General features: G+C 72.1%; 49 protein-coding genes (2 of these 49 cut by a window edge). 22 read left to right on the top strand and 27 right to left on the bottom strand.

Annotated features, from left to right (window positions below; genetic code table 11):
• The 3 genes from AB0I82_RS27920 to AB0I82_RS27910 all read left to right on the top strand — a co-directional run.
• On the top strand, positions 1-941 hold the 3' portion of the coding sequence (locus AB0I82_RS27920) for a PucR family transcriptional regulator ligand-binding domain-containing protein (RefSeq protein WP_363260123.1). 727 nt of this gene lie to the left of the window's left edge; only the last 941 of its 1,668 coding nucleotides appear in the window; the start codon falls outside the window, past its left edge; its stop codon occupies positions 939-941.
• Positions 942-996: 55 nt separating this feature from the next.
• Entirely contained in the window at positions 997-2,292 is a 1,296-nt protein-coding gene (locus tag AB0I82_RS27915; protein WP_363260121.1) for a DUF1266 domain-containing protein, read from the top strand.
• A gap of 527 nt (positions 2,293-2,819) precedes the next feature.
• A complete protein-coding gene (locus AB0I82_RS27910) occupies positions 2,820-3,611 on the top strand; it encodes a hypothetical protein (protein WP_363260120.1) in 792 nt (263 codons plus the stop codon).
• A gap of 7 nt (positions 3,612-3,618) precedes the next feature.
• On the opposite strand, the gene AB0I82_RS27905 is transcribed toward AB0I82_RS27910, so the two are convergent.
• Both AB0I82_RS27905 and AB0I82_RS27900 read right to left on the bottom strand, forming a co-directional pair.
• Complete coding sequence (locus tag AB0I82_RS27905; RefSeq protein ID WP_363260118.1) at positions 3,619-4,536, bottom strand: thermonuclease family protein; 918 nt, start codon at positions 4,534-4,536, stop codon at positions 3,619-3,621.
• A 94-nt stretch (positions 4,537-4,630) separates the two neighbouring features.
• Positions 4,631-5,491 (bottom strand): GntR family transcriptional regulator, encoded by an 861-nt coding sequence (locus tag AB0I82_RS27900; RefSeq protein ID WP_363260117.1) that lies wholly within the window; start codon positions 5,489-5,491, stop codon positions 4,631-4,633.
• Between the two features lie 116 nt (positions 5,492-5,607).
• On the opposite strand from AB0I82_RS27900, the gene AB0I82_RS27895 reads away from it, so the two are divergent.
• Together AB0I82_RS27895 and AB0I82_RS27890 are read left to right on the top strand one after the other, a co-directional pair.
• Entirely contained in the window at positions 5,608-6,456 is an 849-nt protein-coding gene (locus tag AB0I82_RS27895; protein ID WP_363260116.1) for a (2Fe-2S)-binding protein, read from the top strand.
• A gap of 235 nt (positions 6,457-6,691) precedes the next feature.
• Positions 6,692-7,822: a DUF2637 domain-containing protein gene (locus AB0I82_RS27890; RefSeq protein WP_363260115.1), complete on the top strand. Its 1,131-nt coding sequence runs from the start codon at positions 6,692-6,694 to the stop codon at positions 7,820-7,822.
• A gap of 112 nt (positions 7,823-7,934) precedes the next feature.
• Here AB0I82_RS27890 and AB0I82_RS27885 read toward each other — a convergent pair whose 3' ends face one another.
• The 15 genes from AB0I82_RS27885 to AB0I82_RS27815 all read right to left on the bottom strand — a co-directional run bounded on the left by AB0I82_RS27885 (position 7,935) and on the right by AB0I82_RS27815 (position 28,971).
• Positions 7,935-8,417: an ATP-binding protein gene (locus AB0I82_RS27885; RefSeq protein ID WP_363260114.1), complete on the bottom strand. Its 483-nt coding sequence runs from the start codon at positions 8,415-8,417 to the stop codon at positions 7,935-7,937.
• 444 nt (positions 8,418-8,861) lie between these two features.
• Positions 8,862-10,604: a pyruvate dehydrogenase gene (locus AB0I82_RS27880; protein WP_363260112.1), complete on the bottom strand. Its 1,743-nt coding sequence runs from the start codon at positions 10,602-10,604 to the stop codon at positions 8,862-8,864.
• A gap of 138 nt (positions 10,605-10,742) precedes the next feature.
• Entirely contained in the window at positions 10,743-12,029 is a 1,287-nt protein-coding gene (locus AB0I82_RS27875) for a protein phosphatase 2C domain-containing protein (protein ID WP_363260111.1), read from the bottom strand.
• 63 nt (positions 12,030-12,092) lie between these two features.
• The gene (locus AB0I82_RS27870; RefSeq protein ID WP_363260109.1) at positions 12,093-12,599 is read right to left on the bottom strand and encodes a methylated-DNA--[protein]-cysteine S-methyltransferase; all 507 of its coding nucleotides are present in this window, start codon (positions 12,597-12,599) and stop codon (positions 12,093-12,095) included.
• The gene (locus AB0I82_RS27865) at positions 12,577-14,019 is read right to left on the bottom strand and encodes an AlkA N-terminal domain-containing protein (protein WP_363260108.1); all 1,443 of its coding nucleotides are present in this window, start codon (positions 14,017-14,019) and stop codon (positions 12,577-12,579) included. The genes AB0I82_RS27870 and AB0I82_RS27865 overlap by 23 nt, the downstream gene beginning before the upstream one ends.
• 119 nt (positions 14,020-14,138) lie before the next feature.
• Positions 14,139-15,245, bottom strand: a complete 1,107-nt coding sequence (gene rsgA / locus AB0I82_RS27860; protein WP_363260107.1) for a ribosome small subunit-dependent GTPase A — start codon at positions 15,243-15,245, stop codon at positions 14,139-14,141.
• Positions 15,246-15,392: 147 nt separating this feature from the next.
• A complete protein-coding gene (locus tag AB0I82_RS27855) occupies positions 15,393-16,481 on the bottom strand; it encodes a GNAT family N-acetyltransferase (protein WP_363260106.1) in 1,089 nt (362 codons plus the stop codon).
• Positions 16,478-17,764 carry an MFS transporter gene (locus tag AB0I82_RS27850; protein ID WP_363260105.1) on the bottom strand — a complete coding sequence of 429 codons (1,287 nt, stop codon included), beginning with the start codon at positions 17,762-17,764 and terminating at the stop codon, positions 16,478-16,480. The genes AB0I82_RS27855 and AB0I82_RS27850 overlap by 4 nt, the downstream gene beginning before the upstream one ends.
• Positions 17,761-19,011 carry an ATP-grasp domain-containing protein gene (locus AB0I82_RS27845; RefSeq protein ID WP_363260104.1) on the bottom strand — a complete coding sequence of 417 codons (1,251 nt, stop codon included), beginning with the start codon at positions 19,009-19,011 and terminating at the stop codon, positions 17,761-17,763. Before AB0I82_RS27845 ends, AB0I82_RS27850 begins: the two co-directional genes overlap by 4 nt.
• A 1-nt stretch (position 19,012) precedes the next feature.
• Positions 19,013-19,201, bottom strand: coding sequence for a hypothetical protein (locus AB0I82_RS27840; protein WP_363260103.1), 189 nt, complete (start codon positions 19,199-19,201; stop codon positions 19,013-19,015).
• Positions 19,198-20,244: an ATP-grasp domain-containing protein gene (locus tag AB0I82_RS27835; protein ID WP_363260102.1), complete on the bottom strand. Its 1,047-nt coding sequence runs from the start codon at positions 20,242-20,244 to the stop codon at positions 19,198-19,200. Before AB0I82_RS27835 ends, AB0I82_RS27840 begins: the two co-directional genes overlap by 4 nt.
• 489 nt (positions 20,245-20,733) lie before the next feature.
• Positions 20,734-21,534 (bottom strand): inositol monophosphatase family protein, encoded by an 801-nt coding sequence (locus AB0I82_RS27830; RefSeq protein WP_363260101.1) that lies wholly within the window; start codon positions 21,532-21,534, stop codon positions 20,734-20,736.
• Complete coding sequence (locus AB0I82_RS27825; RefSeq protein ID WP_363260100.1) at positions 21,524-22,171, bottom strand: hypothetical protein; 648 nt, start codon at positions 22,169-22,171, stop codon at positions 21,524-21,526. The genes AB0I82_RS27830 and AB0I82_RS27825 overlap by 11 nt, the downstream gene beginning before the upstream one ends.
• A 6-nt stretch (positions 22,172-22,177) precedes the next feature.
• Positions 22,178-23,161, bottom strand: a complete 984-nt coding sequence (locus AB0I82_RS27820; RefSeq protein ID WP_363260099.1) for a hypothetical protein — start codon at positions 23,159-23,161, stop codon at positions 22,178-22,180.
• Positions 23,158-28,971: a TIR domain-containing protein gene (locus tag AB0I82_RS27815; protein ID WP_363260097.1), complete on the bottom strand. Its 5,814-nt coding sequence runs from the start codon at positions 28,969-28,971 to the stop codon at positions 23,158-23,160. Before AB0I82_RS27815 ends, AB0I82_RS27820 begins: the two co-directional genes overlap by 4 nt.
• A 73-nt stretch (positions 28,972-29,044) precedes the next feature.
• On the opposite strand from AB0I82_RS27815, the gene AB0I82_RS27810 reads away from it, so the two are divergent.
• Positions 29,045-30,229 carry an SLC13 family permease gene (locus tag AB0I82_RS27810; RefSeq protein WP_363260096.1) on the top strand — a complete coding sequence of 395 codons (1,185 nt, stop codon included), beginning with the start codon at positions 29,045-29,047 and terminating at the stop codon, positions 30,227-30,229.
• 27 nt (positions 30,230-30,256) lie between these two features.
• On the opposite strand, the gene AB0I82_RS27805 is transcribed toward AB0I82_RS27810, so the two are convergent.
• Positions 30,257-30,592: a cupin domain-containing protein gene (locus AB0I82_RS27805; RefSeq protein ID WP_363260095.1), complete on the bottom strand. Its 336-nt coding sequence runs from the start codon at positions 30,590-30,592 to the stop codon at positions 30,257-30,259.
• Between the two features lie 71 nt (positions 30,593-30,663).
• Here AB0I82_RS27805 and AB0I82_RS27800 point away from each other — a divergent pair, with 71 nt between their 5' ends.
• On the top strand, positions 30,664-31,620 hold the full coding sequence (locus AB0I82_RS27800; RefSeq protein WP_363260094.1) for a helix-turn-helix domain-containing protein: 957 nt from the start codon (positions 30,664-30,666) through the stop codon (positions 31,618-31,620).
• A 24-nt stretch (positions 31,621-31,644) separates the two neighbouring features.
• Here AB0I82_RS27800 and AB0I82_RS27795 read toward each other — a convergent pair whose 3' ends face one another.
• On the bottom strand, positions 31,645-32,697 hold the full coding sequence (locus AB0I82_RS27795) for a YihY/virulence factor BrkB family protein (protein WP_363260368.1): 1,053 nt from the start codon (positions 32,695-32,697) through the stop codon (positions 31,645-31,647).
• Positions 32,698-32,967: 270 nt separating this feature from the next.
• Between AB0I82_RS27795 and AB0I82_RS27790 the strand changes: the two genes are divergently transcribed.
• The 13 genes from AB0I82_RS27790 (at position 32,968) to AB0I82_RS27730 (ending at position 44,714) form a co-directional block, all read left to right on the top strand.
• Positions 32,968-34,290, top strand: a complete 1,323-nt coding sequence (locus tag AB0I82_RS27790; protein ID WP_363260093.1) for a GAF domain-containing protein — start codon at positions 32,968-32,970, stop codon at positions 34,288-34,290.
• Between the two features lie 13 nt (positions 34,291-34,303).
• Positions 34,304-34,870: a GNAT family N-acetyltransferase gene (locus AB0I82_RS27785; RefSeq protein ID WP_363260092.1), complete on the top strand. Its 567-nt coding sequence runs from the start codon at positions 34,304-34,306 to the stop codon at positions 34,868-34,870.
• A 131-nt stretch (positions 34,871-35,001) separates the two neighbouring features.
• Positions 35,002-35,085, top strand: a complete 84-nt coding sequence (locus AB0I82_RS27780; RefSeq protein ID WP_351598321.1) for a putative leader peptide — start codon at positions 35,002-35,004, stop codon at positions 35,083-35,085.
• Positions 35,086-35,314: 229 nt separating this feature from the next.
• On the top strand, positions 35,315-37,006 hold the full coding sequence (locus AB0I82_RS27775; protein WP_363260091.1) for a nitrite/sulfite reductase: 1,692 nt from the start codon (positions 35,315-35,317) through the stop codon (positions 37,004-37,006).
• Positions 37,003-37,188: a hypothetical protein gene (locus AB0I82_RS27770; RefSeq protein WP_363260090.1), complete on the top strand. Its 186-nt coding sequence runs from the start codon at positions 37,003-37,005 to the stop codon at positions 37,186-37,188. The genes AB0I82_RS27775 and AB0I82_RS27770 overlap by 4 nt, the downstream gene beginning before the upstream one ends.
• Positions 37,185-37,904, top strand: a complete 720-nt coding sequence (locus AB0I82_RS27765) for a phosphoadenylyl-sulfate reductase (RefSeq protein WP_223731325.1) — start codon at positions 37,185-37,187, stop codon at positions 37,902-37,904. The genes AB0I82_RS27770 and AB0I82_RS27765 overlap by 4 nt, the downstream gene beginning before the upstream one ends.
• A gap of 42 nt (positions 37,905-37,946) precedes the next feature.
• Entirely contained in the window at positions 37,947-38,480 is a 534-nt protein-coding gene (gene cysC, locus AB0I82_RS27760) for an adenylyl-sulfate kinase (protein ID WP_363260089.1), read from the top strand.
• A complete protein-coding gene (gene cysD, locus AB0I82_RS27755; RefSeq protein ID WP_363260088.1) occupies positions 38,477-39,433 on the top strand; it encodes a sulfate adenylyltransferase subunit CysD in 957 nt (318 codons plus the stop codon). Before cysC ends, cysD begins: the two co-directional genes overlap by 4 nt.
• Before the next feature lie 2 nt (positions 39,434-39,435).
• A complete protein-coding gene (locus tag AB0I82_RS27750) occupies positions 39,436-40,770 on the top strand; it encodes a GTP-binding protein (RefSeq protein WP_363260087.1) in 1,335 nt (444 codons plus the stop codon).
• Between the two features lie 217 nt (positions 40,771-40,987).
• Positions 40,988-42,112: an aliphatic sulfonate ABC transporter substrate-binding protein gene (locus AB0I82_RS27745; RefSeq protein ID WP_363260086.1), complete on the top strand. Its 1,125-nt coding sequence runs from the start codon at positions 40,988-40,990 to the stop codon at positions 42,110-42,112.
• Between the two features lie 36 nt (positions 42,113-42,148).
• Positions 42,149-42,952 carry an ABC transporter ATP-binding protein gene (locus tag AB0I82_RS27740; RefSeq protein ID WP_363260085.1) on the top strand — a complete coding sequence of 268 codons (804 nt, stop codon included), beginning with the start codon at positions 42,149-42,151 and terminating at the stop codon, positions 42,950-42,952.
• Positions 42,939-43,865, top strand: a complete 927-nt coding sequence (locus tag AB0I82_RS27735) for an ABC transporter permease (protein ID WP_363260084.1) — start codon at positions 42,939-42,941, stop codon at positions 43,863-43,865. The genes AB0I82_RS27740 and AB0I82_RS27735 overlap by 14 nt, the downstream gene beginning before the upstream one ends.
• A 90-nt stretch (positions 43,866-43,955) precedes the next feature.
• A complete protein-coding gene (locus AB0I82_RS27730; RefSeq protein WP_363260367.1) occupies positions 43,956-44,714 on the top strand; it encodes a sirohydrochlorin chelatase in 759 nt (252 codons plus the stop codon).
• Positions 44,715-44,722: 8 nt separating this feature from the next.
• On the opposite strand, the gene AB0I82_RS27725 is transcribed toward AB0I82_RS27730, so the two are convergent.
• Genes AB0I82_RS27725 through AB0I82_RS27695 form a run of 7 tightly spaced genes read right to left on the bottom strand, consistent with a single transcriptional unit; the run spans position 44,723 to position 52,908 of the window.
• Positions 44,723-45,562 (bottom strand): pentapeptide repeat-containing protein, encoded by an 840-nt coding sequence (locus AB0I82_RS27725; protein WP_363260083.1) that lies wholly within the window; start codon positions 45,560-45,562, stop codon positions 44,723-44,725.
• Positions 45,563-45,594: 32 nt separating this feature from the next.
• Entirely contained in the window at positions 45,595-46,755 is a 1,161-nt protein-coding gene (locus AB0I82_RS27720; protein ID WP_363260082.1) for an aldose epimerase family protein, read from the bottom strand.
• 33 nt (positions 46,756-46,788) lie between these two features.
• Positions 46,789-48,021, bottom strand: coding sequence for a multiple monosaccharide ABC transporter permease (gene mmsB, locus AB0I82_RS27715; protein WP_363260081.1), 1,233 nt, complete (start codon positions 48,019-48,021; stop codon positions 46,789-46,791).
• Between the two features lie 8 nt (positions 48,022-48,029).
• A complete protein-coding gene (gene mmsA, locus AB0I82_RS27710; protein WP_363260365.1) occupies positions 48,030-49,565 on the bottom strand; it encodes a multiple monosaccharide ABC transporter ATP-binding protein in 1,536 nt (511 codons plus the stop codon).
• A 32-nt stretch (positions 49,566-49,597) separates the two neighbouring features.
• The gene (gene chvE / locus AB0I82_RS27705) at positions 49,598-50,701 is read right to left on the bottom strand and encodes a multiple monosaccharide ABC transporter substrate-binding protein (protein WP_363260080.1); all 1,104 of its coding nucleotides are present in this window, start codon (positions 50,699-50,701) and stop codon (positions 49,598-49,600) included.
• 60 nt (positions 50,702-50,761) lie between these two features.
• Positions 50,762-51,751: an alcohol dehydrogenase catalytic domain-containing protein gene (locus tag AB0I82_RS27700; RefSeq protein ID WP_363260079.1), complete on the bottom strand. Its 990-nt coding sequence runs from the start codon at positions 51,749-51,751 to the stop codon at positions 50,762-50,764.
• A complete protein-coding gene (locus AB0I82_RS27695) occupies positions 51,748-52,908 on the bottom strand; it encodes a mandelate racemase/muconate lactonizing enzyme family protein (RefSeq protein WP_363260078.1) in 1,161 nt (386 codons plus the stop codon). Before AB0I82_RS27695 ends, AB0I82_RS27700 begins: the two co-directional genes overlap by 4 nt.
• A gap of 251 nt (positions 52,909-53,159) precedes the next feature.
• Here AB0I82_RS27695 and AB0I82_RS27690 point away from each other — a divergent pair, with 251 nt between their 5' ends.
• Entirely contained in the window at positions 53,160-55,688 is a 2,529-nt protein-coding gene (locus AB0I82_RS27690) for an alpha-L-arabinofuranosidase C-terminal domain-containing protein (protein WP_363260077.1), read from the top strand.
• Positions 55,689-55,749: 61 nt separating this feature from the next.
• Positions 55,750-56,802 (top strand): family 43 glycosylhydrolase, encoded by a 1,053-nt coding sequence (locus tag AB0I82_RS27685; protein WP_363260076.1) that lies wholly within the window; start codon positions 55,750-55,752, stop codon positions 56,800-56,802.
• 27 nt (positions 56,803-56,829) lie between these two features.
• On the opposite strand, the gene AB0I82_RS27680 is transcribed toward AB0I82_RS27685, so the two are convergent.
• Positions 56,830-57,671, bottom strand: partial view of a LacI family DNA-binding transcriptional regulator gene (locus AB0I82_RS27680; protein WP_363260075.1) — the 3' portion only. Its footprint extends 181 nt past the window's final position; 842 of the gene's 1,023 nt are visible here — the last part of the coding sequence; its start codon lies off the right edge, out of view — the gene reads right to left on this strand; the stop codon is at positions 56,830-56,832.

Below are 57,671 nucleotides of genomic sequence, written 5' to 3'. Positions count from 1 at the left end.
CCGTCGAGGCGGACGCCGGGGACTGGCCGGCGGAGCGGCTGGACCTGCTGCAGGGCGTCACACAGCTGATCGCCGTTGAGCGGGACCGGCGCGACGCGGCCCGTACGGTGCGCCGCCGGCTCGCCCAGGAGGTGCTGGAGCTCGTCCAGACCGGCGCCGCGCCCGCCGAGATCGCCGCCCGTCTGCGGGTCGCCGCGCCCGTGCTGCTGCCGGGCCTGGGCACGGCGCCGCACTGGCAGGTCGTGGTCGCGCGCGTCGAATGGGAGGGCGGGGACCTGCCCGGCGGCCAGGTCGCGCAGACCCTCCTCGAAGAGATCCTGGTCGATCCCGCCAGCGCGGGCCCCGACCCGGCGGACCGCATCGCCGTCGCGCACACGGGGGACGAGGCGGTCGCGCTGGTACCGCTGCCCGCGCTGCACGAGGACGACGCGGACACCAAGGCCGAGGGCATGGAGGCGGAGGCGCTGCTCCGGGCGGTCCAGGAGCCGCTGGCCCGCGGGCTCGCCGACGACGGCCGGCTCACCATCGGCGTCAGCGCCGCCGTCCACTCGGCGGAGGGGTTGCGCGGCGCGCTGGAGGAGGCCCGGCACGCCCGCCGGGTCGCGGCGGCCCGGCCCGGCCCCGTGTGCGCCGCAGGCCACGAGGAGCTGGCCTCGCACGTCCTGCTGCTCCCGTTCGTCCCCGACGACGTGCGCCGCGCCTTCACGGCCCGGCTCCTGGACCCGCTCCGGGACTACGACCGGCGGCACCGCGCCGAGCTGATCCCCACCCTGGAGGCGTTCCTCGACAGCGACGGCTCCTGGACCCGCTGCGCCGCCCGGCTGCACCTGCACGTCAACACGCTCCGGTACCGCGTCGGCCGCATCGAGCAGCTCACCGGCCGCGACCTGTCCCGCCTGGAGGACAAGCTGGACTTCTTCCTGGCGCTGCGGATGACCTGATCACGCCGCGACAGGCCCCGCGCGCCCCGTGATCACGGCTCGATAAGGTTTTCCCATGGCGACGACGAACGGGCCGGAGGCGGCCGCCGGGCCGGAGCCGGCGGAACCGGAACCGACGGAACCGGCAGCCCCGGCCTGGCAGGCGCCGAGCGAGATCGAGCAGCGGCTGTACGACGCGAAGACCCGCGGGGACTGGGCCGCCTACTTCGAGGTACTGGCTCGCACCGAGCTCTTCATCGCCGACTCCCGCGCGGCGGCCGACGCGCACCCTGGCACGGTGCGCTTCCAGCCGTACTGGGACCGGCGGACCGGCACGCCCTGCCTGGCCGCCTTCACCGTCGGCATGCTGCCCGCACCCGTCGAGGACCCGGTCTTCTGGTCCGGCTCGCTGGACTGGTACGCGCGGAACTGGGAAGCGCACGATCCGCCGTGGCTGGCCGTCAACCCCGGCAGCCCGTGCGAGGCGTACTTCCCGACCTCCCCCGGGCACCGGGCCGTGTGGCAGCGGCACGCGGCGGAGGCCGCCGCCTCATCCGACGATGAGGGGATCAGGCTGCGCGCCCTGCACGTGGGCGGACCGCTGCACGGGCCGGTGGCGTACGGACTGGCCTGCGGGGCGCTGCTGTTCGTCAAGAACGGCCAGCCGTGGAACGCCATGGCCCACCACGGCCGGGGCTACTACCCCGAGAAGAAGCAGCTCGCCGAGTTCTGGAACGTCACCGACCGCGCGACGTGGCAGCAGGCCCAGGAGCGGCTGACCGCCGCCGACATGGTCAGCGAGGTATGGGAGTTCGCACTCGCCGTGCGGCGCTCGCTCGCGCTGGACTTCGCGGGCGCCGTGAGCGTGGACCACTGGCGCGGGGTGGCCGAGCGGGTACTGCGGCACAACGCCGAGAAGGGCGCCGAGGTCAAGCTCACCCCGGACGGCGTGACGAAGACCGAACCGCCCAGTGAGGCGGAGGTCGCCTCGCAGGTCGCGGGGGTGCAGCGGCTCATCGGGCGGATCGCGCGGTACGAGGCGCGGTTCCGCGCGGACGGCGTACTGCCCGAGGGCAAGTTCGTCCGGTCCGTCGAGGCATGGGACTACGGACGCGCCTCGGGCATGGCCCGCTGGGGGCTCGGCGCGCGCTACTGCACGCTGGCGGAGGCGGAGCAGGCGGTGCTGCGCGCGGGCGCGGCGAGCCGGAGCGCGTACCGCTCCTGGGAGGACTTCTCCGCCGGCTTCATCCTCGGCCGCTGCCTGCAGTTCGACGAGGAGGAGTTCGGCCACTGGTACGAGGACATGGCCACCGCGCACCGCATCCTCACCACCGATCCGGCCAGCCCGTGGCGGAACATCCCATGGGAGTAGGGCCGCGCGGTCGGCGACGGTGATGATCTCCGCACCGCCGGAGTGCACTCCGTACCCCTCGCATCCGGTGGTCCGTACTCCGTCACGCGTCCACCGGCGTCTCCTGCACCGGGACGGGGCGGCGGGATCACGGGGCGGGCGGTGGAGGGTGCACGGCGCGGGGCCGGGTGCGCGAATCCGAATCACTCGTTGGAGCGGCTTTTGCGCGCCGCCGCGACGGCGATCGAAGCGCCAGGTCAGGGCGGTCGACGATCGACCGCTGCGTGCGCGCACCCCGCCGGGCAGCCATGATCGGCCGCTCTAGCGGCTCAACTCCGCTTCGTACACGGCCCACCGGAGATTGTGAAATCATTCACCCAGCCCCTTGGCCCCACGCCGAAATTCGTGCTGAGATTCGCCCACTGCTTCCAGTCCAGCTCAAAGGTGCGCTCGGGGAGGGCAATGTGGCGGACACCGCCATGCCGGAATCTGCCGAAACCAACGGGTCCGAAGGGCCCGTCGAACGACTGCCGGTGCCGGGAGCACCGGTGACGGGACTGCCGGCGGCCAGGACCGCCGGACCGGCCGCGGACGGGACCAAGGACGGGGACAGCCCACTGGACCGGGCGGTCTGGCGGCTCCGGTCCCGCGGCTGCTGGGACGACGCGGCCGCACTGCTCGAACCACACGCCGCGGCCCACCCGGCCATCGCGCTCCGCCGCGCGGCGCTTCTCGTGGAGCGCTCCATGTTCACCTGCGCGGGCTGGGCCGAGGCCGAGGACGCGCTGCGGTACGCCGAGGCCCGCGCGGGCACCGACGACGAGCGCGGCGACGCGGCCTGCGAGCGCGGCCATCTCGCCTACGCCGCCACGGTCCTGGGCGTACGCGACCGCGCCGACGAGGCCAGGGCCGCGCTCGGCCGCGCCGCGGCACTGCTGCCGCCGGCCGCCGAGGGGCGCGCGCTGCTGGACTTCCGGCGCGGCCTGGTGGCCGAGCACATCGCCGACAGCCCGCAGTCCGCGCGGGCCGCCTACCGCCGCGCACACGCCGCCGCGACCGCCCACGACGACCCGCTCCTGCTCTCCTTCACCTGGCGCCATCTGGCCGGACTCGCCCTGCGCGACGGGGAGTTGGCGGAGGCCCGGCACGGCTTCGCCGAATCCCTCCGGATCCGCGAGGAGCTGGGCTATCTGATCGGCACCGCCCCGGCCCTCGCCGCCCTTGCCGACGCCGCCCCGGAAGAGGACGCGGCCCGGCTCCGCGCCGAGGCGGCCCGCCTCTTCCGCCTCATGGACGGCGTGCCTACGTGGCTGGCGGACCAGCTGATCACGGCGGCGTGACGGGGCCTCATTCGTCGCAGCCGACGCCGTCGCCGTCCCGGTCGAGGCGGTAAGGATCGTCCGGCCCCACGGGGGTGGGTCCCGACAGATCGGAACAGTCGACGTCGGGGCCGCCCGCCGGCGGCTCCGCGGGCGAGGTGTCCTGCGACGGCTCGGTCTCGGGAGTGTCGGTGGGCACGTCGGCGGGCTCGTCAGTGGGTATGTCGGCGAACTCGTCCGTCGGCAGGTCAGTGGGCGTGTCCGCGGGATCCGAAGCAGGTGACGTCTCGTCACAACCGGCCCACAGCCCCGCCTCCACCTGCTCGGCCTCGTCGGCCGCCCCGGAGATCGTCGGCCAGTGCTTGTCGTTGGGCGGGTAGAGGGTCGCCTTGGCGTCCCCGCCGGAGACCATCGCCTCGTTGACGAACTCCCCTCCGTCGTTCCACACGTACAGCAGATAACGGCCGTAGGGGTCCTTCAGGTCCTCATCGCGTTCGATCCGTATGTCGGAGCCCAGCGGCAGCAGGTCCGAGAGGCGGTCGGTCGCTTCGTCGGCGTGGCAGGTGCCCACCTCGGGGGCGTCGATCTCCAGCAGGCGGACGGTGGCCCCGGCGTCGGCCGGGAGGATGCCGCCTCCGCCGAAGACCTCCAGCGTGTCGCCGTCGATGATGCGCGCTACGGAGGCGTTCCCGGTGTTCCGCCGCTCCTCGGCGGAACCGGGTGCGTCGGCGGAATCCTCGGCGCCCTCCGCCGCCGGTTCGGGGGCCTCCGCCCCCGTCTCGGTCACCGCCGGATCCGGGTCGGCGTCCATCCGGCCGCCGCTCTCGCCGCAGCCGACGCCGGCGAACACGGCGAGCGCGGCCGGCGCGGCGAACAGGGAGACCAGCCGCGCCTTTCCGCGGCGGCGAAGCCCTGGCGACGAGGGCTGCTGAGAGGAGTGGTTCATGGCGGCCGCCTCCGGCCGAGAGGGATCGTGCTCTTCCCAGCAGAGCACGGCAATTCAGGGGCCGCCAGTCGGGTGATGTCCGGGGACGGGTGGCTCAGTGGAGGAAGCGGTTCCCCGTGAGGTGATCGCGGGCGATGCGTTCGATGAGCGGGAGGTCCTGGGCCAGGAGGGCGTCGAGGAGGGCCATGTGGTCCGAGGCGTCGGCCAGGAGGTCGGCGACGCCGACCCGCGTGCCGGCGCACGGCCAGGACGTGCGGCGCTGTACGTCCTCGGCGACGAGGGTCAGTTGGCGGTTGCCGGTCAGGGCGAGGAGCGCGCGGTGGAAGGCGCGGTCCGCCTCCGCGTACGCCACGCAGTCGCCGTGGCCGGCGGCCGTGACGGTCGCGGCGGCCAGTGGGCGCAGCTCCTCCCAGCGCTCGGGGGCCAGCGTGCGGGCCAGCCGCAGTACGGCCGGTACCTCCAGCATGGCCCGTACCTCCGCCAGCTCGGCGAGGTCGCGGGGGGTGCGCTCGGCGACCCGGAAGCCGCGGTTGGGGACCACCTCGACCGCACCCTCGGTGGCGAGCTGCTGCATCGCCTCGCGGACCGGCGTCGGCGACACGCCGAAGCTGTCGGCGAGCGCAGGCGCCGAGTAGACGGCGCCGGGGGCCAGCTCGCCGGAGAGCAGCGCGTCACGGAGCGCGGCGAGGACCTGTGCGCGTACGGAGTGCCGCTGCGGCTTGCGTACGGAGGGCGCGGAGGGCGCGGCGGGCGGCGCCTCGGGGGCGGCGACACGCGCCGTGGCAGGTCCCGCGGTCGGCGGCGTGACGGGAGACACTGCAGGCGGGGCCGCGACGGCGTGGGTGACGGCGCCGTCGCCGTCGGCCGGGTGCCGGTCGCGTACCGCCTCGGGGCGCCCCTGTGCGGGCACGCGGGCGCGTATCCGCGGCGGCTCTTCCGCTCCGCGCTGCTCCATGGGGTACCTCCTGATGTCCTTGAGCACCATAGGCGGCCCCTGCCGCAGTTCAAACCTCGGAGAGTTCCGCTAAGGTAAGCCTTACCTGCCTACGACGCGAATCGGTGGTCCTCCGCATGAACGCTTCCGTCCTCGCCGCCCCGCCCTCCCCTTCCCCCGTGACCGGCGCCTATGCCCGGCTCACCGAAGTGTTCCCGAGCCTGCGGGTGACCGAGCTCGGGCCCCAGGACGCGGCCCCGGCGGGCGAGGACTGGACGAGCGCGGCGGAGCTGGCGGACGGCGGCGCGGCCCTGGACGCCTTCCTGGCGTGGGACGACGCGCAGGTGATCAAGAACTACGGGAAGCGCGCCCGCCCTGACGTGGTCGCCAGCTTCGGCCTGCACCGGTACGCCTGGCCGGCCTGCCTGCTGATCACCATGCCGTGGTTCCTGCACCGCCGGGTGCCCCGGCTGCCCGCGGGCGCCGTCTTCTTCCCGCGCGAGCTGGGCCACGCCGCCGTACGGATCACCTCCTTCGCGTGCCTGCCCGACGACCCGGCGGCCGGGCTGCCGGGCGCCGTGGTCGTGGCCGACGAGGAGGCGCTGCGCGCCGAGGTGCGGGCGGCGGTCGCCGAGCACCTCGGGCCGGTACTGGACGGCTTCCGGCCCCGCGTGCGGCGCGGCCCGCGCGCCCTGTGGGGCATGGCGACGGACGAGATCGTCGAGGGGCTGTGGTATCTCGGCCATCTGCTCGGCGAGGAGCCGCGCGCGGTGGCCGAGGTGGCGCGGCTGCTGCCGGGCTCGACGGCGCCGTACGTCGGCGGTGCGGGCTTCCGCGAGCTCACCGGCCCGGCCGGCGAGCAGCTCCCGACCCGGGACCGCGCGAGCTGCTGCATGTTCTACACCGTGCGCCCGGAAGACACCTGCGTCACCTGTCCGCGTACGTGTGACGCGGACCGGGTCGCACGGCTCACCGCGAGCGCCTGACCCGGGCGCTCCACTCCCCCGCCACGGCGCTCCGCTCCCTCATCACCCGATCGAGTGGCGGCAATCGAACTCAACTGCCGCCGCCCTGAAGGCTGTACGAACAGTTCGCCCCTCTCGGCGGCCCTGGTCGCCTCCTTGGCGTCCTCTTGCCCCGAAAGCCCCTGCCGTACCGGCCGACTCCGCCAGGATGTCGCGCGAAAACGCGTACCGCGAGGCAAGAGGCAAGGGGTCCCAGATGAGAATGACGGACATATCGCTGGACTGGCTCGTCCCGGGGGCCCTGCTGCTCATCGGCGTCACGGCGGCCGTGGCGGTGGTCCTGCGCGGCAAGCGGAGCGCGGACAAGGCGGCCGACGACTCCTGGGAGCGCAGCGAGGAACGCCGGCGCCGCAAGGAGGCGGTCTACGGCTCGGCGTCCTACCTGCTGCTCTTCTGCTGCGCCGCGGTGGCGGCCGCGCTCTCCTTCCACGGCCTGGTCGGCTTCGGCCGGCAGAACCTCAACCTCTCCGGGGGCTGGGAGTACCTCGTGCCGTTCGGCCTGGACGGTGCCGCGATGTTCTGCTCCGTACTGGCCGTGCGCGAGGCCAGCCATGGTGACGCGGCGCTCGGTTCCCGGATGCTGGTGTGGACGTTCGCGGGCGCGGCCGCGTGGTTCAACTGGGTGCACGCGCCGCGCGGCCTGGATCACGCGGGCGCGCCACAGTTCTTCGCGGGCATGTCGCTGTCGGCCGCGGTCCTCTTCGACCGGGCGCTGAAGCAGACCCGCCGGGCGGCGCTGCGCGAACAGGGCCTGGTGCCGCGGCCGTTGCCGCAGATCCGGATGGTGCGCTGGCTGCGTGCCCCGCGCGAGACCTTCGCCGCCTGGTCGCTGATGCTGCTGGAGGGCGTGCGGAGCCTGGACGAGGCGGTCGACGAAGTACGCGAGGACCGCCGCGAGAAGGAGCAGGCGCGGCGCCGTCGGCGCGAGCAGGACAAGCTGGACCGGGCCCGGGTGAGGGCGCTGAACCGGCAGCACCGCTGGGGGCGCCACGCCCGTCAGCTGCCTGCCATGACAGCCGGACGGCCGGTGGCACAGCAGGCCGAGACCCCGGCGATCGAGGGCCAGGCGGCCGGCGGCCGGGCGGTCGACACCCCCGCGATAGAGGCGCCGCCCCTGACCGAGAGCCCGGCCGCCGAAGCGGAGGGCGGCCGGCCGCGGTCGCGCCCCACGCTGAAGGCCGTGACCGGCCGTACGGGCCGCACCGGCGGCGCCGAGCGGCCGGGCCCGCGGACCGTGGACCTCACCGCCGAGGACGACACGCAGACGATCCCGCGGCTGGACTCCCTGGAGGAGAAACTCGCCGAGATCGAGCGGCAGTTCGGCTGAGCGCAGCGTGAGGACAGCGCGGCGTGAGGACAGCGCGGCGTGACAACAGAGCGGCGGGCCGCCCCCTTCAAGGGGCGGCCCGCCGCACGTTCACCGATTCCGGCACGGGCAGTCACACCGCCGTGCCGCCCAGTTCGAACCACACACACTTGCCGACCCCGTGCATCCGTATGCCCCAGGCGTCCGCGAGCGAGCGCACCAGCATCAGTCCTCTCCCCGAAGTGCCTTCGGTGGTCGGTCTGCGGGGCTGCGGCCGCCGGGACACGAAGTCCCGTACTTCCACCCGCAGGCGGTCGGTGACCGTCACGGTCACCACGGCGCCCCGGTCGGTGTGCACCAGGGCATTGGTGACCAGCTCGCTGATGAGCAGCTCCGCGATGTCCGACCTGCTGGTGTCCCCCCAGTGGGCCAGCTGGTGGCGCAGGTCCCTGCGGACCCTTGCCACCGCCGTGAGGTCGGCGCGGCGCAGCCGGTGCCGGATGGCCCTCGGCCGCTGCCCTTCCGTCCATGTGCCGCCACGGCCGCCGAGTGGGCCGGTGACCGGCCCGTCGGTCCGTCCGTGCAGTTGCTCGCCCCGTACAGGCTGACGCTTCATCCTCCCCGCCCCGAGCGCTCCGGTGTTCCCGATCTTCATCCCCGATCTTTCGAACAACCTCAGATCGATGCATGCCCACCGGGATACGCCCCAAGCTTCGCCCCCTGCTTCCGCATATGCCACGAGATGCCCGGCTGGTCCCGACCAAGGTCCGGCCCGGCGGTCATGACAAGGGCAGAAACATGCGCGCGGCACGGCCGTCCGTAGGACGAATTCGCCCTCGCTGTCGACCGGCCCGCTGCCGCACCCGGTGCACGGCTTCCCGGAGGAGATCGCGGCGCGGGGTCCACCGAGTGTCCCGGTGCGGCTACGCCCGCGTCCGGGCCGCCGCGGCATCGCAGCGCAGCTCGGAAGCGCCTGACTCCTTCTGCCGCGGAGAGGCACAGGTGCGGGGCATGTGCCCCGCTGGACGGTAACGGCTCAGAAGCGTGGATGGTGCGGAGGTCAGAAACGTGGGATGTTGCGGAGGTTTGACCGGGCCATCTGCACCATCCGGCCCACCCCGCCGTCCAGCACGATCTTGCCCGCCGAGAGCGCGAACCCGGTCACCATGTCGGCGCTGATCTTCGGCGGGATGGACAGCGCGTTCGGGTCGGTGACGACATCGACGAGCGCGGGACCGTTGTGCTTAAAGGCGTCCCGCAGCGCGCCCCGCAGATGCTTGGGCTTCTCCACGCGGACGCCGTACGCGCCCGCCGCCCGGGCGATGGCCGCGAAGTCGGGGTTCTGGTTGCCGGTGCCGTACGAGGGCAGGCCCGCCACCAGCATCTCCAGCTCGACCATCCCGAGTGAGGAATTGTTGAACAACACGACCTTCACCGGCAGGTTGTGCTGCACCAGGGTGAGGAAGTCGCCCATCAGCATGGAGAATCCGCCGTCGCCGGACATCGAGACGACCTGTCGCCGGCGGTCGGTCAGCTGCGCGCCGATGGCCTGCGGCAGCGCGTTGGCCATCGAGCCGTGGCTGAACGAACCGATGACGCGGCGGCGCCCGTTGGGCGTGAGGTAACGCGCCGCCCAGACATTGCACATCCCCGTATCCACGGTGAAGATCGCGTCGTCCGATGCCTCCTCGTCCAGTACGGAGGCGACGTACTCCGGGTGGACCGGGACGTGCCGGTCCACCTTGCGGGTGTACGCCTTGACCACGCCCTCCAGCGCGTCGGCGTGCTTCTTCAGCATCCGGTCCAGGAAGCGGCGGTTCTTCTTCTCCTGGACCAGCGGGGTCAGGCAGCGCAGCGTCTCCCGTACGTCGCCCCAGACGGCCAGGTCCAGCGTGGAGCGGCGGCCGAGGTGCTCGGCGCGCACGTCGACCTGCACGATGGGCACGTCCTTGGGGAGGAACGCGTTGTACGGGAAGTCCGTGCCGAGCAGGATCAGCAGATCGCACTCGTGCGTGGCTTCATAGGCGGCGCCGTATCCGAGCAGACCGCTCATGCCCACGTCGTACGGATTGTCGTACTGGATCCACTCCTTGCCGCGCAGTGCGTGCCCGACCGGCGACTTGATCTTCTCGGCCAGCGCCATGACCTCGGCGTGTGCGCCCGCCGTACCGCTGCCGCAGAAGAGCGTGACCTTGCCGGCCTGGTCGATCATGCGGGCGAGCTGCGCGATCTCGGCGTCGCCCGGGCGTACGGAGGGCCGCGCGGTGACCAGCGCGTGCTCCTCGGCGCGCTCGGGGGCCGGCTCGCCCGCGATGTCGCCGGGCAGCGCGACCACGGAGACGCCGCTGCGACCCACCGCGTGCTGGATCGCGGTCTGCAGGACGCGCGGCATCTGCCGGGTGTTGGAGATCAGCTCGCAGTAATGGCTGCACTCCTGGAAGAGCTGGTCGGGGTGGGTCTCCTGGAAGAAGCTGGTGCCGATCTCGCTGGAGGGGATGTGCGAGGCGAGGGCCAGTACGGGGGCCATCGAACGGTGCGCGTCGAACAGGCCGTTGATGAGGTGGAGGTTGCCCGGTCCGCAGGAGCCGGCGCAGGCCGCGAGCCGGCCGGTGATCTGGGCCTCGGCGCCGGCCGCGAACGCCGCGACCTCCTCGTGCCGGACCTGGACCCAGTCGACGGCCGAGGTGCGGCGGATGGCGTCGACGACGGGGTTCAGGCTGTCGCCGACGACTCCGTACAGCCGCTTGACCCCGGCGCGCGCCAGGATGTCGACGAACTGCTCGGCCACGGTCTGCTTCGCCATCGCGCGCACGCCCTTCGGGTGGGGATCAGTGGCTCGCGCCGCCCGTCGGGCATTTTGCCCGGTTCAGCGGCATTGGTTCGGTTCTACCACTCCCTCCCGGCGCCGAGCCGGGTCCCACACCGCGGTCCGGCGGGCGGCTCAGCTGTCCCACACCGCCGCGGCCGTGCGGTCCTTCGCGTGACCCTTGACGCGCAGCTGGGCGTCGGCCAGGAAAGCGGCCAGGCCCGGCGGCTCGGTCTCGGCCCACCGCCCGGCCAGCCGCGCGGCGAAGTCGGGCGCCTCGCGCAGCGGCTCGGCCAGCCCCGCGCTGCACAGCAGCAGGGTGTCTCCGGAGCGGGCCACGGAGGCGCGGAAGCGGAACGGTTCGCCTACGGGTTCGCGGGCGTCCGGTTGCTCGGTGCCGGCCCCGGCGGGCCCGAGGCCGGCCCCCAGGTTCATCGTCGGCTCCGGGTCCCGCACAGCCGACTCCTGGCCGGCGAGGCCGCGCTGTGCCGGGATGCCGGGCGACTGTGTGCCGTACCCGACGACCGGCCCGCCGACCGCCTCGTCCGGCGGCCGCGGCGGCTCCAGGTCCTGCCAGACGCCGTCCCGGAGCCGGAAGAGCCCACCGCCGCCGAGGCCGAAGAAGACCCGGGTGCGGCACGCCGGGTCGGCGGGCAGCAGCAGGCAGCGCAGCGAAGCGGTGTACTCGCGCGGGTCCAGGCCCAGCTCGGCCGCGCGGGCCCGCAGCCGGCCGTAGCCGCGGTCGGTGAGCCGCTGCAGCCCGGACTTGAGGGCTTCGCGGCGGCCGCTACGGATGTCGTCGGCCAGCCGCGCGCCGGAGCGGCCGACGGCGGCGCCGATCCACTGACAGGCGTCCCGCGCCGCGCGGTGCCCTTCAGGCGAACCGTGCGCCCCCGAGGCGACGGCGATCAGGATCAGGGTCTGCCGCCCGCTGCCGAAGCGGGCGGTGAGCAGGGCGTCGCGGCGCGGATCGCCCCTGTACCGGGCGGAGTCGCCCCGTACGGATGCGGCGCGGAGCGTGAGCGTGCCGTACTGCGCGCCGTCCAGCTCGGTGTCCGGGACGAGCCCGGCGAGGTCGGCCGGGTCGGCGGCGGGCAGCGCGACCGGCTCGGCCGCGTACGTGGGCGGCCGGTCCCCGATGAACTCCACGACGGGGACGGGCGGCTCGGGCTCCACGACCTCGTCGGCGGCGTCGACGGCTTCGACGGCTTCGACGGCTTCGACTGTTTTGGCCTCGTCGGCGGCTTCGGCTGCTTCGGCCGTATCCGCCTCGTCCAGCGTGCGCAGGACCGAGTCGACGCGGTCGTCCAGCGAGTCCCGCGCGGTCGTGGGCCCCGCGTCACCCGGCTTGCCGTCGCCCGCTTCGTACAGCTCGCGCCACCAGTGGTCCTCGTGTCCGCGTGTGTCCCCCTGCTGACTCATGGACCGTATTGTCCATGCCTGCGCGGCCGCGAGACAGTGCACAAAAGAGTGCTCCGCGACGCGTCACCGGGCCGCGTCGACACCCTCCAGGGACAGCAGGGTGCGCTTGCGGTCCAGGCCACCGGCGTATCCGGTGAGCGAGCCGTCGGCTCCGATCACGCGGTGGCAGGGGCGCAGGATCAGCAGCGGATTCGCGCCGATCGCGGTGCCGACGGCCCGTACGGCGGGCCGGGTGGCCCCGATGCGGCGGGCGATCTCCCCGTAACTGGCGGTCTCGCCGTACGGGATGGCGTCCAGCGCCGTCCAGACGCGCTCGCGGAAGGCGGTGCCGCGGGTGGCCAGGGTCAGGTCGAAGTCCCGGCGCTCGCCCTCGAAGTACTCGCCGAGCTGCCGTGCCGCCTCGGCGAAGGCGGCCGGTTCGCGGGTCCAGTCACCCGACGGCACGATGCCGCCCTTCTGTTCGGGGACGGAGAGCGCGGTCAGTACCGTGCCGCCCCGGGCGTCGGCCGACGGCTCGCCCACGAGGGTCAGCCGGCCGAGCGGGCTGTCAAGCAGCGTGTAGAGCGGCATGGTTGATGCTGTCCTTCGGGTCGGGATGGTCCATATGGTCGGTGTGCCGCAGGTACTGGTAGGCGTACGAGCGCCACGGGCGCCAGTGCTCCGCCTCGGGGGCCGCGTCCGGCGGGGCCACGTCGGGGTCGCCCAGTGCGCGCCTCCGGATGGCCGCGGCGGCGGCCGGGCCGACGCCCGGCAGCGCGGCGAGGGCCCGCTCGGCGGCGTCCCGGTCCGCGCCCGCCGCGAGATCCACCGTGCCGTCGGCGAGCGCCGCGCACAGCGCCCGTATGCCCTCCCCTACGTCCGCCCCGGCCAGCTCCTCCGGCGTCGGGAAGAGGTGGGTGAGCGTGCCGTCGGGGGTGTCCAGCGGCTTGCCATATGCCCGTACGAGGGCGGCGGCGCGCTCCGGTGGCCCGCCGAGCACGGTCCGTACCGCCTGCTCCGCCGGGTCGGCCGCGCCCGGCGAGCGCAGCCCGGGGCGGGCCGCGACCAGCGGGCGGAGCAGCGGGTCGGCCGAGAGCCGGGCGGCGACCGCGTACGGATCGGCGTCCAGGTCGAACAGGCGGCGCAGCCGTTGGTTGGCGGTGGGTAGATCGCGCAGGTCGGTGAGGTGCAGCCGGCAGTCGAGCCAGCCGGAGCGGGCCGGTCCGCCGGGCCCGCCGGGCCGCTCGCCGACCTCGGCGACGGCGGTGCCGTAGGTGAGGCGCAGGGTGCGGCGGTACGTACGGGCGCCGGCGGTCCCGATGACCTCCTCGACGCCCGGTACGGCCGCTTCCTGCAGATCGTCGAAGATCTCCCGGGCGGCGTACGGGCCCCGGAAGGCGAGCCGCAGCGGGATGCCGCCGGGGGTGCCCGGCTCCCCGCGCGCGGCGCGTCCGCGGGCCGCGGCGCGCAGCTCGCTGGGGGTGCTGCCGTAGATCTCCCGCATCGTCGCGTTGAACTGGCGCACGCTGGCGAAACCGGCCGCAAATGCCAGCTCCGTGACCGGCAGGCCGGTGGTCTGGAGCAGGATGCGGGCGGTGTGCGCGCGGCGGGCGCGGGCCAGCGCGACCGGCCCCGCGCCCAGCTCGGCGGTGAGCTGGCGCTGCACCTGGCGGGCGCTGTAACCGAGCCGTGCGGCGAGGCCCGCGACGCCCTCGCGGTCGACGACGCCGTCGCCGATGAAGCGCATCGCGCGGCCCACCAGGTCGGCCCGGACGTTCCAGTCCGCGGAGCCGGGGACGGCGTCCGGGCGGCAGCGGCGGCAGGCCCGGAAGCCGGCGCCCTGGGCGGCGGCAGCGGACGGGAAGAACCGCACGTTGACACGCTTCGGGGTGACCGCGGGGCAGCTCGGGCGGCAGTAGATGCCGGTCGTCACCACGGCGAAGAAGAATTCTCCGTCGAAGCGCGCGTCCCGGCTCGCCACCGCCTCGTACCTGCTGCTTTCGTCCTTCACACCGTCCAGTGTGCGGGATCGCCGCAGCCGCTTCCGGCGGAAATCGGACATGGCGTTCGAGGCACTCGGGCGCGCGAAGCGACCGGGCCGCCCGCTGACGGGCGGCCCGGGACCGACCGCTACGGCCGGGTACCCCGCTTCCGCTCCCCCATGTGCCGCCCGAGCGCCTGCTTCTGTTTCCAGTCCCGGCGCAGCTCGGCGCGGAGCCGGGCGTCGGTCTTGGCGACGATGCGCTGGTTCTCGCGGAGCAGCTTGCGGTAGCTCTCCAGGCGGCGCTGCGGCAGGTCGCCCGCGTCCACTGCCGCCAGCACCGCGCACCCCGGCTCGGCGGTGTGCGCGCAGTCGTGGAAGCGGCAGTCGGCCGCGAGCTCCTCGACATCGGTGAAGGTACGCGCGAGGCCCTCCTCGGCGTCCCACATGCCGACGCCGCGCAGCCCCGGGGTGTCGATCAGCACCCCGCCGCCGGGCAGCACCAGCAGGTCGCGGGTGGTCGTGGTGTGCCGCCCCTTGCCGTCCCGGTCGCGTACGGCGTGCACGTCCTGGACGTCGGCGCCGATCACCGCGTTGGCCAGGGTGGACTTGCCCGCGCCGGACCGGCCGAGCAGCACGGACGTGCCGCCGGCCAGTACCGCCGCGAGGACGTCCAGGCCGGCGCCGGTCGCCGCGCTCACCGCCAGTACCGGCACACCGGGCGCGACGGTCTCGGTGTCGGCGACGAGGTGGGCGAGGCCCGCCGCGTCCGGCACCAGGTCCGCCTTGGTCAGCGCTACGACGGGGGTGGCGCCGCTCTCCCACGCCAGGGATACGAAGCGTTCGACGCGCCCCAGGTCGAGCGGCTCGGCCAGGGAGACGGCCACGACCGCGTAATCGACGTTGGCGGCCAGGATCTGGCCTTCGGAGCGCTTGGAGGAGGCGGACCGCACCAGTGCGGTACGCCGTGGGAGCAGCGCGCGGACGACGGCGTCCGGCCCGCTGCCGGGATCGATGGCGGCCCAGTCGCCGGTGCACGGCACCTTGAGCGGGTCGCCGGTGGCCACGAGCGCGGTGCTCGCGAGCACGGTACGGACGCCGTCGCCGTCGGGCACGACGGCATCCACGCGGCCACGGTCGACGCGGACGATACGGCCGGGCAGGCAGCCCTGTCCGGCGCAGGACGTGAAACTCTCCGCGAACCCTTCGTCCCAGCCATAGGCGGTCAGCGGGTGCGCGGCGGTGAGGTCGGACAACGGGATGAACCCTTCACACGGGTGCGGTCCCGGCCGCGCAGGAGTGTGTTCGCGTCAGCCGGAGACCACAGAGGTGGACGTGATGAACTTCCGGATACGGGCAGCGCCCATCGCAACGACAGTCATCAGTACTCACCTCCCGTTTCCTCAACAGCCAATGACGGCACCCCCCGGGCCACCGTCCGGAACACCGCTGAACTTAGACCAGCCCCGGGCAGGAGCGCCAACCGTTTTCCCGCCCCCTTCGATCGCCCACAGCGGCGAAGTGGTGGCTCCCCGGAGGGTTTTGGCGCGGAGGGACTCCATGCCCAGATGGAGGCCGGTGGCGCCATGGGCGTAGGCGTCCTCGATGGGGAGGTAGTAGACGAGGTTGAAGTACTCGTGCGCGCCGCGCAGCCGTGCGTAGTCATAGCCGGTGGCGCGGAGCCAGACGGTGCCGGCGTGGCGGTAGAAGAGGCTGAAGGCGACCATGCGGCCCTCGGCAAACGCGGCGCAGACGATTCCGCTGTCGGCCATGCCCTCGGCCTGGTCGCGCAGCAGCCGGGCCATGACGGCGGGGTCGGCCGCGTGGCCGTGGCGCTCCTGGAGCTGGGCCAGCAGTGCGCCGGCGGCGTCGGCGCACTCGGAGAGCCGTAGGGTGCGGAGCTCGTATCCGGCTTCGGCGAATGCTCGGCGCTCGCGGCGGATGGTGACGCGCCGTTTGGAGGGCCGGGCGGCCAGGTAGTCGTCGAATGTGCTGCCGGGCAGCGGGATACGGGCGTCCTGGCCCAGCCGCACGGGCTTTGTGCCGCAGGCGTCGGCGAGTTCGGAGGCCGCCGCGTCGGTGACGTACAGCCACCACGGCTGTGCCTCCTGGGCGGCGGCGAGGGATTCGGCGGCCGCCACGAGCCGGCTCAGGGCCTCGCGCCGCCGGTCGGGGGTGAGGCGGGGGTGGAGGAGAGGGGCGTTGACGTAGCCGCGGCGGGCTCCCGCGAGCAGGGTCCTGGCCGGTGTCCGGTCGGGGAGGATCTCGGGCACGCGGTAGAGGGCGTTGGGTTCGGTGTCGACGACGTACAGCGGTGCGGCGGCGACCAGGTGGCCGTCGTCGTGGACCAGGGCGTAGCGGACCTGGGCGGTGGGGTCGCGCTGCTGGGCGGCAAGCCACTGGTGGGAGAGGTACAGGCCCGCCTGCGCGGTCAGGGCGTCCCATGAGGCGACGGGGACGTCTCCGATGTCGGGTATGAGGGTGCGGATCACGGCAGAGGTTCCTCCCGGTCGGGCGGGGCGAGGGCACGGGTGGCGGGGACGGCGAGCACGCTGAGGGAGGCGAGCAGCAGCCAGGGCAGGACGGGCTGCTGACTCAGGAGCGCAGTGAGGACAACGGGCGCTACGGCGCCGCCGATGGACCAGGACAGCTGGAAGGCGGCCTGGTGACGGCCGTTGGCCTCGGCGGGGGCCAAGGAGACGGAGAGTTCGTTGAGGGCGGGCGAGCAGAGGATCTCCGACAGGGTGAACAGCAGCATCGCCGCCATCAGAAGAGTCGCCACGGCCCAGCCGGGCCCGCCCTGCCAGGCGAGGGGCGCGGCGAAGACGGCGAAGGAGCCGGCGCCGACGAGGAACCCGCCCGCGATCACACGGTGCGAGTGGTGGCGGGCCGAGCGGCGGGTGATGACGGAGGTGAGGACGGCGACGGCGGCGGTGTTGACGACCAGGAGGGTGCCCGGGATCCACGCGCCCGCGCGCAGGGTGTCGGTGACGTATACCGCGAGGAGGACCGGCGGGACCATCTGCGCGAGGACGAAGGCCAGATTGGCGGCGACGAGCAGGAGGTAGCGGCCGTCCCGGAGGAGGGCCGACCAGCTTCCCCGCCGGGCCGGCTCAGCACTGTCCTCCGGTGGGCCGGGCGCGGCCGGGCCTCTGGTGGGCTTCCATGTGAGGAACAGCAGTGCCGCACCCAGGAACGTGCCCACGTTCACGGCGATGAGCAGGTGCAGGCCGTCCGGGCCGAACACGCCCAGGGCGATGGCGGAGACGGCGGCGCCGGCACCGATGCCGACGTTGCGCAGCGACGAGATGAACCCGAACCACAGGCGCTCCTCGCCAGGTACGCAGGCCAGGGGCACCAGGTTTCGGGCGGCCGTCCAGTACAGGTTGATGCCGGCCTGGACGATGAGGTAGGCGAGGCTGATCTGCCACGCGGAGCCGACCACGAGGAACACCGCGAACCCTGCGGCGGAGACGAGGTTGGCGATCGCGACGACCGCTTTCGGGCCGAAGCGGTCCATCAGGAGCCCGCCGAGCGCGGGTACGGGCAGCGCGAGGAGGTTTCCCAGTGTGAGCGCCGCACCGATCGCCGCGAGGGAGAGGTGGGTGGCGTGGGTGAGGTAGACGACGGTGAAGGCGAAGACGAGCCCGGTGCCGAGGCTGTCGACCGCGTGCGCGGCGACGAAGCGGCCCGCTCCGGTGAGCACGGGCAGCCCGGCCCTGGCCCGCAGCCCACGGCGACGGCCGGCCGGTGGCCTGCCGGTGAGGGTGCTCACCGGCCCGCGGGAGTCAGGAGACGGCGGATCTTGTCGAGCATGGGGGCCGCGATGAAGTCGGTCTGCGCGCACAGCTCGGTGAGGTCCTTCACGACACGTCGCTCATCGCCCCGCTCCACGGTGAATGTGAGGATGCCGCCGTGGTTGTGGCCGTCGATGACCAGGTCGTGGCAGGTGACGAGGTCGATACGGGCGCGGAGTTCGGCGAGCAGCGTGGGAGTGGGGTTCGCGGTGAGGCACTCGATCGCGAACCGCTCGGCCGGCGCGCCGGTCCGGGTCGGCCAGGTGCCTCCCAGGATGTCGAGGAGGGCGGCGAAGGTGTTGAGCCCACCGGCGGCGATGGACAGCGTCGTGGCGCCGCCGATCCGGGGGTTGATCTCCAGGGCGTGGTAGACCCCGTCGGCGTGGATCATGTCGACGTTGACGGACCCCTCGACCCCGAGATCCGTGCACAGCTCCACCAGGCGCTGCGCGGTGGGCTGGAAATCGTCGTCCCGGGTGGGGTCGGCGTAGCGCAGGTCTTCGAAGGTGAACGCGGGAGGGCCGCCCGCGGTGCCGGTCCAGATGAGCGGCATGACGGTGTAGTGGCCCCCGGCTCCGACGATGTCGACCGAACAGAGCCGTCCGCTGACGCACTTCTCCAGGACGGCGTGCGCCGCCGGCCGGGCGGCCAGATAGCCGTCGAGGGCCGCCGGATCCGGGAGGAACTCGATGCCCATGCTGGTGGAGTCCCACAGCGGCTTCGCCATGAGGGGATAGCCGAGGTCCTGCGCGGCGAGGCGAACGGCGTCCGGGTAGGCCGGGACGGGCAGCGCCCGGTCGTTGAGGAGGTCACTGTCGATCAGGACGGCGGGCGGAGTGGCGATGCCGTGCGCGTTCAGGACCCGCTTGGTCTCCCACTTGTCGCACAGGACGCGCGTGGCGGCGAGGGGCGTCATGACGGTGCGGATGCCCAGGGCCTCGAGCTTGGTCTTGACGACGGCGTCGCGCAGGGCGTTCTCGTCCGGCAGGGAGATCGCCACGGCCGCGTCGGCCCCCCAGGCGCGTACCCGCTCGACGAACTCGTCCGGGGTTGCGCCGGATCCGAGCCGCTCGCTCGTACCCGGGAACAGCTCGGGGCCGCAGTCGCCGCTGGTGTGGAAGAGGCGTGCCTCGGCACCGAGCTGCGCCAGGGCGGGGGCGATGCCGTGGATGTACGGGTCGGCCCGCCGGATGTCGGCGGACCGGAGGAAGGCGATGCGCTGCATATCAGCTCACTTCTATGCGGGTGTGGGCGCACACGTGGGCGGCGGCGGCGTTGACCTGGCCGGGCGTGGGGGCGGTGAAGACCAGGTGGCCGATGCGAGCCGAGTTGTCGTGGGCAGCACCGACGGTGGCACCGGGCGGGGTGGTGATGTGCTGGTCGACCAGGCCGTCGTGGCGGCCGGGGAGGGTCACCCCGTGGAAGGTGCCGGCACGCGGCGGGGTGAGGAATCGGATCGCGCACGCCCCTTCCTGGGCGCGGGTACGTCCGGCTTCTCGTCGAGGACCGCCTGCAGGTAGGCCCGGGCTTCGTCGATGCCGGAGGCACGGCGTACGACGTCGACGAGGTGATCGCCGGGCAGGCGGGCGCCCACCTCGATGACGACGGGGCCCGCCTCGGGCGAGAGCTTGAGCTCGGTGTGGGCGACGCCGTTGCGGATGCCGAGTGCCTCAAGGGCCCGTTCGGTGGCCGCCCGCAAGCTGCGCAGGTCGGCGGGCGACAGGGCAGCGGGACAGGTGTGACCGGTCTCGGCCCGGTAGGCACCACCGGTGGTGTGCTTCTCGACCACGGGCAGATGGGCGTACTCGTCGCGCCAGACCACGGTGTCGAGGCTGAACTCGGGTCCAGGGACGTACTCCTGGATGACGACACGCTGGTCCATGGGCAGGCCGTGCGGGGCGGCGATCGGCCAGGACTGGGCCTGCCGTACGGCGGTGTCGAGCTCTTCGGGGCTGTTGACCACGCTGACGCCCCAGGAGCCACCCTGCTCGGCCGGCTTGACGACGACCGGGAACCCGATGCCGACGGCGTCGAGGGCAGGTGCCGCCTCCCCGGCCGTACGCACGCTGACGGTTCGCGGCGCCGATACCTGGCCCGCGGCGAACGCCTGGGCCATCTCCGCCTTGTTCCGGGACGCCCGGGCGAGCCGCGGGTCGTTGCCGGGCAGTCCGAGGCGGTGGGCCAGCTGAGCGACGAGTGGGGTGAAGAACTCCCAGCAGCAGGCCACCGCGTCGATCCCCGTGGCCTTCGCGAACCCGGCCAGGTCCGCCAGCGCCCGGTCCCCGTCGGTGAGGTCGGTGAACACCGTGCCGTGGATCTTGTCGCGCAACGTGGCGGGGTAGCTGTCGTAGACGTCCTCGTGGGTAGCGACGAAGACGTGCGCCCCGAGTGCACCGGCGGCATCCAGCACGTAGGGCCCCGAGTTTGCAAGTGCTTCGATCAGCAGGATCTTCTTCACGCAGGGCAGTAGACCGCACCATTCATGCCGCAGCCATGAGCATAACCACCAGAGCACGGCATGAATATCGCGGCAACGCCTGTAGCAAGCTACAGGCGTTGCCGCGGGGCGGGGATTCCAGGAGCTCCAACTTTGCGGAAGCGACTCGCAGCGTCATCCCGCCATACAGCTACTCCTACCCATCGCGCTCCACCTACCGGCCGCTCAACGGCAGCTGGACCGTTGAAGACGCCTGGAATCAGGACCTCGGCCTTTTTCAGGTCCCCGAGCTCAACCTGTCACCCGACCGGCAGGCGATCGCGGGCCAGTCGTTCGCGGGGGCCGAGGACACTGCCGACCGGCTCGGGCAGCCACCCTGCTGCGGGCCCGTCATCACACCGAGGTCTCACAGTCATCCGGCCCTCCGAGCGCTTGGAGGAGGCGGACCGCACCAGCGCGGTGCGCCGCGGGGACAGCGCGCGGACGACGGCGTCCGGCCCGCTGCCGGGATCACACAGCGCACCTGAGCTGTCCCCACGCCAGGTTCTCCCCGCGTGCCGCCACGAAACTCCGGCCCTCCGGTGGGCCGGTGTGCTCCGGGGTGAACAACTCACCGTTCAGAGTGCGCAGTTCGGCGCCGGCCTCGGCGGCCAGCAGCGCCCCGGCCGGCAGGTCCACGCCCTCGGCGCAGTACCCCACGAACGCGTCGATCGTCCCTCGCGCCAGCAGTACCCACCCCAGCAGCGGCGCCCACAGCTCCAGTACCCGCCAGGACCCACGCGCCAGCTCGGCACGTATTCGAGCAGCCGTCGGGTCACCGCCCACGCCGTACCCCTGCGTCCAGGCGACCACGGGCCCGGACTCGGGGAGGACCGAGGCGGGCCCGGGGAGCCGGCCGGCGGGGCCGTATGCGCCCTGGCCTGCGACGGCGTGGTAAGTGGCACCGGTCACGGGCTCGTGGACGATACCGAGGGCGGGTCCGGCTCCGTTCATCAGGCCGATGCCGACGGCGTACGCGGGCAGCCCGATGGCCACGTTGTTCGTGCCGTCGAGCGGGTCCACCAGCCAGGTGCGGCCGCCCTGAGGCCCCTGGTCCCCGGCCTCCTCGGAGACGATCCGGTCGTCCGGGAAGGCCTCCCGTAACCGCGTCACGATGATTTTCTCGGCGGCGAGGTCGAGATCCAGCACCACGTCCCGGCCGGCTTTGGCGTGCACCGTGTGCGCGGAGTTGAAGGAGGCGGCGAGCAGGGCGCCGGCTTCCTCGGCGGCGGCCGTGGCGATGCGGCGTTCGCGGTCCAGGTCACCGGTCATGCAGGCTCCTCAGGGCGGTGCGGGCCAGTCGCGGGGTGTCGGCTTCGGCGCAGTGGCGCCGGGTGGTGATGCGGCCCCGGGGCCCGGCGTCGACCGGGCCGAGGGAGAGGTCCCGGCCGCCGGGGCGGGAGCGGCCCAGTACGAGGGTGGCGGCGGGCCCGTCCGAGCGGGAGGCGTGGAAGAGGCCCGCGGGCAGGCGGTACGTTTCGCCTGCCGTGCACACCTGAGGCGGGTGCGGCTCGCCGTGCACCAGGGTGTCGGTGGGGTTCACCTCGTCCGTGCCGTCGGCCTTGCTGAGCACCTCGTATATCCGGTGCGTCGGCTCCCCGGACCCGGTCACGTCCATCGGCTCGTGCGCGACGCGCCCGTACAGCACGTGGCTGATCAGGTCCCAGCTGTGGGCGTGGTGCGGTTCGACACCCGGTTCGGTGTCGGTGCCGTGGCCGAAGAAGTGGAGGCAGACGCCGAGTTCGCCGTCGCGGACGACGGGCAGGCACACGAAGCCCAGCGGGTGGCGGACGACGGGTACGTCGAGCATCCCGGCCGACAGCTGCTCCAGCAGGTGCGCGGAGTACGCGGTGGCAGCGGCGGCGGCCATGGGCCCGGCCAGCTGCTGCTCAAGATCGTGGAAGTGCATGTCATGTCACCTCCGGTACGGGTCCACGCCGTTCAGGGCCAGTTCGATGATCTCGCTCACCTCGGAGTCGGAGTACGACGGCAGCGGCTTGCCCACGGTGTCGAAGAACGCCCGGGCCTCGTCGGCGGTCGGGTAGTCCGACAGCTCCGCGGCGCCCGAGAAGTCGATGCGCGGTGCGTGGTTCCGGCTCTGGTGGAGCTCGATCTCGAAGTACTTGTAGAGGAGTGATTCCCGCTCGATGAGGAAGTTCTCCCGCGTCGGGTCGTCCTGCGTGAGGATCAGGTATCTGTCGGAGAGGTCGTAGCGCAGGGCGTTGACGCGGGTGGTGGTGTGCACGCTGATGTCGAGCGTGGGCAGCCGGTTCAGGTGCCAGAACGCCGCCAGGATCGTGGCGTACGAGCCCTTGCGGGTGCGGTCCAGCGTCCAGGGGCTGGTGCTGCCCGGCGGGCTGAAGCTCTGGCGGAAGCGGGCGTACTCGTGGCAGGTGTCGGTCGCGTCCGGGTCGATGATCTCGATGTGGACGGTGAGCCGTGAGCGGCGCTCGCGGGCGGCCTGTACCAGCTCGGGCAGGGTGACCGGGCGGATGTGGGAGCCCGTGCCGCCCTTGAACTGCCACTGCGCGGTGTCCTGCCGGGCACGGCGGTGGACGTCGTACATCTCGTCGGGGCGCACCGTCCGGATGAGGGCGTTGTCCTCAAGGCTGCGGGCGGTCCGCTCGACCTGCTCCTCCAGGGGGCGTACGGACCGGGTGACCGCGTCCTCCACGGCCTTGCCGTGCCCGGAACGGTCCTTGAAGGTGGCGATGGCCATGATGCCGAGGACGGCCATGGTGAAACCGAAGCGCGCGTCCTCGGGCACCAGGTCGCTGGTGAAGTCGATGAGGCCGACGCTGAAGGCCAGCGCGATGGGCAGCAGGACGTCGAGGTAGTCGTACATCCAGCGCAGTGCGCGCTGGATGCGGCGCGGGCGCTGCTGGTCCGTGATGGTCACGCGTTGTCCCTGGTGGTTTCGAGTCCGGGCAGTACCTCGCCCATGGCCATGCGGCGGACCGCGGGCAGGTGATCCTCAAGGTCGCCCGGTTCGAAGCGCGTCATGCCGATGACGTGCCAGAACTCGTCGCTCACCGTGCCGTGGGACTTGTAGCGGCCGGTGGGCGAGAGGGCCGCCCAGCCCTCGGCGAGGCCGAGGAAGGTGCCGCGCAGGGCGGGCTCCCCGTCCAGGGTCCACAGCCGTGCCACGCCGTCCTCGCCGCCGCTGACCAGCAGTGAGCCGTCCGGCGAGAAGGCGAGGGACAGGACGCGGCCGGTGTGCCCGGTCAGGGCGTGGACCTCGGCGCCGGTCTCCGCGTGCCGGATGCGGATGACGCGGTCGTCGCCCGCGGCTGCCAGCAGGGGCTGCGACGGGTGGGCGGCCAGCGCCCAGAGACGCTCGCCGGAGCCGCGCATCCGCAGGGCCTCGGCGCCGCCCCGCCAGACGATGATGTCGCCGTCCCAACCGGCGCTCGCCACCCAGGAGTTGTCGGGTCCGAACGCCACCCCGTACACCCGGTCCCGGTGGCCGGTGAGCGTGTGCCGGATGGCGCCGCCCCGCACGTCCCAGATGCGTACCACGCTGTCGTCGCAGCCCGTGGCGAGGAGCTGGGAGTCGTGGTGGAAGGCGATGGAGCGGACCCGTCCCGCGTGCTCGGCGAGGGTGATGACATGGCCGCCGGAGCTGCGGAGGTTCCACACTCCGACGGTGTCGTCGTCGTTGGCGGTGGCCAGGAGCTCGCCGTCGCGGCTGAAGGCCAGTGCCCACACGTGCTCGGTGTTGGCGTCGAACTGCCGCTGGTACTCGCCGTCGGAGGAGCTGAACAGGTACACGTCGCCGTCGTTGCTGGCGGCCGCCACCTGTCCCTCCGGTGCGGGACTGAACAGGGCCGACACCAGCCGGTCGCCACGCCCCTGCAGGGTGGACAGGCACTTGCCGGTACGAGCCGCCCATACGCGCACCGCACCGTCGTTGCCGCCCACGCTGATCCGCTCGCCGTCCGCGCTGAAGCTGACGGCGACGACCCGGCGGTTGTGCCCGTTCACCAGCCGCTTGCCGCGCCCGGCGGCGATCTCCCAGATGTGCGCCCCGCCGTCGTTGCCGACCGTGACCAGCTGGGACCGGCCCGGCGAGGCGTCGGCGCGGGCGGCCCGGAAGGCGACGCACCAGGCGGAGCCGCGGTGCGCCTCGGGCTGCTTCGGGTGCTGCCGCAGGTCCGGGGTGTGCGTACCGGACACCGTCCACAGCCGTACGGAGCCGTTGCTGCCGCAGGCCGCCAGGTGCGTGCCCGCCGGGTCGAAGCGGACCTGGTACACGCCGCCGCCCAGCGTCTCCAGGCAGCCCAGGGAGGCACCGACCGAGACGTCCCACAGCCGCACCTGGCCGGAGGTGTCGCCGCTGGCCAGCCACTTGCCGTTGGGGTGGAAGGAGAGGGTGTACACCCGCTCGGGGTGGCCGGCGAAGTCGTGCAGCAGCCGTCCGGTCTCCGTCTCCCACACCCGGACGTGGCCGCCCTCGCCGTCGCCGTTGTCGGCGGTGACGAAGCGCCGGCCGTCCGGGGCGAACGCCGCCCGGTACACCGAGCCGCGGTGCCCGTCGATCTCGCGGACGCACTGCCCGGTGGCCAGGTCCCACATCCGGACCCGGCTGGAGGCGTCGCCGGTGAGCAGCAGCGTGCCCTCCGGGTTGAACCCGGCGGTGTAGACCGGGGCCGCGTGCCCGGCCAGGTGGTGTATCGGGCGGCCGCCGGCCGGGTCCCAGACGGTGACCAGGCCTTCCTTGTCGCCGGTCACCAGCAGCTTGCCGCTCGGCTCGACCACGACGGGCCAGACGCCGTCGGGGTGCACTTCGAGGCGGTGCAACTCCCTGCCGGTGGCCGGGTCCCAGATGACCACGTGGCCGTCGGCGCCGCCCGTCACCAGCAGGTCGTGCGCGAACTTCACCGCGTACACGCGCCCGTGGTGCCCGCGCAGGGTGCGCAGCGGCCGCCCGTCGTCCGGGTCGCACATGAGCACGCCGCCGTCCTCGGTGCCCACGGCCAGCAGCTCGCCGTCGCGCGCGTACGCCATGGGCTCGGGCAGCCGGACGTGGTTGATGTCGAAGCCGTACGGGACGCCGACGGCCGCGGGCCGCAGGCCCACGTCGACGGGCATGCCCGGGGCGAGCGCGGCGGAGCGCAGCTCGGGCGCGGCCTGCTGCTCCGGGTCCATCTGGGCGCTGACCAGGGCGGCTCTGGCCCAGCGGCTGCCGGTCAGGCGTGCGCCGCGCAGGTCGGCGCGGACCAGGCGGGCACGGGAGAGGTCCGCGCCTTCGAGGCAGGCGCCGGACAGGTCGGCGTCGTCGAGATTGGCAGCCGTCAGGTTGACGTCGGTGAGGTTCGCACCGGCCAGCTTCGCCCCGGCCAGTACGGTTTCGCCGAGGTCGGCGCCGGTGAAGTCGACGCCGGAGAAGTCGCGGTGGGAGAGGTTCTCGCCGCGCAGCACGACGCCGCGCAGGGCGGCGTCGGTGGGGATGCGCAGCCGGTGGTTGACGCGCACCGCGTTCTGCCGTGCGGGACTGTCCGGGGCCGTGCTGTCGCCGAGGACCTGGCGCACCCATGCCTGACAGTCGCTCCGGTCGGCCAGGTCGCAGAAGAACTCCACGGCCAGCTGCGTCAGCGGCCGCGCGGCCAGCAGCGGCGGCGTGCCCTCCTCCGCTCCGGCCAGCTGGCGTGCGGCTTCGCGGGCGATCAGCCACTCCACGACGGAGGAGTGGATGAACTGGAACAGGTCGTCCTCGGTCCGCACCAGAAGGCTGCCCGCACCGACGGCCTGCGCCCGCTCCTCGGCCGTCATGTGCGACCGGGTCAGGCCGTCCAGCGCCCGGCCGGTCGTCTCGGCCAGTTCGTCCAGCCGCAGCACGCTGCGCCGGGTCTCCCACAGCCGTACGGCCAGCGAGGACACGGCCTTCCAGAGGTCCTCCAGCGACAGGCCGGGCGCCGCGCCCGGTCCGCCGCTGCCCCGCTCGACCTCGAACTCCAGCCAGGCGGTGAGTACTTCCTCGTACAGTCCGGCCGCGCTCAGGGTCCGCCCGGCGCCCGCCACGGACTGCAGCTGCTCGTGGCTGAGGGCGGCGACGAAGGACAGCAGCCGCGGGTTGCCGCACAGCTCCAGCAGGTTGGGGATGCCGGCGAGGAGGTCGTACCGCTGCTCGGCCTGCTCCCGCGAGTCGTAGGTGCGCTCCAGGTACTCCTTGATCTGCTGCGGCTGGAAGGACTCCACGGTCAGCACGCGGCGCTGCGGCAGGGCGCCGACGCGCTCGCCGAGGGCGGTGAAGACCTGCTCGGTGGACTTGAAGTGCTGGGTGCGGCTGGTCACCACGATCTTGGTGTTGTCGACCGCGGCGTCCAGGAGCGCCTGCAGGTGGTCGGCAGCGCGGTCGTAGCTGACGCGGTTGACCAGCTCGTCGAAGCCGTCGAAGAGCAGCACGATGCGGCCCTGGCGGATCATGTACTGCAGCGCGTTGGTGTCGATGCGGCTCACACCGTGATTGGCGAGGTGGGTTGTCACCAGGCCCATGAGACTGTGCGCCCGGTCGAAGGTGTTGAGGGGGATGAACACCGGCGTGAGGTGCGCGGACTGCTCGGGCAGCCGCCGGGCCAGCTCCCGCAGAGAGAAGGTCTTGCCGTGCCCGAAGTCGCCGAGGAGCAGCACGAACCGGCCGTGCTCGGTGTCCAGGGTGTCCAGCAGTTCGTCCACGAGACGGTCGTGCCCGGCGCCCTCGGAGCGGGTGACCTCCCGGTACCGCTGCGGCAGGTACAGCTCCGGGCGGTAGGCGCGGTCGGAGCTCAGCCGCGCGGTCTGGTCGGCCACGTACGCGCGCAGATCGATCAGGCCCTGGAACTCCAGGAAGCTCCGTACCCGGATGCGGTCGCCGAAGCGCTGCACCACTTCCCGCGGTGGCGCCTGGCCTCCGTACACCAGCACGTTCTCCGCCGTGGTGCCCTCGGCTCCGCGGACCTGTTCGGCGAAGCGCGCCAGGTCCTCCTCGCGGGGGTCACCGGGCAGCGCGGCGATACGGGACTGGAAGACGAGGCCGTCGCGCTGCCAGGTGGCGACGAACTGGGTGGTGGGGTCGTCGCCGCGCCGCACGGTGACATCGCGGATGCCCACGTCCTGCCACTTGGCGCGACAGATCTCCTTCACCTGGTCGGTGAAGGTGTCGCGGACCGGGTCGGGCTCCTGCCTCGGCGCCTGCGAGGGAAAGGCCTGCGGGCCCAGCGGGGTGCGGACGCGGCGCCACTCCTCGCGGAATTCGGCGGCGGGGGCGGTGGGCGAGTGCCAGCGGGTGACCCCGGAGGCGGAGACCTTCAGCAGCTGGAAGCGGGCCGGTGCCGCGGCGCCGAAGACGGGGAGCGTGCCGAGGCGGGTGTCGACGGGGTCGCGGCGGGTGGTGCGCGGGTCGTTGACCGGGCCGTGCAGCAGGAGGTTGAGCCGGGGTGCGGCCAGCCGCTGGAACGCCTCGGCGTCGCGGATCGCACCGACCCCCGGGCCGCCGGTCGCCGCGGGCGTCTGCAGCGGGTGCCGGATCGCGCCGATGCGCAGCCAGCCGTCCCGCTCGTACTGGTGGAGGGCCTCGGCGAACCAGGTGATCTGGTCCCGGCCGACATAGCCGAACTGGTCCTCGGGCCGGTGGCTGTACGCCATCGTCGAGTTGAAGCCGGCGACGACGGTGTTGAGCTCCGGTACGGGGAACAGCGTCCAGGGCTGGTCGGCGGCGAAGACCCGGTCGATGCCCTCGTAGAACTCGTGGAACAGCTTCGCGTAGTGCCGCCACTTCTCCCAGTACGGCGGCTGCGGTGTGACCTCGTCGGCCTCGCAGGAGGAGAAGTACGAGCTGCACGCCTTCAGGCTGACGTCCTCCGCGCCCGGTACGAGGACGACTTGGTGGGGGCGGAGGTCGAGCTGGGCGCGCAGGGAGGTGAGGAAGGAGAGCGCCTGCCCGCACTCGCGCGGCGTGCCGGAGGCCGTGAGATTGCCGGTGATCACGACGAGGTCCGGTCTGGGAGCGTCGGCGTCCTGCAGCTCCAGCAGGTCGCCGCGGAGCTCGTGGAGCGTGTCGTCCGGCTCGTTGCCGCGCCCGAAGTCCGGTCCGGGCAGGTGCAGCACGCTGATGTGGTCGCCCTCCCGCTCCGGGGCGTTCAGCGGGTAGACCGGGGCGGTCCGCGGCCGGAGCCGCCCGGGGAACCAGGGGTCGCCGTTGCGGGTCGTGGACGTCCGCTGCGGCGGCACCGGCACGGAACTCGCCGTCGTGCCGGGGAAATTCGGCCGTCCCGACGCCTGCGCCCGCCCGTTCAGCGCATCGCGCGCGCGGGCCAGCAGCATCTCCCGCGCCTCCGCCTCGCCCCGGGCGGCCACCAGGTCGATGTACGTGATCGTGGCGAGCAGCCCGTCGATCGGCGCCTCGTCGATCCGTACGGTGATCAGGCGCTGCTCCGGGTTGTCCGGGGAGGCACGCAGGGCGGCCTGCCACTCCATCCGCCCGTACCGCGAGCGCGCGTAGTTCTGCGACAGCACGGCGATCACCGCGGCCGACTCGCTCACCCCGCGGTCCATGTAGTCGATGAAGTTCGTGCCCGCAGTGAAGTCCCAGGCCTGGATGACCGTGCGGTATCCCTCGCGCTCCAGCGTCCACGCGATCCACGTCGCCCAGGCCTCGTCGGCGGGCGAATAGCTCACGAAGAAGAGCGGCCGCTCGCCGGGACTGCTCTGCGTTCCCCCCTCGGATAACATGCGCACCATGGTAGGAGACCTGAGCCTCCGTGGCAGGTGGGCGAGCGTGATCTCCTCACCTGCCGTCACTTTTGTGCGGAGACGCGTCCTGAATCTCGACGGGCTGGCCGTGGCGTTGCTCGCGGCCGGCCTTCTGCTGTGGGGCACCGGGGCGCTGCCCTCCGAGCGGGCCTTCGAAGTGGGCGAGCGCATCGCCCCGCTGCTCGCCTTCCTCCTCACCGCCGTGGTGCTCGCCGAACTGGCGGGCCGGGCCGAGGTGTTCGACGTCGCCGCCACGTGGGTCGCGCGGCTGGCGCGCGGCAGCTACCCACTGCTGTTCCTGTGGTGCGTCGCCCTCGCCTCGGCCACCACCATCGCCCTGAACCTCGATACGACGGCGGTGCTGCTGACCCCCGTCATGCTGGCCCTGGCCTCCCGCGTGGGCATCCGCCCGGTGCCGCTGGCCATGACCACCGTGTGGCTCGCCAACACCGCGAGCCTGCTGCTGCCGGTGTCCAACCTGACGAACCTGCTGGCCGCGCAGCGCGTGGTGCTGGTGCCCACGGAGATGGCGGCGGTGATGTGGGCGCCCCAACTCGCGGCCATCGCCGTGACGATGGTGTGCCTGTGGGGCTTCTACTGGCGGCGGTCGGCGCGCGGCGACGAGGTGTACGTGCCGCCGGAGCGCCCGGAGGCCGCCGACCCGTGGCTGTTCGGCGTGTGCGCCGTGGCGTGCGGGCTGTTCCTGCTGGCCATCATCGGCTTCGACGTCGCGCTCCCGGCCGCGTCCGCGGGCGCCGCGCTCCTCGCCGCCGCCGCGTTCTTCGTGCGGCGCCGGGAGGAGCTGCGCTGGTCGCTGGTGCCGTGGCGGCTGCTGGCCCTCGTACCGGGGATGTTCCTCGTCGTGGACTGGATCAGCTCACTGGGCCTGCGGGACCTGCTGCTGTCCGCCGTCGGCAGTGACAGCGGCTTCACCGGCCTGCTCCGCACGGCCGCCGTCGGCGCGGGCCTCTCCAACGTACTGAACAACCTGCCCGCCTACCTGTCGACGGAGTCGGTGATCCCGCCCGACGCACACACGCAGTTGCTCGCCCTGCTGATCGGCGTCAACGTCGGCCCACTGGTAACGCCGTTCGCGTCCCTGGCCACACTGATCTGGTTCGAGCGCTGCCGAGCCCACGGCATCCGGATCGCGAAGTGGCCGTTCGCCGGGGCCGGACTGGTGCTCGCGAGCGCGGGCGTGGTGGCCTCCACGGGGGCCCTGCACCTGGTGGCGTAGGAGCCCGCCCCCGTCCACCGCACCGCGTCACCGGGGTGACCGGACGGTGATCCCCAGGATCTGCGCTCCGCCCTCCGTCCGTGGCCGGTGGCTGCTGCCGGGCGCGAACACCACGTAGGAGCCCGGCCCGTGGCGCTCCTCGCCCTCGATGATCTCCCCGCTCAGCACGTAGTACCGCTCCTCGGCGGGGTGGTGGTCCACCACGGGCCACTCCGCGCCCGGCGCGAAGTCGATCAGCCAGCCGCGGGCGTACTCGGTCCGCTGCAGCCGGCGCCGCACGATGCCCGGGCCGACCTCCTGCCGCTCCGCCTCGTCGATGTGCAGCACGGTCTTCAGCTCGGTCGCTTCACTGTTCTCGCTCATGGGCCCACCCTCGCCCGCCGCCGCACGCTCCCACGAGAGTCAGGAAAGACACCCTCGGGTACATTCCTGCCATGACCCCGCACCGCGTCGTGGCCCTGCTGCGCGAGCCGCAGGGCGCCTTTGAACTCGCCGGTGCCGCCGAGGTGTTCGGCGCGCCCCGGGACGGCACCACCCCGTACTACGACTTCTCGGTGTGCGCCGAGCATCCGGGGCCGCTGCGCACCACCGCCGGGTACACGATGCTCGTCGAGGCCGGGCTCGGCGCGCTGGCGACCGCGGACACCGTGCTCGTGCCGGGCTGGCTGCCGACCGGTGTGCCCGCCTCCCCCGCCGTGCGGGACGCGCTGCGGGCCGCGCACCGCAGGGGCGCCCGGATCGTGAGCATCTGCAGCGGCGCGTTCGCGCTGGCCCAAGCGGGGCTGCTGGACGGCCGCGGCGCGACCACGCACTGGCGGCGCACCGCGCGGCTGGCCGCCGAGTTCCCCGCCGTACGGGTCGAGGCGGACGTGCTGTACGTGGACCACGGGGACGTGGCGACCAGCGCGGGCAGCGGCGCCGGCATCGACCTGTGCCTGCACCTGGTGCGCCGGGACCACGGCGCCGCGTACGCCGCCGGGATCGCCCGCAGCATGGTGCTGCCGCCCCACCGGGAGGGCAGCCAGCTGCAGTACGCGGCGGAGCCCACGGCGCCGGCCCGCGCGGACGCGTCGCTTGCGCCGGTACTGGAGTGGGCGCTGTCCCGGCTGGGTGACGGGCTGAGCGTGGCCCGGCTGGCCGAGCGGGCCGGGCTGTCGGAGCGGACGCTCGCGCGCCGGTTCGCCGAGCAGCTCGGCGTCAGTCCCGGGCAGTGGCTGCTGGCCCGGCGCATCGACGCCGCGCGGGTGCTGCTGGAGGAGACCGACCTCGCGGTGGAGGCGGTCGCCGCGCGGGTCGGGCTCTCCTCGGCGGTCAACCTGCGCCGCCGCTTCCGCGCGGCGCTGGGGACCACGCCGGGTGCGTACCGGAGGGTGTTCGGCGAGCGGCGGTGAGCCGTCCGTGAGCCCGGCGTGCCCTCACCGGCCCCCCGTGGGACCCTCACCCTCGGCTTCGTCCCCGTCCTCGCCGCCCTGCTCCCGGTCCCCGTCCTCCAGTTCGTTCTCCCGCTCGGCCTCCTCCCGGGCGTCGCGGAGGGGTTCGGCTTCTGCGCGGCGGCGTTGTTCGCGTTCTGCGCGGCCGGCGGCGGTGGCGAGGGAGGGCCAGACGCGGTCCAGGGCCGCGTTGACCGCCGCGCCGACCAGTACCGCGAAGGCCGAGACGCCGATCCACAGGAGGACCGCTACGGGGGCGGCGAGCGAGCCGTAGATCGTTGGGCCCTCGACCGTGGAGGCGAGGTAGAGGCGCAGCAGGAAGCTGCCCAGCAGCCACATCGCGAGCGCGACCACGGCGCCGGGGATGTCCTCCTGCCAGGGCGAGCGGACCGGTACGGAGACGTGGTACAGCGTGGTCAGGAAGGCGACCGAGATCAGCAGGACGACCGGCCAGTACAGCGCCCGGACGGTGTCCTCGCTGGCGGGCAGCAGGTGCACCACCGTGTCCGGGCCCGCGACCATCAGGGGCAGCGCGACCGCGCCGAGCACGAGGGCGACGAGGTAGAGGAAGAACGCCAGCAGGCGGGTGGCGACGATGCCGCGCTTGCCCTCCAGGCCGTACATGATCGTGATGGTGTCGACGAAGACGTTCAGCGCGCGCGAGCCCGACCACAGGGCGATGGCGAAGCCGAGGGAGATGACGTCGGGGCGGCCGCCGCGGAAGATGTCCTCCAGCAGCGGCCGGGCGATCTCCTCGACGCCCTTGTCGGAGAGCACGGTCGCGGACGCGGTGAGGATGTTCGCGCGGATGGTGTCGATGGTGTCGTGGCCGATCCACGGCTCCAGATAGCCCAGCAGCCCGAGCAGGCCGAGGAACAGCGGGGGCAGCGAGAGCAGGCAGAAGAAGGCGGCTTCGGCGGCGAGGCCGGTGACGCGGTACTCCACGCAGGAGTGCACGGTGTCCTTGAGCAGCAGCCACCCGAGGCGTCGTTTCGATACGTGGCGGTACAGGACGCGAGCCCTGTGCAGACGGCCCATGTGGTGCGCGGCTGGTTCCTTTGCTTGCTGCACCACCTCACCGTATCCGGCGGGACGCCGGAGGCCCGGTCACCGGAGGCGGCAGTCGGCGCGGAAGCGGTGCCGCGCCGACTCGGCACCGCTTCCGACCCGCGCCCAGCCTTTACGCGCGTGCCCGGGGAGGCAACCGTTGCACGACGTTGCAACGGATCTGCCGATTCCGTACTCCGCCGGGCCCCGGCCCCGGCACGATGGGCCGCGGCGATACCCCAAAACAGCACAAGCGGAGCGATGTTGAGCACACGGCACCACGACAGGACCCTGACCCCCGTCCTGGCAGCGGCGCTGGACCCCCGGGAAGCGGCCCGCCGGCTGGCTTCCGTACGGGAGGCCACCCTCGCGGGGGACGAACCGCCCGACGGCCCCCGCAGCGTGATCGGGGAATCCTGGCGGCGGGTCATCGGCACCGGCCTCGACCCCGACCGGGACCGCCGCGCGCGGCCGCTGTCCCTGGCCGAACTGGAGGAGCGCCGGCACCGCTCGCAGCTACTGCGGCTGCTGCCCGTACTGCACTCCCACCTCCTCCCGGCCGCGGACGCCGCGCAGCAGATCCTGGTGGTGACCGACCCCGAGGGCCGGGTGCTGTGGCGGGAGGGCGCGGCGCCGGTGCGCCGGATGGCCGACCGGCACGGGTTCGAACCGGGCGCGACATGGACCGAGGACGTGGTCGGCACGAACGGCATCGGGACGGCCCTGGTGACCCGCGAGCCCGTCCTCGTGCACTCCGCCGAGCACTACGTCAGCACCCACCACCAGTGGGCCTGTGCCGGGGCGCCGCTGCACGACCCGCGCGACGGGCGGCTGCTGGGCGTGGTGGACCTCAGCGGCCCGGCGCACTCCTTCCACCCCACCACGCTCTCGCTGGTCGCCGCGGTCGCCCGGCTCGCCGAGTGCGAGGAGCGCACCCGGCACCTGGCCGCGCTGGACCGGCTGCGGACGAGCGCCGCGCCGCTGCTCGCCCGGCTCGGCGGGCGGGCGCTGGCCGTGGACCGGGACGGCTGGACGGCCGCGGCCATCGGCACGGCGCCGCCCACCCGGATCGCGCTGCCCAGGTCGCCGCAGGCCGGTCCGCTGTGGCTGCCGCGGTACGGCGCCTGCGCGCTGGAGCCGCTGCCGGGCGGCTGGCTGGTACGGATCGGGGAGGACGGGCCGCCGGGGCCCGCGCCGAGCCGGGTGGTGCTGGACCTCAGCGGCCGGGCCGGCTGGACGGTGACGGTGGGCGGCCCGGCCGGCAGCTGGACGCACGAGCTGAGCCCGCGCCACGCCGAGCTGCTCTTCACCCTGGCCGCGCATCCGGAGGGCCGTACCTCGGCGGAGCTGGCCCGCGACCTGTTCGGCGACGCCCGCCGCACGGCGACGGTCCGCGCGGAGCTCTCCCGGCTGCGCCGCACCCTGGGCTGCGTCCTCTCGCACCGCCCGTACCGCTTCGCCGACGAGGTCCACGTCGAGCTCCGCCGCCCGCCGCACGCCCACGACCTGCTCCCCCACTCCACGGCACCTTCGGTGGTGGCGGCACGCGGCGGTACCGGAGGGCCGCATCCGCACCCCGCATGATTGGCTGACGGCCATGACCGAGACTGTCACCACCTGGTACCTGGAGCAGACCTCCCCCGCCGACCTCGTGTCCGCCGCCGAGCCGCCCGCCGAGCAGGAGGTCCGGGTCGTACTGTCCGGGACGCCGCTGCCCGAATTCAGCCGGTTCCTCTACACGGCGGTGGGCGGGGACGTGACCTGGACGGACCGGCTGCCGTGGACGTACGCGGAGTGGGCGGAGCATCTGGGGCGGCCCGGCACGGAGACCTGGGTGGCGTACGAGCGGGGGACGCCGGCCGGGTTCATCGAGCTGCAGGCCGGGCCGGACGCGTCGGTGGAGATCGTCTACTTCGGCCTGATACCGGCGTTCCGCGGCCGGCGGATCGGCGGCCACCTGCTCTCGTACGGCATCGCGCGCGCCTGGGACCTGGCCGATCGCCGGCCGGAGTGCGAGCGGACGAAGCGGGTGTGGGTGCACACCTGCAGCAAGGACGGCGAGTATGCGATGGCCAACTACCAGCGCCGCGGTTTCCGGGTGTACGACACGACCGTGACGGAGGAACCCGAGATGGCGGCGCCGGGCCCCTGGCCTGGCGCCTGAGTCGCACCACCGGCGCCGGTCACACCAAGCGGAACGTGACCGGCGCCACATTGTCTCACCCTTCAAGACATACGCGTCCGAATTATGGACGATGGTGGACTGGTCCAAGACCGTCGTGACACGCTTCCGTCATGTCTCGAGCTGGAATTGCCTTGGTGAGTCGGCGCCACGTCGACCTTGCGCGCGTGTCCAGCGCCATCTGTCAGGCGCGCTGACGCTGTCCCCACAGGGGTCGGCGACTCTGACCGGTAACCCCTGACAGCACCCAGCTCCACCGACTTTCCCGCCGTCCCCATCGTCGCGGACGTGCGACCACCCCTGATCCGGCAAGTCATGCCAAGGCGCGCTTCCACGCGTCGCGATCCGGCACGTCTTCGCAGGTCACAGTGGGTGCACCCTGTTTTGAACCGCATCCCCTGCAGCTGCCGAGAAGGACGTATCACCATGGCCGCCACTCCGGAACGCCCCGCCACGACCCGCCGCAAGGCCGGACGCCACCGCGGTGAGGGACAGTGGGCCGTTGGTCACTTCACTCCGCTCAACGGCAACGAGCAGTTCAAGAAGGACGACGACGGTCTCAATGTGCGGACACGCATTGAGACGATCTACTCCAAGCGCGGCTTCGACTCGATCGACCCCCAGGACCTGCGCGGACGGATGCGCTGGTGGGGCCTCTACACCCAGCGCAAGCCCGGGATCGACGGCGGCAAGACCGCGGTCCTGGAGCCGGAGGAGCTGGACGACAAGTACTTCATGCTGCGCGTGCGGGTGGACGGCGGCCGGCTGACCGTCGCGCAGCTGCGCGCCATCGGCGAGGTCTCCGAGCAGTACGCCCGCGGCACCGCGGACGTCACCGACCGGCAGAACATCCAGCTGCACTGGATCCGCATCGAGGACGTCCCCGCCATCTGGGAGAAGCTGGAGAGCGTCGGGCTGTCCACGACCGAGGCGTGCGGCGACTGCCCGCGTGTGATCATCGGCTCCCCGGTGGCCGGTATCGCCGCCGACGAGATCATCGACGGCACCCCGGCCGTCAACGAGATCCACGAGCGCTACATCGGCAGCAAGGAATTCTCCAACCTGCCGCGCAAGTTCAAGACCGCGATCTCGGGATCCCCTGTCCAGGATGTGGTCCACGAGATCAATGACGTGGCGTTCGTCGGCGTCAACCACCCCGAGCACGGCCCCGGCTTCGACCTCTGGGTCGGCGGCGGCCTGTCCACCAACCCCAAGCTCGCGCAGCGTCTCGGTACGTGGGTGCCGCTGGACGAGGTCGCGGACGTGTGGGCCGGTGTCGTCGGCATCTTCCGGGACTACGGCTACCGCCGGCTGCGCAACCGCGCCCGGCTGAAGTTCCTGGTCGCCGACTGGGGCGTGGAGAAGTTCCGGCAGGTGCTGGAGGACGAGTACCTGAAGCGGAAGCTGGTCGACGGTCCCGCGCCCGAGGCGCCCTCCTCCAAGTGGCGCGACCACATCGGCGTCCACCAGCAGCAGGACGGCCGCTACTACGTGGGCTTCGCGCCGCGCGTCGGCCGCGTCGACGGCAAGACCCTCACCAAGCTCGCCGACCTGGCCGCCGAGCACGGCTCGGACCGGCTGAACACCACCGTCGAGCAGAAGATGATCATCCTCGACGTGACCGAGGACCGGGTCGACTCGCTGGTCGCCGGGCTGGAGGCGCTGGACTTCCAGGTCAAGGCGTCACCTTTCCGGCGCGGCACGATGGCCTGCACCGGCATCGAGTTCTGCAAGCTGGCCATCGTCGAGACCAAGGGCCGCGGCGCGTCCCTCATCGACGAGCTGGAGCGCCGGATGCCGGACTTCCAGGAGCCGGTCACCATCAACCTCAACGGCTGCCCGAACGCCTGCGCCCGTATCCAGGTCGCGGACATCGGTCTCAAGGGCCAGCTGGTCCTGGACGACGACGGCAACCAGGTCGAGGGCTACCAGGTGCACCTGGGCGGCGCGCTGGCCCTGGAGGCCGGCTTCGGCCGCAAGGTCCGCGGCCTGAAGGTCACCGCCGATGAACTCCCCGACTACGTCGAGCGGGTGCTGCGCAACTTCGAGGCGGAGCGCACCGACGGCGAGCGGTTCGCCCAGTGGGCGGCCCGCGCCGAAGAGGGTGCATTGAAGTGAGCGAGCGAGCAGCGCCGTTCTTCTGCCCGTACTGCGGGGACGAGGACCTGCGGCCTTCGGAAGAAGGCCACGGGGCCTGGGAATGCCGGTCCTGCAGCCGTGGTTTCCGGCTGAAGTTCCTGGGTCTGCTGGCCCCGGGGACCGCCGCCAACTCCCCCGCCACCGACGGAGGTACGCAGTGACCACCGCAACCGACGCGCACCAGTCCGCACGCGCCGAAGACCTTCAGGCGCTCGCCGAGCAGGCGGGCCGCGACCTGGAGGACGCCTCGGCGCTGGAGATCCTCAAGTGGGCCGCCGAGACCTTCGGTCCGCGCTTCTGCGTCACCTCCTCGATGGAGGACGCGGTCGTCGCGCACCTGGCCTCGCGGGCCTTCCCCGGCGTGGACGTGGTGTTCCTGGACACCGGCTACCACTTCCCGGAGACCCTCGGCACCCGGGACGCGGTCGCCGAGGTGATGGACGTCAACGTCATCACCCTGACGCCGCGTCAGACCGTGGCCGAGCAGGACGCCGAGCACGGGCCGAAGCTGCACGACCGCAACCCGGACCTGTGCTGCGCGCTGCGCAAGGTCAAGCCGCTCGAAGAGGGCCTGACGGCGTACGACGCGTGGGCGACGGGCCTGCGCCGGGACGAGTCGCCCACCCGGGCGAACACCCCGGTCGTCGGCTGGGACGCCAAGCGGCAGAAGGTGAAGGTCTCGCCGATCGCGAAGTGGACGCAGGCCGACGTGGACGCCTACGTCACCGAGCACGGCGTGCTCACCAACCCGCTGCTCCAGGACGGCTACGCCTCGGTCGGCTGCGCCCCCTGCACGCGGCGCGTGCTGGAGGGCGAGGACGTCAGGGCCGGCCGCTGGGCCGGCAGCAACAAGACCGAGTGCGGACTGCACGGATAACGGCCGGCAGACAGCAATATGACGGACACTCAGGAGATACAGATGACGGGCGCCACGATCTGGCTGACCGGTCTGCCGAGCGCGGGCAAGACGACCATCGCGCACGAACTGGCCGGGAAGCTGCGCGGCGAGGGCCACCGCGTCGAGGTGCTCGACGGCGACGAGATCCGCGAGTTCCTCTCCGCGGGCCTCGGCTTCAGCCGGGAGGACCGGCACACCAACGTCCAGCGCATCGGCTTCGTCGCCGAGCTGCTGGCCAGCAACGGCGTCAAGGCGCTGGTCCCGGTGATCGCGCCGTACGCGGACAGCCGGGAGGCGGTGCGCAAGCGCCACCAGCAGGAGGGCACGCCGTACCTCGAAGTACACGTGGCCACGCCCGTCGAGGTCTGCTCCGAGCGCGATGTGAAGGGCCTGTATGCCAAGCAGGCGGCGGGCGAGATCTCCGGGCTGACCGGCGTGGACGACCCGTACGAGGCCCCCGAGTCGCCCGATCTGCGGATCGAGTCGCACACCCAGACCGTGCAGGAGTCCGCGGCGGCGCTGCACGCGCTGCTCGCCGAAAGGGGACTGGCATGACGACCGCAGCAACGACCCGCACCGGTACCGGTCCGGCCCCGGAGGGCGACGACTCTCCGTACGCGCTGTCCCACCTGGACGCGCTGGAGTCGGAGGCGGTGCACATCTTCCGCGAGGTGGCGGGCGAGTTCGAGCGGCCGGTGATCCTCTTCTCCGGCGGCAAGGACTCCATCGTCATGCTGCACCTGGCGCTGAAGGCGTTCGCGCCCGCGCCGGTGCCGTTCTCCCTGCTGCACGTGGACACCGGGCACAACTTCCCGGAGGTCCTGGAGTACCGGGACCGTACGGTCGAGAAGCACGGGCTGCGGCTGCACGTCGCGTCCGTACAGGAGTACATCGACCGCGGCGCCCTCAAGGAGCGCCCGGACGGCACCCGTAACCCGCTGCAGACCGTGCCGCTGACCGAGGCCATCCAGCAGCACCGCTTCGACGCCGTGTTCGGCGGCGGGCGGCGCGACGAGGAGAAGGCCCGGGCCAAGGAGCGGGTGTTCTCGCTGCGCGACGAGTTCTCGCAGTGGGACCCGCGCCGTCAGCGCCCCGAGTTGTGGCAGCTCTACAACGGCCGGCACGCTCCCGGCGAGCACGTCCGCGTGTTCCCGCTGTCCAACTGGACCGAGCTGGACGTATGGCAGTACATCGCCCGCGAGGGCATCGAACTGCCCCAGATCTACTTCGCCCACAAGCGTCAGGTCTTCCGGCGCAGCGGCATGTGGCTGACGGCCGGCGAGTGGGGCGGTCCCAAGGACGACGAGACCGTCGAGACCCGCCAGGTCCGCTACCGCACCGTCGGCGACATGTCCTGCACCGGCGCCGTCGACTCCGACGCGACGACGCTGGAAGCCGTGATCACCGAGATCGCCGCCTCCCGGCTCACCGAGCGGGGCGCGACCCGGGCCGACGACAAGATGTCCGAAGCCGCGATGGAAGACCGCAAGCGCGAGGGGTACTTCTAACCATGAGCACGATCACGAACGAGGTTCTCGCGGAGACCACCCTGCTTCGGTTCGCCACCGCCGGCTCCGTCGACGACGGAAAGTCGACCCTGGTGGGGCGGCTGCTGCACGACTCCAAGTCGGTCCTCACCGACCAGCTGGAGGCCGTCGAGCACGCCTCCCGCAACCGCGGTCAGGAGGCGCCCGACCTGGCGCTGCTCACCGACGGGCTGCGCGCCGAGCGCGAGCAGGGCATCACCATCGATGTCGCCTACCGCTACTTCGCCACGCCCCGGCGGCGGTTCATCCTCGCCGACACCCCGGGCCATGTGCAGTACACCCGCAACATGGTCACCGGCGCGTCCACCGCCGAGCTGACGGTGATCCTCGTCGACGCCCGTAACGGTGTCGTCGAGCAGACCCGCCGGCACGCCGCGATCGCCGCGCTGCTGCGCGTCCCGCATGTCGTCCTCGCGGTCAACAAGATGGACCTCGTCGACTACGAGGAGACGGTCTTCGCGAAGATCGCCGAGGAGTTCACCGCGTACGCCGGCGAGCTGGGCGTCCCCGAGATCACCGCGATCCCGATCTCCGCGCTCGCCGGTGACAACGTCGTGGACCCGTCCGCGAACATGGACTGGTACGGCGGCCCGACGGTCCTGGAGCACCTGGAGACCGTCGCGGTCAGCCACGACCTGGCGCACTGCCACGCCCGGCTGCCCGTGCAGGTCGTCATCCGCCCGCAGACCGCCGAGCTCCCCGACTACCGCGGTTACGCGGGCCAGATCGCGGCCGGCACGTTCCGCGTCGGCGACCCGGTCACCGTCCTGCCCTCCGGCAAGACCTCGAAGGTCTCCGGGATCGACCTGCTCGGCAAGCCGGTCGACGTCGCCTGGACCCCGCAGTCGGTCACCCTCCTGCTGGAGGACGACATCGACATCTCGCGCGGCGACCTGATCGTGCCGACCCCCGACGCGCCCACGGCCACCCAGGACATCGAGGCGACCGTCTGCCACGTCGCCGACCAGGCGCTCACCGTCGGCCACCGGGTCCTGCTCAAGCACGGCACCCGTACGGTCAAGGCGATCGTCAAGGACATCCCGTCCCGGCTGACCCTCGACGACCTGTCGCTGCACCCGCACCCGGGCCAGCTGGTCGCCAACGACATCGGCCGCGTCAAGATCCGTACCGCCGAGCCGCTGCCGGTCGACGCCTACGCCGACTCGCGGCGCACCGGCTCGTTCATCCTGATCGACCCGAACGACGGCACCACGCTCACCGCCGGCATGGTCGGCGAGTCCTTCGCCGCGCCGGAGCCGGTGAAGACCGAGGCCGACGACGAGGGCTGGGACTTCTGATCATGGCGGGCGAGGCGTTCTCGACGTTCGCCAAAGAGGGCGGCCGGATCGGCAGCGGCGCTCTCGGCAGCGGGCAGGGCGGAGTCGGCCGATGTGTGTGCTGACGCCGCTCCGCCCCGCCCTGCCCGCAAGGCCCTTCCGAAGACCACCCGACCTGCCGGGCGCGCCCTAGCCAAGGGGCGCGTACCGCCCCGGCCCCCCGAGAGGAACCCCTCCCGTGCTGCCTGCCGCTCGTCCCCGCTCCACCGCCCGCCGCCTGCTGGCGGCGGCCGCCGCCGTCCCGCTGCTGATCGGGGCGCTGGGGGCGTGCGGTTACGGTTCCAAGGCGCCGAAGAGCACCGAGGCGGTGGCGGCGAAGGGCCCGAAGACGGACGGCCTGGGCTCGGTGCGGATCGGCTACTTCGGGAACGTCACGCACGCGACGCCGATGGTGGACCGGCAGAAGGGCTTCCTCCAGAAGGAGCTGGGCGGCACGCAGGTCAAGCCGTACATCTTCAACGCCGGGCCCGCGGAGATCGAGGCGCTGAACGCGGGGACGATCGACATCGGCTGGATCGGCCCGTCCCCGGCGATCAACGGGTACGTGCAGTCGCACGGCAACAACCTGAAGATCATCGGCGGTTCCGCCTCGGGCGGCGTCTCGCTGGTCGTGAACCCGAAGAAGATCAAGTCCCTCAAGGATCTCAAGGGCAAGCGGATCGCCACCCCGCAGCTCGGCAACACCCAGGACGTGGCGCTCCTCAACTACCTGCGTGAGAAGGGCTACCAGGTCGACCCGGACACCGGTAAGGGCGAGGTCGGGGTCTTCCGGCAGGACAACAAGGAGATCCCCAACACCTTCCGGCAGGGCGGCATCGACGGCGCGTGGGTGCCCGAGCCGACCGCGTCCAAGCTGGTCGCCGAGGGCGGCCGGACGCTGCTGGACGAGAAGCAGCTCTGGAAGGACGGCAAGTTCGTCATCACGAACATCGTCGTCCGCAAGCAGTTCCTCAAGGAGCACCCCAAGGCCGTGGAGGCCGTGCTGCGCGGCTCTGTGAAGACCAACGACTGGATCAAGGGCCACCCGGGCGAGGCGGCGCAGGCGGTCAACGCCTCACTCGCCGACCCCAAGGTCTCCGGCACCCGGCTGCCGGACCAGGTCCTGAACTCCGCCTTCCGGAACGTGCAGGTCACCGACGACCCGCTCGCCTCCACCCTCAAGGAAGAGGCACAGCACGCGGTCAAGGCCGGGCTGCTGAGGAAGCCCGACCTGAACGGCATCTACGACCTGCGGCTGCTCAACAAGGTCCTCAAGGCCGAGGGCAGGCCCCCGGTCGACGCCGCCGGACTCGGCGCGCAGTAACCGATCGATCCGTACGGTCCCCAGGAGGTGACACCGATGACGACCCCTACCCTCACGAAGCAGGCCGCCACGGCCGGCACGCAGGAGACGGCGGGCTACGCGGCGCGTATCGACCACGTCTCGAAGTCCTTCGGCCGCGCCGGCGCGCAGCAGCACGTACTGGACGACATCACCGTCGATGTCGCGCCGGGCGAGTTCGTCTGCCTCCTGGGCGCGTCGGGCTGCGGCAAGTCCACGCTGCTCAACCTCGTCGCGGGGCTCGACAAGCCGACCGCGGGGAGCATCGACGTGCCCGGCAGCCGCCCGGCCCTGATGTTCCAGGAGCACGCGCTCTTCCCCTGGCTCACCGCCGGCAAGAACATCGAACTGGCCCTGAAGCTGCGCGGGATGCCGCGCGCGGAGCGCCGCACCGAGGCCGAGCGGCTGCTGGAGCTCGTCCGCCTGAAGGGCGCGTACGGCAAGCGGGTGCACGAGCTGTCCGGCGGCATGCGGCAGCGGGTCGCGATGGCCCGCGCGCTCGCCCAGGACAGCGGACTGCTGCTGATGGACGAGCCGTTCGCCGCGCTGGACGCCATCACCCGTGACGTGCTGCACGACGAGCTGACCCGCATCTGGGAAGAGACGAACCTCTCCGTCCTCTTCGTCACGCACAACGTCCGCGAGGCCGTACGCCTCGCGCAGCGCGTCCTGCTGCTGTCCTCGCGGCCCGGCCGGGTCGCCCGCGAGTGGCACGTCGACATCCCGCAGCCGCGCCGCATCGAGGACGCCGCCGTCGCCGAGCTCTCCGTAGAGATCACCGAACAGCTCCGTGGGGAGATCCGCCGCCATGGCCAGCACTGAGACCACCACCGACACCCGCAACGCGGCCGACGCCAAGGCGGCGGGCGCGCGCGGGGCCGAGACCGCGGGGCTGGAGGCCGGGCTCGACGCGCTGGAAACGCACGCCGTCAGCCGCCCGCCCGTGCTGCGCACGCTGCTCTCCAAGGCACTGCCGCCGCTGGTGGCCATCGTGATCGTGCTGGCGCTCTGGCAGCTCGCCTACCACTTCGAGCTCAAGGCGCACTACCAGCTGCCCAGCCCGCTGGACGTATGGGGCTCGCTCCGCGAGAAGTGGCTGGAGGGCACGCTCCTCAGCTACGTGTGGGAGTCGGTCTCGCGCGGCGCGCTCGGCTTCGCCGCCTCGCTGCTCATCGGCACGCCGCTGGGCCTGCTGGTGGCCCGGGTCCGCCCGGTGCGCGCGGCCATCGGCCCGATCCTCTCCGGCCTGCAGTCGCTGCCGTCGGTGGCCTGGGTGCCTGCCGCGATCATCTGGTTCGGCATCACCGACGCCACGATCTACGCGGTCGTGCTGCTGGGCGCGGTGCCGTCCATCGCCAACGGCCTGGTCTCCGGTGTGGACCAGATCCCGCCGCTGTTCCTGCGCGCGGGCCGGACGATCGGCGCGACCGGCCTGAAGGGCGTACGGCACGTACTGCTGCCCGCCGCACTGCCCGGCTACATCTCAGGCCTCAAGCAGGGCTGGGCGTTCTCCTGGCGCTCCCTGATGGCCGCCGAGCTGATCGCCACCTCGCCGGACCTGGGCGCGGGCCTCGGCCAGCTCCTGGACCAGGGCCGGGTCGGCTCCGACATGTCCCTCGTACTCGCCGCGATCCTGCTCATCCTGATCGTCGGCATCGGCATCGAGCTGCTGATCTTCGCCCCGATCGAGCGCCGCGTGCTGCGCAGCCGCGGCCTCCTCGCCAACGCCCGCTGAGCCCCCTACCAACCTCCGAACGGAAGCGCCATGCGACCCCATCTGCTCGCCCCCACCCCCGGCACCGCCTCGGCCGCCGGCCGGTGCGGGCTGCGCGAGCGGCCGGCGCTGCTGGTGATCGCGCACGGCAGCCGGGACCCGCGGCACGCGGCGACCGTCGGCGCGCTGTGCGAACGGGTCCGGGCGCTCCACCCGGAACTGCGCGTCGAGGTCGGTTACCTGGACTTCAACGCGCCGAGCGTGCCGCAGGTGCTGGAGCGGCTGCACGCGGACGGCGTACGGGAGGTGGTGGCGCAGCCGCTGCTGCTCACCCGCGCCTTCCACGCCAAGACCGACATCCCTTCGGTGCTGCGCGAGACCTGCGCGCGGCTCCCCCGCCTGACCGTCCAGCAGGCCGATGTCCTCGGCCCGGCGCCCCTGTTGGTGGGCGCGCTGGAGCGGCGGCTCACCGAGGCGGGGCTCGCCCCCGCCGACCGTGCCTCGACCGGGGTCATACTGGCCTCGGCGGGCTCTTCGGACCCGGAGGCGATCGCAGTGATCGCAGAAATCGCGCGGGAGTGGCGGCGTACCACTGGTTGGTATGCCGTGCGGCCTGCGTTCGCCTCCGCATCTCTTCCCCGTACGGAGGACGCCGTACGGGAACTGCGGGCCGCGGGCGCCACGCGGGTCGCCGTCGCGCCGTACGTCATCGCGCCGGGCCGGCTGCCGGACCGCATCATGGCCGGGGCCCGGGAGGCGGGCGCCGACCTGCTCGCCGACGTACTGGGCCCGGCGCCGGAGCTGGCGCACCTGCTGGCGCTGCGGTACGCGGAGACGCTGCGGCGGCCGGTACCGGCGCTTACGGCCTGACCCAGGGACTACGCCTGCCAGTGGGCGGGGCGGGTCAGTGACGCGGGCAGCCGGGTCCGGGCGTCGCCCCTGGCCGCGTTCAGCTGGGCCTGGGTGAGGAACACGGCGCCCGTCAGATCGGCGCCGCTCAGGTCCGCGTCCCGGAGGTCCGCGCCTATCAGGTCGGCGGAGCGGAGGTCGGCGCCGGAGAGGTCGGCCGCTATCAGGCACGCGCCCCGGAGGCAGGCGCCCCGGAGCTTCGCTTCGGTCAGCCGGGCGCCGAAGAGGTCGGCGCCGCGGTGGTTCTTCTTCTTGCCGGGTACGGCGTTCCGTACCAGCTCCCCGGCCTGTACGAGCAGCCCGTTGACCTCCTGGCGGACCGCCTCCGTGTCCAGCTCCACCAGTACCTCGGCGGGGCTGAGCGTGAGCCGTTCCAGGTCCGCCTGCGCCGTGCGGAGCCCGGCGTGCACGGGCCGGGCCTCGCTGCGGTCCAGCGCCTCCGTCACGTACGCGAGCAGTTCGTGCAGCTGCCGCATCACGGGGAAGACGGCGAACATCCGGCGGGCGGTGCCGGGGTGCTGGCGCCAGTCCCGCCCGCCGAACGTCACCTGCGAGACCTGCTGTCCGGCGCCGAAGCAGTCGAAGACCGTACAGCCGCGGAAGCCCTTGTCGCGCAGGTGTGCGTGGATGCCGCAGCGGAAGTCGGACTGCAGGTTGGCGCAGGGTGTCCCGGCCTCCTTGTCCGCCGCGAAGTCCTGTGAGGCCGCGAAGGGCAGCGCGACGCAGCACAGGCCGAAGCACCGGGCGCAGTTCGCCTGGAGGTCAGGTAAGGACACGGTGCGTTCTCCTGCCGCGGGTCGAACTGCCATTCTCCCCGATGGCGAACCGCTCAGCGCACGCCTCAGCGAACCCCGAAGTGGTGCACGGTCGTCGTCCGGTAGGTCTGCCCCGGGCGCAGCACGGTGGCGGGGAAGGCCGGCCGATTGGGCGAGTCGGGGAAGTGCTGGGTCTCCAGGCAGAGGCCGTCGGCCTGGCGGTAGAGCGCGCCGGAGGTGCCGCGCAGGGTGCCGTCCAGGCCGTTGCCGCTGTAGAACTGCACGCCGGGTTCGGTGGTGGCGATGTCCATGACGCGGCCGGACGCCGGGTCGGCGAGGGTCACGGCGTACTCGGGGGTGGCCGTCACGCCCTTGTCCAGCGCGAAGTTGTGGTCGTAACCGCCGCCGAAGACGAGCTGCTGATGGCCCTGGCGGATGTCCTGGCCAATTCGCTTGGCCCGCCGGAAGTCGAAGGGGGTGCCGGCCACCTTCGGCAGCTCGCCGGTGGGGATGAGCGTGTCGTCGACGGGGGTGTAGCGGGACGCGGCCATCCGCAGGGTGTGGTCGAGGACGTCACCGCTGCCCTCGCCCGCCAGGTTGAAGTAGGTGTGGTTGGTGAGGTTGACGACCGTGGCCTTGTCGGTCGTCGCCTCGTACGAGATGCGGAGGGCGCCGCGACGGTCGAGGACGTAGTCGACACGGACGGACAGGGTGCCGGGATAGCCCATCTCACCGTCCGGACTGACGCGCCGCAGAGTGAGACCGCTGCCGTCCCCGCCGGCGTACGGCGCGACGTCCCACACCCGCTTGTCGAAGCCCTGGTCGCCGCCGTGCAGGCTGTTCGGGCCGTCGTTGACGGGCAGGTGGTACGTCCGGCCGTCGAGGGTGAAGGTGCCGCGCGCGATGCGGTTTCCGTAGCGGCCGATCAGGGCGCCGAAGTACGTGCCCGCGGTGAGGTACGGGGCGAGTTCGCCGAAGCCGAGCGACACATTGGCCGGGCGGCCGTGGCGGTCGGGGATCTCCAGGGTCTGGACGATGCCGCCGTAGGACAGCACACCCAGCCGGGTACCGCCGTTCTCCACCGTCCAGCGGTCGACGCGGGTGCCGTCGGGGAGGGTGCCGAAGTGTTCCTTGTGCGGGCGGCCGCCTCGCGCGGCGGGCGCCGCGAAGGCCGGTCCGGTGCCGATGGCGGTCGCCGCGAGCCCGGTCGCGGCCGCGGCCATCACGGTACGTCTGCTGGTCGTCATGCGCCGTGTCTCCTCATGTGGTCGACCGAGTGGTCACGAACCGGCCTTGCGCTTGTTGTAGATGTCGAAGCCGACGGCCGCGAGCAGCACCAGCCCCTTGATGACCTGCTGGTAGTCCGTGCCGATGCCGACCAGCGACATGCCGTTGTTGAGGACGCCGAGGACGAGGCCGCCGATCACGGCGCCCATCACCGTGCCGACACCGCCGCTCATCGAGGCGCCGCCGATGAACGAGGCGGCGATCGCCTCCAGTTCGAAGTTCAGGCCGGCCTGTGTGGTGCCCGCGTTCAGCCGCGCCGCGTACACACAGCCCGCGAGCGCCGCCAGTACGCCCATGTTCACGAAGACCAGGAAGGTGACGCGCTTGTCCTTCACGCCCGACAGCTTCGCCGCCGCCTTGTTGCCGCCCAGCGCGTACACATGGCGGCCGATCACCGCGTTGCGCATGACGTACCCGAGGCCGAGCAGCAGCGCGCACATCACGAGCATCACGACCGGTACGCCGTGGAAGCTCGCCAGGGTCAGGGTGAAGGCGACCACGGCCGCGGTGAGCGCCACGCACTTGGTGACCCACAGCCCGGTGGGCAGCACGTCCAGCTCCAGGGCGAGCTGGCGGCGCCGGTCGCGCCACTCGCGCAGCAGCAGGAAGACGACGGCGGCGAGCCCGAGGAGCAGGGTGGGGTTGTGGTACTGGGTGTACGGACCCATCTCGGGGATGAAGCCCTTGGCGAGGTTCTGGAAGCCCTCGGGGAAGGGGGCGATGGACTGGCCTTCGAGCACGATCTGCGTCAGGCCGCGGAAGAGCAGCATGCCGGCCAGGGTGACGATGAAGGACGGGATGCCGACGTAGGCGATGAAGAAGCCCTGCCAGGCGCCCGCGACCGCGCCGATCAGCAGCGACAGCACCAGTGCCAGCACCCAGGGCATGTCCTGTTTCACCATCATCACCGCCGACATGGCGCCGACGAAGGCGACCAGTGAGCCGACGGACAGGTCGATGTGGCCCGCGATGATGACGATCATCATGCCGATGGCCAGGATCAGGATGTAGCTGTTCTGCTGGATCAGGTTGGAGACGTTGTTGGGCAGCAGCAGCGTGCCGTCGGTCCATATCTGGAACAGCACGACGATGAAGGCCAGCGCGGTGAGCATGCCGTACTGGCGCATGTTGTTGCGCACGCTCTGTACCAGCACCGCGCCGGCCGAGCGGACGGCGGCCGGGACCGGCGCCTCGGGGTCCTTGGGTGGGGTGGTCGTGGTCGTCATCGCGGGCCTCAGCTTCTGTTCATGGTCATCTGGCGCATCAGGACTTCCTGCGTGGCATCGGCGCGAGCCACCTCACCGGTCAGTCGGCCCTCGGCCATCGTGTAGATCCGGTCGCACATGCCGAGCAGTTCGGGCAGTTCGGAGGAGATGAAGAGCACCGCCTTGCCCTGTGCCGCGAGCCGGTCGATGACGGTGTAGATCTCGTACTTGGCGCCGACGTCGATGCCGCGGGTCGGCTCGTCGAGAATCAGCACCTCGGGGTCGGCGTGGATCCACTTGCTCAGTACGACCTTCTGCTGGTTGCCGCCGGAGAGCCGGCCCACCTGCTCGAAGACCGTGGGCGCCTTGATGTTCATCGAGGTGCGGTAGCGCTCGGCGACGGACCGCTCGTGGTGTTCGTCCACGGCGCCCCGGCGCGTCATGCCGCGCAGCGAGGCCAGTGAGATGTTGCGGTGGATGGTGTCGATGAGGTTCAAGCCGTACTGCTTGCGGTCCTCGGTGACATACGCGATCCCGGCGGCGATGGCGGCGGGTACGGTCCCGGTGTTCACCTCACGGCCGCCGACCGCCACCGTCCCGCCCTCGTGAATCCCGTACGAGCGGCCGAAGACGGACATCGCGAGTTCCGTGCGGCCCGCGCCCATCAGGCCCGCGATGCCGACGATCTCGCCGCGCCGTACGGTCAGCGACGCGCCGTCGACGACCTTGCGGGTCCGGTCGACGGGGTGCCGCACGCTCCAGTCCCGTACGGTCAGCGCGATCTCCCCGGCGTCCGCACCCTCGTACGCGGTGCGGTCGGGGAAGCGGTGGTCCAGGTCGCGCCCGACCATGCCGCGGATGATGCGGTCCTCGGACAGCTCCGCCGCGTCCTCGGGGCGCTCCCGTACGGTCAGCGTCTCGATGGTGCGGCCGTCGCGCAGGATCGTCACCGCGTCGGCGATCTCCCGGATCTCGTTCAGCTTGTGGGAGATGATGATGCAGGCGATGCCCTGGTCGCGCAGCTCGCGGATCAGGGCCAGCAGGGTGGCGCTGTCCTCGTCGTTGAGGGCCGCGGTCGGCTCGTCGAGGATGAGCAGCCGGACCTCCTTCGACAGCGCCTTGGCGATCTCCACGAGCTGCTGCTTGCCGACGCCGATGTCCGCGACGGGCGTCTGCGGGTTCTCCCGCAGCCCGACCCGCTTGAGCAGCTTCGCGGCGCCGCTGAGGGTGGTGGGCCAGTCGATGAAACCGCGCCGGCCCTGCTCATTGCCGAGGAAGATGTTCTCGGCGATCGAGAGGAAGGGGACGAGCGCCAGCTCCTGGTGGATGATGACGATGCCGCGCCGCTCGCTGGCGTTGATGTCCTTGAAGGCCACCGGCTCGCCCGCGAAACGGATCTCGCCCTCGTAACTGCCGTGCGGATGCACCCCGCTGAGGACCTTCATCAGCGTCGACTTGCCCGCGCCGTTCTCCCCGCAGATGGCGTGGATCTCGCCGGCCCGCACGGTCAGGTTCACCTCGGAGAGGGCAGTGACCCCGGGAAAGGTCTTGGTGATGCCGCGCATCTCCAGTACGGGGGTTCCTTCGCCGCCGCCCGTCACTTGAGCTGCCCTGCCGTGAAGTACCCCTCGTCCACGAGGAGTTGTGTGTTGGACTTGTCGACGGAGACGGGGTTGAGGAGGTAGGCGGGCACGACCCGCTTGCCGTTGTCGTAGTCGGTGGTGTTGTTGACCTCCGGCTTCTTGCCGGTGAGGACCGCGTCGCCCATCTGGACGGCCTGCTTGGCGAGCTTGCGGGTGTCCTTGAACACCGTCTGGGTCTGCTCGCCGCGGATGATGGACTTCACCGAGGCCAGCTCGGCGTCCTGCCCGGTGACGACCGGCAGCTCCTTGCCGCGGTAACCGGCGCTCTTCAGCGCGGAGATGATGCCGAGCGACATGCCGTCGTACGGGGACAGCACCGCGTCGACCTTCTCGTCGCCGTAGCTCTTGCTGATGAGGTCGTCCATGCGCTTCTGCGCAATGCCGCCGTTCCAGTCCTGCGTGGTCGCCTGGTTCATCTGCGTCTGCTTGCTGCGCACGACGAGCTGTCCGGAGTCGAAGTAGGGCTTGAGGACCTTCATGGCCCCGCTCCAGAAGTACTTCGTGTTGTTGTCGTTCGGGGAACCGGCGAACAGCTCGATGTTGTAGTGCTCGCTCGCGCCCTTGTCGGGCTTCTTGAGCTTCAACTGGTCGAGGATGTACTGCCCTTGGAGGCGGCCGACCTTCTCGTTGTCGAAGGACGCGTAGTAGTCGACGTGCGGCGTGCCCAGGATGAGCCGGTCGTACGAGATCACGGGGATGCCCGCGTCGTGCGCGCGCTGGAGGACCTCGGTGAGCGCGGAGCCGTTGATCGCCGCGACCACCAGCAGCCGGTGGCCCTTGGTGATCATGTTCTCGATCTGCGCGACCTGGTTCTCGACCTTGTCGTCACCGTACTGGAGGTCGGTCTTGTACCCGGCCTTCCGGAACTGCTCGGCCATGTTCTTGCCGTCGGCTATCCACCGCTCGGAGGACTTGGTGGGCATCGCCAGGCCGATCGTGCCGCCCTTGCCGGTGTCGGGCTTGTAGCGGCTGCCGCCGCGCGCCTCCTGACCGCAGGCGGTGAGCGAGCCGATGAGGAGGACGGCGGCCAGGGCGGCGGCTCGTCTGCGGGTGGGCATGGGTGGGGTTCCCTTCCGGTGGAGCTTCCGGTGGTGAGCTTGCTGAGATGCGGACACGGCCTACGGGTGCAGCAGTACCTTTCCGGCGCCCGGGGCCATCGCCTCCGCGAAGCCCTCCAGCGGGAGGCGGTGGGTGACCAGCGGCAGCAGGTCCAGCAGCCCGGCGTCGAAGGCGCGTACGGCGTGCGCCCAAGCGGCGGGCGGGGCGCCGAAGACGGTCCGCACCTCGGTCTGGCGGACGACCAGGTCTGTGGGGTCCAGGCCCGCCGCGCCCGGGGCCGGGAGGCCGGTGAGGACCAGCCGGCCGCCGCGCCGGAGCAGTCCGGCCGCGGTGCGCGCCGCGTCGGCCGACCCGGCGGCCTCGATCACGACATCGAAGTCGTCCGGCAGCGGCTCGTCCGCCGTACGGAAGGAGGTCGCGCCGAAGTCGTGTGCGAGCTTCTCCCGGTCCCGGTCGACGCCGATCACCAGCAGCTCGGCAGGCGATCCCGCGGCCAGGAACTGTACGGCGATCATGCCGAGCGTGCCCGTGCCGACCACCGCGACCCGCTCCCCCGGCCGCGCCTCCGCCTTCAGCGCCGCGGCCGCGACGCAGGCGGCGGGCTCCAGGAGGGCGGCGGCGGTGAGGTCGGCGCCGTCGGCGAGCGGGTGCAGCAGCCGGGCGGGCAGTACCAGCGTGTCGGCCATCGCGCCGGGCTGCGTGAACCCGGTCTCCTCGTACCCGGCCGTGCACAGCGTCGTCTCGCCCGCGTGGCAGCGGGCGCACACCTGGCAGTTGCGGAAGCCCTCGCCGACGGTCTTCCGGCCGAGGAGCGCCTCCGGTACGCCGGCGCCGACCGCCTCGACCGTGCCGGACCACTCGTGCCCGGGGATCACCGGGTACCACACGTACCCGGCCGGGCGCGTGCCCTGGTACAGCTCACGGTCGCTGCCGCAGACGCCGGACGCGTGCACCCGGATGCGGGCCTCGCCGGGGCCCGGATCGGCGGGGGCCGCCTCGACGATGCGGTACGCACCGGGCGCGTCCAGGACCAGCGCGCGGCCGGTCACCGGCCCGCCCTCGTGGGGTCGCGCTTCTCCCAGCCCTCGGCCCAGAGGTCGAACCGGGCCTGCTGCTGCGGGAATTCGGCGGCCGCGTCGGTGTCCAGCTCGACGCCCAGACCGGGCGCTTCGGGCAGCGCGAAGTAGCCGTCGACGACCTGCGGGGCGCCCTTGACCACCTTCTTGATCTCCGCGTCGGCGAAGTCGTTGAAGTGCTCCAGGATCTTGAAGTTGGGGGTGCAGCCGGCGACCTGGAGGGAGGCGGCGGTGAGCACCGAGCCGCCGACGTTGTGCGGCGCGACCAGCGTGTAGTGGGTCTCGGCGGTGGCGGCGAGCTTGCGGGTCTCCAGGATGCCGCCGAGGTGGCCGACGTCGGGCTGGATGATGTCGGCGGCCTGCGACTCGAAGAGCTCGCGGAATTCGATGCGGTCGTGGATGCGCTCGCCGGTGGCGATGGGCATGTCCACCTTGGCGGCGACCTTGCTCAGCGCCTTGAGGTTCTCCGGCGGTACCGGCTCCTCCAGCCACGCGGGCTTGAAGGGCGCCATTTCGTGCGCGAGCCGGACGGCGGTGGCCGGGCTGAACCGGCCGTGCATCTCCAGCATCAGCTCCCGCTCGGGACCGATCGCGTCCCGCACCGCCTCGATCAGCGAGACCGCGTACACGGTCTCCTCGTGGTCGAGTTCGAAGTGGCCGGTGCCGAACGGGTCGATCTTCAGCGCCCGGTAGCCGCGCTCGACGACCGCCTGAGCTGCCTTGTGGTACGCCTCCGGGGTGCGCTCGGTGGTGTACCAGCCGTTGGCGTACGCCTTGACCTTGTCGGTGACCTTGCCGCCCAGCAGCTGCCAGACGGGCACCCCCAGCGCCTTGCCCTTGATGTCCCAGCAGGCCATCTCGACGCAGGCGATGCCGGACATCACGATCTCGCCGGCCCGCCCGTAGTCGCCGTACTTCATGCGGCGCACCAGGTCCTCGACGGCGAACGGGTCGGAGCCCGCGATGTGGTTGGCCTCCGCCTCGCGGAGGTAGCCGAGCAGCGCGTCGGTGTGGCCGAGCATCCGGGTCTCGCCGACGCCGGTGAGGCCCTCGTCGGTGTGGACCTGGACGTAGGTCAGGTTGCGCCAGGGAGTCCCGACGACATGAGTACTGATTCCGGTGATGCGCACGGGAAGTGCCCCTTCGCGGCTCGCGGTGTCCTACTGCTTCGCGTTCGAAATTTCGTCACACGTTCGAAATGCTGCGAGATAGGTAATGCCACGACGGGAGCGGTGTCAACGGTCGCGGCACGGAATCCCCGGATTGGCAGGGGTGTTGACGTCGCGCCAACGCTGCCGCCATTCTCACCGGGCGATATCCCGAGCACTGTCCGTTATCTCGAACAGCCCGTTCCTTCGAACAGACCGTCAAGGAGCGCACCATGCCCACCACGGCACCCCCACCCGCCGCCACACCGTCCCGGCCGCGAAGACGCGGCCGGCTCGCCCTCCTCACCGGGGCGCTGACCGCCGCCCTCGCGGTGCCCGCCCTCGCCGCTCCCCCGGCGGCTGCCGACCCCACCGACTACACCCTGAAAGTCGACCCCGCCCGCCAGGGCCCGGCCATCGACGACACCATGTACGGCGTCTTCTTCGAGGACATCAACCGCGCGGCGGACGGCGGCCTGTACGCCGAGCAGGTCCAGAACCGCTCCTTCGAGTACGACCGCGCCGACAACACCTCCTACACTCCGCTCACCTCGTGGGACACGACCGGTTCCGCGAAGGTGGTGAACGACGACGGCCGGCTGAACGCACGAAACCGCAACTACCTTTCCCTGAGCGGCAGTTCGTCCGTCACCAACTCCGGTTACGGCAGTGGCATCACGGTGCGGAAGGGCGAACGGTACGACTTCTCGGTCTGGGCCCGTGCCGACCGCGCCACGGCCCTCACCGTCACCCTCCAGGACGGGGACGGCGAGCTCGCGCGGGCCCGCCGCGTCGCCGTCCGGGGCGGCTGGACCAAGTACACGGCCTCGTTCACCGCGAACCGGGCGAGCAGCACCGGCCGGCTCACCGTCGCCTCCGACGCCCCCGCCGCCCTCGACATGATCTCCCTCTTCCCCCGCGACACCTACAAGGGCCGCGAGAACGGCCTGCGCAAGGACCTCGCCGAGAAGATCGCCGCGCTCGACCCGGGCTTCGTCCGCTTCCCCGGCGGCTGCCTGGTCAACACCGGCAGCCACGAGGGGTACGACGAGGCGTCCGGCTATCAGCGCAGGCGCTCGTACCAGTGGAAGGACACCATCGGGCCGGTCGAGCAGCGCGCCACCAACGCCAACTTCTGGGGCTACAACCAGTCCTACGGCCTGGGCTACTACGAGTACTTCCAGTTCGCCGAGGACATCGGCGCGATGCCGCTGCCGGTGGTCCCCGCGCTGGTCACCGGGTGCGGCGAGAACAAGGTGACGGACGACCCGGCGCTCCTGAAGCGGCACGTCCAGGACACCCTGGACCTGATCGAGTTCGCCAACGGCCCGGTGACCTCCGAGTGGGGCAAGAAGCGGGCCGCGATGGGCCACCCGAAGCCCTTCCACCTCACGCACCTGGCGGTGGGCAACGAGGAGAACCTCCCCGACGCGTTCCTCGCCCGCTTCAAGGAATTCCGCGCCGCCATCGAGGCCGAGTACCCGGACATCACCGTCATCAGCAATTCAGGGCCCGATGACAGCGGCACCACCTTCGACCGGGCCTGGCAGCTGAACCGCGACGCCAAGGTCGACATGGTCGACGAGCACTACTACAACAGCCCGCAGTGGTTCCTGGAGAACAACGAGCGTTACGACTCCTACGACCGCAACGGCCCCAAGGTCTTCCTCGGCGAGTACGCCTCCCAGGACAACCGCTTCCGCAACGCACTCTCCGAAGCCGCGTTCATGACCGGCCTGGAACGCAACGCCGACGTGGTCGAGCTCGCCTCGTACGCCCCGCTGCTCGCGCGCACCGACTCCGTGCAGTGGCGCCCCGACATGATCTGGTTCGACGGACAGCGGTCCTGGGGCTCGACGAGCTACGAGGTCCAGAAGCTGTTCATGAACAACGCCGGCGACCGGGTCGTCCCGAGCACCGCCTCCGGCACCCCCGCCACCACCGCGCCCATCACCGGCGCCGTCGGGCTGTCCACCTGGGCCACCACTGCCGCGTACGACGATGTGCAGGTCACCGGCGCGGACGGGAAGACGTTGTTCAGCGACGACTTCTCGGGCGGCGACGGCAAGTGGACCAAGGCCGCCGGGCGCGGCACGTGGCAGGTCGAGGACGGCGCGTACGTCCAGTCCGACGCGGCGGCCGAGAACACCCTGGTCACCGCGGGCGACCCCGGCTGGCAGAACTACGACCTGCAGGTGAAGGCCACCAAGAAGTCCGGCAAGGAAGGCTTCATGGTCGCCTTCGGGGTCAAGGACACCGGCAACCACTACTGGTGGAACCTCGGCGGCTGGGGCAACACCCGCTCGGCCGTGGAGAAGACGGTCGACGGCGCCAAGCAGACGATGGCCGGGACCGAGGACGGCACGAAGATCGAGACCGGCCGGACATACGACCTGCAGGTCAAGGTCCGCGGCCGACAGGTCAGCCTCTACCTCGACGGCAAGAAGTGGGGCGGCTTCACCGACGACGCCAAGGCCGAGCCCTTCCGCCAGGTCGTGACCGAGGACAAGAAGACCGGCGAGCTGATCGTGAAGGTCGTCAACGCGCAGGACGCGGCCGCCCGGACGCGCATCGACCTCGGGACCGAGGTCGCGTCGACCGCCCGGCTGACCACGCTCCAGGGCGACCCGGACGCGGTGAACACCGCCGACGCACGGCCGATCGCGCCCCGGCAGTCGACCCTGCGCGGCGTCGCGCGGCAGTTCACGCACACCTTCCCGGCCAACTCGGTCACCTTCCTGCGGATCAAGAGCGACAGCTGATGTTCCCGCGGGTCGGCCGCCGGACCGGCGGCCGACCCGCCGACCCCACGAGGAGAGCACCATGCACGCACCCACCCGCAGAGGCGTCCTGCTCGGCACGCTGGCCGTGGGCGCGGCCGCCGCGCTGCCGGGTACGGCACACGCCGCGGTCACCGGCCGGCACCGCCCCGCGGCCCCGTACCCCAACCCCCTCGTCCGGCAGCACGCCGACCCGCACATCCACCGCCACACCGACGGCTTCTACTACTTCACCGCGACCGTCCCCGAGTACGACCGCATCGTGCTGCGCCGCTCCCGTACGCTGCGCGGACTGACCGACGCGCACGAGGCCGTGCTCTGGCGCAAGCACCCCACCGGCGAGATGGCCGCGCACATCTGGGCGCCGGAGATCCACCACATCGACGGCCGCTGGTACCTGTACTTCGCGGCCGGCCACTCCGACGACATCTGGAAGATCCGGATGTACGTCCTGGAGAACTCCCACCCCGACCCCTTCAAGGGGACCTGGACCGAGAAGGGGCGCATCGCCACTCCCTGGGACACCTTCTCCCTCGACGCCTCGACCTTCACCCACCGCGGCCGCCGCTACCTGATCTGGGCCCAGCAGGAGCCGGGCATCGTCAACAACTCCAACCTCTACATCGCCTCGCTGGCCAACCCCTGGACGCTCGGCGGCCCGCCCGTACGGCTCTCCTCGCCCACGCTGGACTGGGAGACCCGCGGCTTCAAGGTCAACGAGGGCCCCTCGGTCCTCATCCGCAACGGCCGGGTCTTCATGACGTACTCCGCCAGCGCCACCGACAGCAACTACTGCATGGGGCTGCTCACCGCGGACGCACGCGCCGACCTGCTGGACCCGGCCTCCTGGAGCAAGTCGCCCGTACCGGTCTTCACCAGCAACGAGACCACCGGCCAGTACGGACCGGGGCACAACAGCTTCACGGTCGCCGAGGACGGCCGCACCGACGTGCTCGTCTACCACGCACGGCAGTACAAGGACATCACCGGCGACCCGCTGAACGACCCCAACCGGCACACCCGCATCCAGCGCCTGGGCTGGCACGCGGACGGCACACCGGACTTCGGGGTGCCGGTCGCCGACACGGTGCGCTGATTCCGGTGTTCTGAGGCCGTCCGCGGGTCAGCCGCGGGCGGCCAGCGTGGAGGCGCGGACCACCAGCTCCGGCGCGAGCACGACCTGCCGGTGCTCGTGGTCCGCCGCCCGGTCGCCGGTCTCCTCGATCAGCATCTCGGCCGCCGTGCGCCCCATGAGCCGGGCGGGCTGCCGTACGGAAGTGAGCGGCACCGCGGCGGCCGCGGCGAACTCGATGTCGTCGTACCCCACCAGGGCGATGTCGTCGGGGACCGCCAGCCCGGCGCCGTAGAGCGCCTGGAAGACGCCGAGCGCGAGCAGGTCGTTGGCGCAGAAGACCGCGGTCGGCCGGGGCGACATGCCCAGCAGCCGGGCGCCCGCGTCCCGGCCCGCCGCGACGTCCATCCGCTCCGCCTCGATGTGCCGCAGCGCCGACTCCGGCAGGCCGCTCTCGCGCAGCGCCTGCAGCGCTCCCGTACGCCGGTCCTGGCACTGGGTCAGGAACATCGGCCCGCTGACGTAGACCAGCCCCTCGTGGCCCTGCTCGACGAGGTGCCGGGCGGCCAGCGCGCCGCCGGCCACGTCGTCCACCGAAACCGAGCAGCCCTCGGCGCTGCCGAGGACGCGGTCGACGAAGACGAGCGGGATATTGCGCGGCCGGAAGCGCGCGAGCGTGCCGCCGGTCAGGTCGGCGGGGGTGATCAGTACGCCGCGCACCTGCTGCTCGGCGAAGAGCGAGAGGTACTCCGCCTCCTCGGCCGGGCTCTGGGCGCTGTTGCAGAGCATCACGCCCAGCCCCTCCTTGCGCGCGGCGCGCTCCGCGCCCGCCGCGACGTCCACGAAGAAGGGGTTGCCCATGTCGAGCACGAGCAGGGCGATGATCCGGCTGC

Origin of the sequence: Streptomyces sp. NPDC050315 (assembly GCF_040655775.1) — a bacterium.
Taxonomy (GTDB): Bacteria; Actinomycetota; Actinomycetes; order Streptomycetales; family Streptomycetaceae; genus Streptomyces.
Note: the sequence above shows the minus strand (reverse complement) of the source record. Positions and strands in the feature narration are given on the sequence as shown.

Coding starts and splice junctions, on each gene's coding strand:
- AB0I82_RS27915 (WP_363260121.1), top strand. CDS start 997: ATGGCGACGACGAACGGGCCGGAGGCGGCCGCCGGGCCGGAGCCGGCG.
- AB0I82_RS27905 (WP_363260118.1), bottom strand. CDS start 4,536: ATGAACCACTCCTCTCAGCAGCCCTCGTCGCCAGGGCTTCGCCGCCGC.
- AB0I82_RS27900 (WP_363260117.1), bottom strand. CDS start 5,491: ATGGAGCAGCGCGGAGCGGAAGAGCCGCCGCGGATACGCGCCCGCGTG.
- AB0I82_RS27895 (WP_363260116.1), top strand. CDS start 5,608: ATGAACGCTTCCGTCCTCGCCGCCCCGCCCTCCCCTTCCCCCGTGACC.
- AB0I82_RS27890 (WP_363260115.1), top strand. CDS start 6,692: ATGAGAATGACGGACATATCGCTGGACTGGCTCGTCCCGGGGGCCCTG.
- AB0I82_RS27885 (WP_363260114.1), bottom strand. CDS start 8,417: ATGAAGCGTCAGCCTGTACGGGGCGAGCAACTGCACGGACGGACCGAC.
- AB0I82_RS27880 (WP_363260112.1), bottom strand. CDS start 10,604: ATGGCGAAGCAGACCGTGGCCGAGCAGTTCGTCGACATCCTGGCGCGC.
- AB0I82_RS27875 (WP_363260111.1), bottom strand. CDS start 12,029: ATGAGTCAGCAGGGGGACACACGCGGACACGAGGACCACTGGTGGCGC.
- AB0I82_RS27870 (WP_363260109.1), bottom strand. CDS start 12,599: ATGCCGCTCTACACGCTGCTTGACAGCCCGCTCGGCCGGCTGACCCTC.
- AB0I82_RS27845 (WP_363260104.1), bottom strand. CDS start 19,011: ATGCAGCGCATCGCCTTCCTCCGGTCCGCCGACATCCGGCGGGCCGAC.
- AB0I82_RS27830 (WP_363260101.1), bottom strand. CDS start 21,534: ATGACCGGTGACCTGGACCGCGAACGCCGCATCGCCACGGCCGCCGCC.
- AB0I82_RS27825 (WP_363260100.1), bottom strand. CDS start 22,171: ATGCACTTCCACGATCTTGAGCAGCAGCTGGCCGGGCCCATGGCCGCC.
- AB0I82_RS27815 (WP_363260097.1), bottom strand. CDS start 28,971: ATGTTATCCGAGGGGGGAACGCAGAGCAGTCCCGGCGAGCGGCCGCTC.
- AB0I82_RS27805 (WP_363260095.1), bottom strand. CDS start 30,592: ATGAGCGAGAACAGTGAAGCGACCGAGCTGAAGACCGTGCTGCACATC.
- AB0I82_RS27800 (WP_363260094.1), top strand. CDS start 30,664: ATGACCCCGCACCGCGTCGTGGCCCTGCTGCGCGAGCCGCAGGGCGCC.
- AB0I82_RS27795 (WP_363260368.1), bottom strand. CDS start 32,697: ATGGGCCGTCTGCACAGGGCTCGCGTCCTGTACCGCCACGTATCGAAA.
- AB0I82_RS27790 (WP_363260093.1), top strand. CDS start 32,968: ATGTTGAGCACACGGCACCACGACAGGACCCTGACCCCCGTCCTGGCA.
- AB0I82_RS27785 (WP_363260092.1), top strand. CDS start 34,304: ATGACCGAGACTGTCACCACCTGGTACCTGGAGCAGACCTCCCCCGCC.
- AB0I82_RS27780 (WP_351598321.1), top strand. CDS start 35,002: ATGTCTCGAGCTGGAATTGCCTTGGTGAGTCGGCGCCACGTCGACCTT.
- AB0I82_RS27775 (WP_363260091.1), top strand. CDS start 35,315: ATGGCCGCCACTCCGGAACGCCCCGCCACGACCCGCCGCAAGGCCGGA.
- cysC (WP_363260089.1), top strand. CDS start 37,947: ATGACGGGCGCCACGATCTGGCTGACCGGTCTGCCGAGCGCGGGCAAG.
- cysD (WP_363260088.1), top strand. CDS start 38,477: ATGACGACCGCAGCAACGACCCGCACCGGTACCGGTCCGGCCCCGGAG.
- AB0I82_RS27750 (WP_363260087.1), top strand. CDS start 39,436: ATGAGCACGATCACGAACGAGGTTCTCGCGGAGACCACCCTGCTTCGG.
- AB0I82_RS27740 (WP_363260085.1), top strand. CDS start 42,149: ATGACGACCCCTACCCTCACGAAGCAGGCCGCCACGGCCGGCACGCAG.
- AB0I82_RS27735 (WP_363260084.1), top strand. CDS start 42,939: ATGGCCAGCACTGAGACCACCACCGACACCCGCAACGCGGCCGACGCC.
- AB0I82_RS27725 (WP_363260083.1), bottom strand. CDS start 45,562: ATGGCAGTTCGACCCGCGGCAGGAGAACGCACCGTGTCCTTACCTGAC.
- AB0I82_RS27720 (WP_363260082.1), bottom strand. CDS start 46,755: ATGACGACCAGCAGACGTACCGTGATGGCCGCGGCCGCGACCGGGCTC.
- mmsB (WP_363260081.1), bottom strand. CDS start 48,021: ATGACGACCACGACCACCCCACCCAAGGACCCCGAGGCGCCGGTCCCG.
- mmsA (WP_363260365.1), bottom strand. CDS start 49,565: ATGCGCGGCATCACCAAGACCTTTCCCGGGGTCACTGCCCTCTCCGAG.
- chvE (WP_363260080.1), bottom strand. CDS start 50,701: ATGCCCACCCGCAGACGAGCCGCCGCCCTGGCCGCCGTCCTCCTCATC.
- AB0I82_RS27690 (WP_363260077.1), top strand. CDS start 53,160: ATGCCCACCACGGCACCCCCACCCGCCGCCACACCGTCCCGGCCGCGA.
- AB0I82_RS27685 (WP_363260076.1), top strand. CDS start 55,750: ATGCACGCACCCACCCGCAGAGGCGTCCTGCTCGGCACGCTGGCCGTG.